This is a genomic window from Bernardetia sp. Wsw4-3y2, from assembly GCF_037126295.1.
Taxonomy (GTDB): domain Bacteria; phylum Bacteroidota; class Bacteroidia; order Cytophagales; family Bernardetiaceae; genus Bernardetia.
In genome coordinates this window covers 1,220,514-1,278,184 of sequence record NZ_CP147017.1, presented here as the reverse complement: position 1 = coordinate 1,278,184, position 57,671 = coordinate 1,220,514, and the positions used below count along the sequence as shown (strand labels likewise).

Sequence of the window (57,671 nt, the reverse complement as noted above, 5' to 3'; positions counted from 1 at the left end):
GAGTTAAGTTTATGAATTTATTTAGGTAAAAGCTACATTGTTATAGCTTGATACAATAATAGGTATAATATTTTTAATGTTGAAATAATTACATTGAAGTTGTTTAAGAATGTTTTTTTCTAGTTCTGGCAAATATTAAAGTAAAGGCTAAATAGTGTAAACTTTGCCACGTATGAATTTTAGTTTCGTACCTCATAATTAAGGCTTTGAAAGCATCTAACCACGCATTAGTTCTTTCAATAACGAATCTCAATTCATACATTTCTTCATCTTTAAATGGTTGATTATCAAGGTCTTTTTTATTTCTTTTATTAAAATCTATATTATCTACAATATCTAAATGATTACAAAAAGAACGAAAGGCTTGTGTATCAAAGGCTGCATCAGCATTGAGAAAAATTCCTCCTTCTCTAATTTGAGAAGCATTCAAATCATCTATCATAGATTGCATATTTTTTTCAAGTTCAAAAGCATCGTGATGATTGCCTGCTCTTGGAACAGACATCGCTACTGGAATACCATTTTTATCCGTTAGAAAAAGTGCATTGGTTGTTTTTCCTGCTTTTCTTTTGGAATATCCAATACCTTCTCCTCCTCGTTTAGCTGAAGTGTGGCTGCCGTCTAGCTGACAAATAGAAAAATCTAATTCTCCACGATAATCTTCTAAATACTTGATCCATAATTTCTTCCAACTTCCTAATTTTGACCATTTATTATAATGGTAATATACTGTATTCCAGCTAATTGATAAGTTTCCGAAAAATTGTTTCATAGGAAGTTCTCGCCATTGACTCCCTGATTTTAAGCGATACACAATGGCTTGGATAATACGCCAAAGAGCTACTTTTATACGACGACCTTTTGTAAATTGATGTAAATAAGGTAAAATATTTTCGGTTATAAATTTTTTTGATAAGTTTACGTACATAGAGGGAAAAATAGTTAGATTGAAAATGTGATGATTTACAAGTATAACTATTTTGACCTCTTTTTAAAAAAATAAATCACCATTCTTAAACAAGTTCATTGTTTTTAACAGTTAGATCTATAATTTTTTTTATTTTCTATAATTGTACATCATCACTTTTCACAAACTTAACTCCTAATTCCTTTGCTTTTTGATAAATAGGTTCTCCCAAATGCCCCAAATTTGGAATATCAGACATACAATCTTCTAAAACGATTATTTTTTTGGCTAATTTTGGTGCGTAATCCATAATCTGTTTCAAACTTGTGGCAACACAATGTGACTTTGCTTGTCCTGCTAAATACACATTTTCATACTCATTTAAAGAATCTAAAAGTGATTGATTAAGCTGTGTTTCTGGTCGGTCTTTGACAGGAATTTGAGCTTGAAAAATACCAAAATGTTCGGTAAGTGGGTATGTTCCTTTTGTTACAGCTTGATATTGTTTGTACTGATTGTTTTCTTTATTTATTTTTATCCATTTTTCTAATGCTTTTGATAGAGTTTCATCTAGTGCAGCTCCTTTTGAACCAATCAAACAATGAGTTGTCCAAATAAAATGAGGAAATTCACCTTGTGCTTCTAAGTTTTTTAGGTATTCTTTGGTTTCCTTTGGGTAAAAATTAGGAGTCCATTTTCCATCTTCTACTTCTTTGAGCGTAATTTGAGTAAAAGGATTTGGTTCATCTCCAGTTGCATCTCTCCAAAAAGAAGGATGTGAAATATCGTTTACTGGATGAGTATCAAGTGTTACACAAATATGGTCTAATTGTGTTGCATTTGTTGTGATAAAATCAGAAAGACGCTGAATGTCATTTTCTGCATTGGGAACATATAAAGCACCAGCAGGATTACAAAAATCATATTGAGCATCAATTATCAAAAGTGCATTTTGTTTTTTCATTTTTGAGAAATTTAAAATAGTTTGTAAGGGTAAAAACAATGATTAAGAAATACTTTTATTTAGGATAACGTAAAAAATACACTAAGGTTTTGGCTACTTTAAAAAAACGGAATATTTTTTTTGTAGACTTACTTGCATAGTTTTTGAGATTCAAAAAAGAAACTTAAATCTCACTATAATCCCTTTTAATGAAATGAAAATAGAACTAAAAGATGAAACACAAACTGTTTTTTTTCAAATTGAACATTTGAGTGATAAAAATATTATTCAGACAACTTGGATAGCAGATGGTATAACAGTAGACCAAATAAAAGATGGAGCTATGATAATGTTAGAACAACTAAAAAAGAATAACACATCTTTGATTTTGAATGATAACAGGAAAATTACAGGGGCTTGGGATGAGGCAAATGAGTGGATTGCAAATGAGTGGATGCCCAAAGCAATAGAAATAGGAGTGAGAAAATTTGCTCATATTATTTCAGATGATATATTTGATCAACTATCTGCTGAGTTTATGCAAGATAACAGCAAAAAAGTGGAAGGAGAATTTCAAATGCGTTTATTTGATAATTTAGAAGAAGCTGAAGAATGGCTGTTAGCATAATTTTTGTATGCTAGTTTTTGTGGCAATATTATACTTCCATTTATTAAAAAATATACTTATTTTTCATTTTATATATTAACTTCAATTTTATCGAAATGAAAAAAGAACTAAAAGACGAATCCCAAAAAGTCTTTCTGCAGATTGAACAATTTACAGATAGAAATATTATGTATTCAAACTGGATTGGTACTGATTTGACAATCGCCCAAATAAAAGAAGGTGGAGCATTAATATTAAAAGAATTGGCACAACATCCTACTCCTTTGATTTTAAATGATAACAGACAAGTAGTCGGAGGTTGGGATGTGGTTGTGATAGATGCTTGGATTGCAGATCATTGGATGCCACAAGTAATAAAAGCAGGTGTGAAAAAATTTGCTCATTTATTACCTAATGAACTATTTACAGAACTCTCTGCCGAATTTATGAAAGATAATAGTGAACAACTAGAAGGAGATTTTAAGTTGCGTCTATTTCATAATCAAGAAGAAGCTGAAAAATGGCTCGCAGAATAAAAAATAAAAAACTATGACAAATAAATCTCAATTTCTTTCTTATTATTTTAGAAAAAATATTTCTTTTCTATTTATTATCTTTTCATTGTTTCTCTTTAGTGGAACTTTAGTTTCGTGTGGAGGAAGTAAAAAAGGCGCACAAGCCAGCGAACAAGAAGCAGGAAAGAAGAAAAAAAAGCCCAAAAAGTGTAAAGACGAAGGCTGTAGAGTAAGAATGTCACACTATCACGAAGGTTCAGAATTTAAAGGTAAACGAGGCAACTTCTTTATGCGACTTTTTACACCTAAAGAATCCAAATACGGACAGGGAAGATATAGAAATCATGGTTGGAAAAAAGGAAAAAAATAGCTTATAAAAGTTCCATTTGAGGATTCCAAAATATTTTGTCAAAATCCTGTATTTGGTCGTTTTCTACTTTTATATTTTCAGCTTCCAAAAGCTCTTGCATTGTAGTAGGTGTTTCGAAATGATGTCTGCCTGTCAGAAGTCCGTTTCGGTTAACTACTCTATGTGCAGGAATTTTTATATCTTTTTCTTGATTAATTTTTACACAATTATTCATTACCCAACCTACCATTCTTGCACCTCGTGTATGTCCCAAAAACTTGGCAATCGTTCCATAGGAAGTTACTCTTCCTTTTGGGATTTGTAAAACTACATCTATTACGTCGTCTTGGAAAGTGGTTTTCATAATTTACTGTGTTTATGTGATTTTTTTACAAGCTATTAAAAAAATAAGTGATTAATTTTTGCATTCAAATATATATCTATATATTTACGTGAAATAATCACAACAATTATGCTTATACGTTTTATAGTAGAAAATACATTCTCTTTTGGAGAAAAAAAAGAGTTTACCACAATTTGTTCCAACAATCATATTAAAACTCTCAAACATCATAAATATAATTTTGACGGATTAAACCTTCTTAAATTATCTTCTATATATGGTGCAAATGGTGCTGGAAAATCTAATTTAATTAAAGCCTTAGCTTTATTTCAAGATTTTGTAGTAAACCAAAAGATGACCTACACACTTAAACAATCTGCATTCAAATTCAACCCTAAATCTACTCCACAAAGTTTAGCCATTGAGTTTATTGAGCAAGATACTCCTTTTTATTATGGAATTGAATTCATTGGAGATATAATACTATCAGAAGAATTATATATTTCAGGATTAGGAAACAAAGATGATAAATTAATATTTCATCGCACTACTGATAAGGATAAAAATATAGAAATGATATTTTTAGACGAATTTGAAAATGATGAGAAAAGTCAGATATTAAAATCTGTTTTGATTGATGATAAATTAATAAAACATAACGAAACAGCATTAAAAATTTTAGCTAATAGAGAAAATAGATTTTTACAAGATATTAAGAAAGCGTATAATTGGTTTGAGTTTACACTCCAAATTATAACTCCTGACTCTCGTCCTACCGCACTTGCTCACACAATAGAAACTGATGAAAAATTTGGACGATATGTAGAAGATATTATTTGCTCATTAAACTTAGGAATTAGTTCTCTAAAAACGGAAAAAATAGATATTCACGAATTTTTCGGTAAAGATAATCCAGATGATTTGGAGAGAATATTAGAATTAATTGATTTATCGCCTAGTAATGCTGTTGGGGCAAGAAAAGAAATGAAAGGAGCTGAAACTATTTTTATAAAAGAAGGAGATAAAGTATGGGCTAAAACTCTCAAACTTGAGCATAAAGGAAAAACATCTAAAAAATTGTTATTTGAACTAGATGAAGAATCAGACGGCACAATACGATTATTAGATTTTGTACCAGCATTTTATGAGTTAATTAACCATAATGGAGTGTTTTTGATAGATGAAATTGAAAGAAGCATTCACCCTCTTTTGATAAAAGAATTAGTTAGAAAATTTTCTTTAGATGAAAATACAAAAGGACAATTAATTTTTACTACTCATGAATCTAACTTATTAGACCAAGAAATTTTCAGACAAGATGAAATTTGGTTTGTAGAAAAAGATAGTAGTGGTTCAACTGATTTATATTCTTTAAGTGATTTTAAAGAACACAAGACTATAGACATACAGAAAGGATATTTAAATGGACGCTATGGTTCTGTTCCATTTTTAGGAAATTTAAAAGATTTAAACTGGCATAACTATGATACAGAGAATCAATCGGAGATTTGAAAGACAACTTCCTAGTAAGAAAGCAAAAAGTATTTATATTTTTGCAGAAGGTCGTACAAGAGAAGAACAATACTTCAATTATTTCAAGGAAATTGATTCCCGTATTAATATTGAGGTTTATAAACTAGATAGTGAAGAAAACAATTCTCCACTAGGTTTGCTAGAAATAGCTAAAATAAATATTATTGGAACAAAAGATAACCCACCTCATTATTCTTTTCAAAAAAATGATGAAGTATGGATAGTTATTGATGTAGATAAAGACAGAGATGATTCTAGAAGTCCACAAATAGAAACTATTATAAAGGAATTAAAAGAGTTTGAAAATTGGTTTTTTGTTCAAAGTAACCCCTGTTTTGAAACATGGCTTTACTATCATCAAGAATCAGTTTTACCTCCTTTGAATGAGGAATTAGAATATTGTCCAGCTTGGAAAAACTTAGTTAATGAGATAATATTGGGAGGGTTTAATTCTAGGAAACACTCAATATACATTGGTAACGCAATTCAGAATGCTGAAAACAACTTTTTATTAGATGAACAAGGTAAAATAAAAATAGGCAGTACAGAAGTTTTTAAACTTGGAAAATCTATTCTACCTTTAGTAAAAGATAAAATACAGAAAAGATTTGACGAGGTAGAAGAAGAGAAAGCAAAATAAAAAATAGAGAAATAAGAAAATCATTCCTCTACAAAACATAATAATTTTTCTAACTAAAACTAATCCCAGCGTCTAATACTTTTTGAGGGCGAGTACGAACTCTTGCATCGGTTGCATTGGCTATAATTGTTTGGATTACTCGTTTTTCATCAATATTTTTAAGAGCAACTAATGAAGTAATTCCTGTTTGTCTAGCTACCTGTTCCATTGCAGGCGCAAAAATACGTAATGCCCCTGTAAGTCCTTGGTTTACAGCTAAATCTATCAAGACAGTTATTCCTCCTGCTGAATTTATGAAATCAGTTACAGGTTCACGATTTACATCAACTCCATTTGCATTGAGTGAAATTTTGGCTCTAAGTGCAGGTTTTACATATTCTTGTACGGCTGCCAAAACTTGTAATTTTGCTACTTCAATATTTTGTCCTGCTCTTACAAATACGCCATGTAAAACTTTATCAGCACGAATATATTTTTCGGCATCTGTTCCTACATAACGTTTTCCATCTGGTGTAAAGACTACCATACTTGCAGGTTCGTATTTATCGTTTTTGTAAGTATATTCTACATCAATTCCGAATCTTCCGAAGGCTTCTTCAAATAAAGATGGATTTCTGTCTTTGATAAGTGCCATCATATTTGGAAATGTTCCTCCACCTGTTTCTCCAGCAAATTGAATGAATCCAAAAGAAAAAGCAGCTTTATCATAACTATTGATAGCATCAAACTTTCCTTCATTTTTAGATACAAATTCTAGAGCCTCAGCAAGCTGACGAGACAAACCAACACTTTCATAATAAGCAGCAGGAATGTCATGAACAACTGTTCCTGAGTACGAAATTCCATACGGATAAACACTATAATTACTTCTGACAAAGTTAGAAAAACTAACTTTTTCTAGATTTCCTCTATGGTCTTTATAAGTAATATCGTATTTAGTATATTCTCTCAATAATTTATAGGTTACATCATTTGGATTGATAAGTCCATTAGAATAACCTGAAGCTCCAATTAAAGAAGATTTTCCTGCCCACCAATCAATTTTATTTCTTCTTTGGAAATTATCAATTGCTGAAATGGTAGCTTGAATTTGTGAAAGACCATCAACAGAATTCATATAATCTAACTGCACAAAGCGTCTTTGTACTTTCTCTACATCAGCTTGACGGTTTGCACCACCACGTCCAACGCTTGCAGAAAGTCCACTTCCAAAAATTTGAACACCATTTATTGCATCAAGATTAATAACTTCTTTTTTATTTTGTTCGTATTTTGAAATATTTCCTGTTTTGGGAACAGAAGAAGAGTTATCTCCTTGTCCATTACCCCCTCCACTACTTGAGTCTCCATCAGAATTATTATTTCCTCCACTACCAGAATTATAATTTGTTGTTTTGACTTCTTTAGTAATCATCAAACGCTGACCTAATGAAAGGGCATTTGAGCTAAGACCATTACTTTCTTTGATATCTTGAACAGAAACATTATATGCCATTGCAATTCTATACAAAGAATCTCCTGATACAACGGTATGATAAATAATTTTGGGTGCAGCTTGCGTAGGTTGAGGATTTTGAACAGGAGCAGCCTGAGAAGCTACTTCTGGTTTTTCTTCCAAGTAAAGCATCTGTCCAATACGCAAAATATTACTATCTAAATCATTGATACTTTTCAAATCATTTACAGAAACACCTACTTTTTGAGAAACTCGCCACATGCTATCTCCAGCCTGTACAACATAACTCGGACGAGGTGTAAAAACAGGAGCTTTTACAACTGTTGGCGAATTGGTTTGAACAGTAGGCGTAGCAACAGGTGCAGTATAGTTACTTCCACCACTTACTCTAAGTTGCTGACCAAGTGAAAGCGAATTTGAAGAAAGATTATTTAAAGCCTTTATCTCATTTACAGAAATATTAAATTTTGTAGCAATTCTCCAAAGTGAATCCCCAGCCTGTACAGTATAAACAGAAGTATTTGGCGAAGAAGCTGTAGCTGTATTTCCACTTCCATACGAAGGAGAATCTACACTTACTTGCAAACGCTGTCCTAATGAAAGACTAGCATCTGACATATTATTAAGTCTTTTAATTTCATCTACTGAAATTTGATATTGCCTAGAAATTCCCCAAAGTGTGTCTCCACTTTGTACTGTATGATAATTTGCCATTCAAAAAGAAGTATAATGCTTAAAAAGTAAGAGTTAGATAAATTTTAATAACTCTGATGGTAAGATACGTATTTTTTTGTTTTTTGAGAACAGAATTTTCAAAACTTATTTTATTTCATTAAAAAAGATATGAATCTTAAACCTAATTGTTTGAATTCTGTTTTGAAAAGGTAATCTATTAATTGCCAACTAAGCTATCAAAAATGAAACTTACCCTTGATTTCCTCAACCAACTACATCAAAACAACGATAGAGATTGGTTTAAAGAACATAAAAAACAATATGAAGCTGCAAAAGCAGAATTTGCTGTCTTGATTACAGCCCTTTTAGAACACTTTACAAACAAATTAGATCCTGCTTTTTCTACACTTACAGCAAAAGATTGTATTTTTAGATTAAACAGAGATATTCGTTTTAGTAAAGACAAAACACCTTATAAAACATATTTTGGAGCAGTTTTGCATCCAGATGGCAGAAAGACAGAAAAACCTCTTTTCTATTTACATATTGCCCCAAATAATAATTCGTTTTTGGCTATCGGAGTTTTTCAACCCAATAAAGAATATATCAAAAAAATTAGAGAAGAGATTGATTATAATGCTGACGAACTAAAAGCAATTTTTGATAAAAAAGACTTCAAAAAATACTTTGATAGTTTTGCAGAGATGGAAAATGGAGTTTTGAAAACTGCGCCTCGTGGTTATCCAAAAGACCATGAAAATATAGAACTTCTTAGATTAAAACACTTTATTGTAGAAAAAACAATTACAGATAAAGAACTTCTATCTGATGATATTGCTGAAAAACTAGCTGAAATAGCCATTACAGGACAACCTCTGAATGATTGGTTGAATGTGGTTTGGCAGGAAGTAGAAGAAGTTGGAAGTAAGCATTAGAAATACAGTTTGACCACAGAGGAGAGAGAGATTAAAGAGAATCCAAAACTGCAAATTACTGATAGCTAATTCATTCCAATTCCAAATAAATCTTGCGTTCTCTTTCTTTAATATAGGCTCTCAAATCTTTGTAAGGAATATAAATTGGAAAAAAACGTTTTTGGGAACGACTGTAAAGTGTTAATCTCAAATTATCTGGAAGGAAATTATAATGCTCCAAAACAGTAAGCGAATCATAGGGTTCGAATTGCATTTGATGACGTTGCGATTCTACTTCTACATGTCGTTTTGCTCGTAAATGAATACGTGCTTCAAAACTATTTTGAGGATTTTTCTTATCTATTTCAGTAGTAAATAAATGATTTAAATGAAAAACTTCATTCTTTTTAAGGTCATAATTAAAGGCTACATATTCTGTTCTCTTGCTTCCTTGGCGAATAAAAAATAATCCACTAATAAGATTTTTATTGGCAAAAAGGATATTGTAATTAATTTCTATATCACAATTTCGGTTTTGAGAGCCTGTAGTGTCTAGCTTAGCTAAAAACTCTTTTTGCCAAGCATTTACGTGTGATTTGATATAGGTCTCATTAAAATCTTTCAAAATATCTTCGTTTTCGATTCCTGTAATTTGTGGATAATAAACACAGAGTGAACTGCCATCAGAAGTTTTGAAACGCTTGATATGATTTTCTAATGAATAAGGAAGAATTTTTTCTTCATACAAAAAGTCTAGTTTTTGATTTGTTTTGGCTGATTCCCAAATACCTTTAAAATTATAATCATAATCAACAGAACCTTTGAAATATCCCGAAACAGTTTCGGCATCTAAAGCTGCACGCTCTTCGATAATCCATTCAAATTGCTTATTTTTATCATTATTTGAAACTCTATTGCTTTTATAATCTGTGGCATTTTCTAAATAAATATCTCTCCAAAATGTATCATAAAAATAAACACCACGTTGGAATTGAGGAGAACTTACATCGGCTGTTACACAGACATACGCCCAAAGTGAATAGTCTTTTCCTTCAATAGTTCCTTTCATACGTAGCCATTCGCCACGTTCCCACTGTGTTGAAATAGCTGTGTTTTGTTGTTCTTGTTTTTCAAAAGGACGTTTATCCCAAACAAAATAGGCATTTTTGTAAGGTAAAAAAACAGCAGATGGTTCTTGCCAACTCCCTATAGCTGGGTGAGTGGTTTGAGAGTAAGTAAGACGAGTAGTAGTATTTCCACCATTTTCTAAAAGGTAAAAAGTATAGTTATTTTCTTTTTTGATAAGTTTTTGGACGAGCCAAACACGCTGTGTTAAATTGGCTTGATAGCGAATTTGCATGCGTTCATTTGCCAAGTCATATTCAAACTTAAACGTTGGATTCATTCCCTCATAAGGTTCTATCAAAATTCGTTTCCCATCTTTTTCAGTGAGAAGAAACCATTCTTTAGGAAAGTTTTCAACAGCTTTTGCAATTTCTTTTGGCTTTTCGAATTCATCAGAAGAAGAACAAGAGGTCAGAGAAAATGAAGCAATAAAAAAAAACAAAACATAGAAGCGCAAAAGATTAACACTCAATTTTTGAGAAGTTGAACTAAGGCAAGAAAAAGAGAAGAGAAAATGGGATAAATACTTCAAGAGAAACAATTATTTGATAGGAAGACTTATTTTGTGTCTAAATTACAAAATACAATTTACAAAAAAATGCTATTTGGATATAAATTTCTCTTTTATGTTTTGAAATCTTGATGTGAACTGGATATATTTTATTTTTTACAAAAAATAGGGTTTTCACATAACTTTTTCAAACGCTCCAAACTTGTATTACTTTCTCTCTCTATTTTAGGCTTGTAATATAAATAACCCAAATAACGTATAAAAGGATTTTCTCCTAAATCAATCTCTAATGTAAAATTTAGTGTTGAACGTTCATTATTTGTATTATTTTCAATTACTGACTTTAATTCAAACTCGCCTTCTATGTGTGTTTGTGAGGTTTTAAAATTAGCAATATATTTTAGTTTCTCAAAGTTTGAGTTTGAGACGTTTTTGTTGGAAATAGACTGAATATATAATTCTACTTTTTCAATGTTTTTAGAATCATTTTTATCTTTGAATTTCATAAATGCTCCTACTCCTTGTGGAAATTGTGAGTAAATATATTCTGTATCAGAAGTTTCATCCCATTTTTGCCAGTCTAACCATTTTTCCCATTTGGGTAAGTCATATAAGTATTCAGAAATATGAGAAGAAGAAGAATTGATTTCTATTTGTTCATTAATGAGTAAGGTTTGAGGAAGCAAAAGACCTCCATATACAATGATAACAGAGATTACGAAAAGTAAAATAGTAGTTCGCATGAGGTAGTTAAAATTAGGATAGATTAAGTTCTAGGTTTGCTTGTGTTGATGTAACAAAGGTAATATCAGACACCGTAAAGGATGTGAGGAGTAAATTATTATAATGTCTTTTTAATATTTTTTTATCAAAAATCACAAACAGATTAACCTTCTAAAATGCTTTTTAATTCATTTTTAAGATTTTTATCAAAAAAACTTCTTCTTTTTATCCAAAAAAAATACATAAATATTTTGAAAACTCACTGATTTTGAGTAATTTAAGAAGGTGAATACAAATATTGAAAAAAATACAAGCCTATATTATCAAAAATACCTACACACAAAAAAAATCACAAAATTATGGTCGCAACTGCAAATCCAGCAACTGACAAGCATGTACAAAATTATCTACGTGGATTGGCTGAAGAAGTCAATGGAAAATACACCGATTATTCTGATGATACAGTTATTGTAACAATCCCTCTTAGTGATGGACGATATCAAAATGTAAAAGGATACATCATTCCTAGAGGTGATGGTGTGATGTTAGAATTTATGTCTAAAGTTTGTAAGCTAGAAGACTATCCAGATATTAGTCTAACAGAACTTTTAGAACTCAATCATGGACTTTGCTATTCCAAAATATTACTCAAAGATGGTTATGTAGAAGTAGGTTCTTCTACAAAATATGAACTGTGTACATACGACCAAGTTCGTTACATGATTTTTGAAGTAGCACGAGTAGCTGATGAACTAGAAAATCGTTTTACAGGTGAAGATGTGTATTAAAATAATATTCAAAAAATAAAAGTTAACCTGTTTTGCTTCTTACTCTACTAACTTACAAATCCTTACCACTATCTTTTTTTTTAAGAAATTGAGTAAGGATTTTTCTTTGAAATACAATTTCATAAATAACCCAAGAGTTTGTAAATTGAGAATTGAAAGCTACTTATAAATTATATCTAGCTAATTTTACAACTTATTTACTCACTATTTTTTTTAGAATTATGAATATTAGAAATTTGAAATTGTGTGCTTTTATTATTGTCTTGGTAAGTTTTTTTTCGTGTGGTTCGAATCAGACAAAAGAAGCAGAGTCTAATGAAGTAACAGACCAAACCAATGAAGAAACAACAGCAACAGAAGCCAAAGAGGAAATCATAGAAGCCAAAGTACAAGAAACGGATGAACTTATCATTTATGAAAAATCTTTTTTAGGACTTTCTTCAGGTATGGAGATAGCAGACTATACAGGAACATTAGAAAAAGGATTGCTACAAACAGGAGAAGGAGATTTTGATATTTTTAATGTCAAAGATAAAGATGGAAATATAGTTGCTTATTTTGATCCGTTTGAAGGAAAAGTAGGAACTATTACAATTACTTCCGAACTTGCCAAAACAGAAGATGGAATAAAGATAGGTGATACTTTCGGAACTCTTTTAGCAAAATATCCAGATTTGAAAGTGTATGGTTCAGAAATAGAAGGCTATACACAGGCTATTGTAAACGAAGGATTAGGCTACAGACTTGATGAACAACATTACAATTATGAACTCAAAACAAGTGAAATTAAGAAAGATGCTAAGATAATTGAAATTACGATTAAATAGGTTAATTATAATTTTGATTTTAAAATTCTTATTATTGCAAATCCTAAGCTAAAAGCTAGCTTAGGATTTTTTTATACAAAAAAATATTTTTACATAAATGAAAAATACAATGAAAGCTCTTACTTTTTCTGAATTTGGAAGTTCAGAGGTGCTAAATTATATAGATGTAGCTGTTCCTATTTTAAAAGAAAATGAAGTTTTGGTAGAAATGAAAGCCATTGGACTTAATTACGCTGATATTTATCGTAGAAAAGGTAATTATCATTTGAAAGGAGACCCTCCTTTTATTGCTGGTTATGAAGGAGCTGGAATTATTCAACAATCAAATTCCAAGAAGTATAAAATAGGTCAGCGTGTAGCTTTTACAGATGTTCCTTTTGCCAATGCTGAATTTGTATCTGTTCCCGAAACTCATATTATTCCTCTTGATGAAAATATAAATTTTGAGCTTGCTTCTTCTGTTTTATTGCAAGGGCTAACAGCTCATTATTTAGCAACAGATAGTCATGAAGTGATGAAAAACGAAGTTGTGCTTGTTCATGCAGCTTCTGGAGGAGTAGGACAGATTCTCACTCAGATTTGTAAAAATAAAGGTGCAATAGTAATTGGTCTAACTAGAAGCAAAGATAAATTAGAAACTATTTTAGAACAAAAATCAGATTATGCTCTACTTCTTGATGATAATTGGAAAGAGTATGTTTTAGAAATTTGTAACAAAGTTAAAAATCAAAAAGGAGTAGATGTGGTTTATGATAGTGTTGGAAGTACATTAGAGGATAGTTTTGAAGTGACTAAAGAATGTGGACACGTAGTTTTTTATGGAATGAGTGGAGGCGACCCAAAACCTGTCGACCCTAGAATGTTGATGGACACAAGTAAAACCCTTACAGGAGGAGACCTTTGGAGTTATCTCAATTCGGAAGAACAAAGGCACAAAAGAGCAAAAGAATTGTTTGATTGGATTAAAGAAGATAAAATTAATATAAAACCTCCTGTAACCTTCAAACTCTCAGAAGGAAAACAAGCACATGATTTCTTAGAAAAGGGAAAAAGTGCAAGTAAAGTTTTATTAATTCCATAATAGTTTTTAGGAGAAATCTAGTTCAAGCAGTACTGCTTGAACTAGAAAATAATAGTTCTTAAAACAAATCTTTTCCAATATCTTTACGATAATATTTTCCTTCAAAAGTTACCAATTCGGCAGCGTGATTTGATGCTGCTAGAGCTTCCTTTGCTGTATCTGCAAGTGCTGTAAGAGCAATTACTCGTCCTCCATTAGTCATGGTTCGGCTATCGTCTTCTTTTGTTCCTGCATGGAAAGCAATTACATTTTTAGGAAGATTTCCATGTCCTTTAATTGTTTTTCCTGTTTGATAGTCTTCTGGGTAGCCACCCGAAACGAGCATAATTGTAGTGGCTGCTTTTTTAGAAATTTTGAGTGAATGATTAGCTAATTCTTTTTTAGAAGTGGCATCTAACAAAGCTAAAAAGTCGGATTCTATACGTGGCAGCACAACCTCTGTTTCTGGGTCACCCATTCTGACATTGTATTCTAAAACATAAGATGTATTTCCGACAACCATCAAACCAATAAAAATAAAACCACAATAGTCTATATTTTCATTTTGAAGACCTTGTAAAGTTGGTTTTATGATAGTTTCCTCAGCATTTTTGATAAACTCTTCTGTTACAAAAGGAACTGGCGATACTGCTCCCATTCCTCCCGTATTAAGTCCTGTATTTCCTTCTCCGATTTGTTTGTAATCTTTGGCTTCAGGAAGCAAAACATAATCTTTTCCATCTGTCAAGACAAATAAAGAAACTTCTATTCCATCCAAAAACTCTTCAATTACTACTTTACTACTTGCTTCTCCAAATTTTTCATCTAAAAGCATTTCATCAAGTGTTTTTGTAGCTTCTTGATTTGTGTGAGCAATCACAACGCCTTTTCCTGCTGCCAGACCATCAGCTTTCAAAACTACAGGAAGAGATAATGTTTTTAAATATTCTTTTGCTTCTTGAATAGATTCTTTAGTAAAAGTTTCCGACTTAGCAGTTGGAATATTATTTTTATTCATAAAGTTTTTTGCAAAATCTTTACTTCCTTCTAGCTGTGCGCCCTCTTTGTTTGCTCCAATAATGCGAACATTACGAACTAGGTCACTATTTTTAAAGTAATCTACAATTCCTTTTACAAGTGGCTCTTCATTTCCTACTAACACTAAATCAATATTACTTTCTTTACAAAAATTAGCCAAACGCTCAAAATCAGTAGGTTTAATGGCTACATTTGTTCCTACTCGTGCCGTTCCTGCATTTCCTGTAGCGATATAAAGATTATCACAAAGTGAGCTTTGGGCAATTTTCCAAGCAAAGGCGTGTTCTCTTCCTCCTGAACCAATAATTAAGATGTTCATAAAAAATGGATTTTGTAGTGTTTTCTTTTTATTTATTTGATTAAACAAAACTACAAAAAATAGCACTTATAACCTGCTAGAATGTGATTATAATTTCACTCCCATAATTGTAATATCATCACGCTGTTTTTGCTTGCCTTGATGGAGGTCTAAAATCTCTTCTAACTTTGTTTTCTGTTCTGAAAGAGGAAGAGTATGAAATTCTTCAAGCGAACTTTTGAGCTTTAAAGAACCTATTTTTTGTTGATTCCGTCCATTTTGATCTACAAAACCATCAGTAGTAAGATAGATTTTATCCCCTTTTGTAAGAATGAATTTTTCTTCTTGAAATTCTACATCCACTCTTTCTTTTTTCTTTGTAATTCCTCCTACCGACATTTTATTGCCTTTTAGTTCTTCAAAAATATCATCTTTTATATAATACAAAGGACGCTTTGCACCTGAAAAAGTAATTTCAAATTGTTTCTTTCCAGTAGAATGATGAATAGAATCTACTTTTTTAATACTACACAGAGCGACATCCATTCCATCCATGTTATTGCTTTGTTTTTGCCTTAGAGCTTCTTGCAAACGCTCATCTAAACGTGCAATTATTTGTGCAGGTTTGGTAATAAGTTCTTTAGATACAATTTCATTCAGAAGCGCAAAACCAATAAGTGAGATAAAAGCCCCTGGAACGCCATGTCCTGTACAATCCAAAACAGCAATCAAAATAATCTCTTCTTTAGTAATTGGGTCATTGGTTTCATACACCCAATAAAAATCTCCACTTACAATATCACGAGGACGAAAAAGAACGAATGATTCTTCAAAGTGCGTCTGAACACGCTGCTTCATAGGCAGAATTGCCTTCTGAATTGTTTTGGCATAACGAACACTATCTGTAAACTGTGTATTGGCTGATTTGAGTTGTGTGTTTTGCTTTTCTATATAATCTCGCTGTGAAATAATTTCTTCTTGTTGTTGGTGTAACTCTTCGTTTTGAACCAAAATCTCTTCTTGTTTCATCGAAATCTCTTTTGTTCTTTCTGTTACTTTCTGTTCTAATAGCTTATTCTGGTTTTCTAATATTCTAGCATTTTCTTTTTCTAAATTCTTCATTCTATATCCTAATCCTAGAGAAAAAGTCAGAATTTCTAAAATAACACCTACTTGTGCAACCAAATATACATCACCCAAGGTGTCACCAAATAGAGCTTTCAATACATTGGATAGAAAAGCTCCTCCCATAGCACATGCAGAGCCTAGTAAAAAATAGCGTACTAGTGTATCAGACCAATAATTTTTAGCCAAATAACCTATGAAAATCAAATTACAAAGCAGAATAATTCCATGGGCTGCTTTAGAGGTTTTGTCATAGAGATAACTATTTCCTAATCCATAATTGAGTATAATATAAGGAAGCAGCATTCCGATAGAAAAAATAATTCCAATAGAAAAAAAGCGTTTCCAAAATTTATTAAATACTTTTTTGGGAAGAAATGTCAGAATAAAAGAGAAAAAGCCAACTGCTGTAATGGCAAGCCCAAACATTCTGAAAAATAATGAAAAGTAAGGATTTTGAGCAGAAAAATAATCAACAAATAGTCCTGCATTTTGTGAGGTGAAAAGAGAAAACCCAAAGATATAGATAGCATAAGCTAAATAGACCTTTTCTCTACTAGATAAAAACAAAAAGAAGTTATAGAGCAAAATAATCCATAACATTCCTTGAAAAAAGAGTTGAAAATCAACTGTATTTCGTCGTTCTTTTACATAAATACGATTAAAGTTTTTTTCATTTAATACTTCTAATTGAGTAGAAATAGGATATTTCTGACTACTTATAATTTCTATATAAAAAGGCTGATTATAAACTGGAATCTTGATTGCGCTAATAGCTATACTTAAAGGAAGTTGTTTTTCAGATTGTGCAACTAAACTTCCTGTCAGAAATAGGTCTTGATTGTGATAGACTTTTATGGAATCTATATTTTTGTTGAAATCAATAAATTCTTTATTTGCATCTTTAATCGTAATTTTTAGCCAAATTCTGTCTTTATATTCTTTTTTATTTAGTTCTGATAATACAATTTCTTTAAAGCAATTTTGGTCTAATTGATTACTACTAAAAATAGAGTTATCTTCACAAACCTCAATAGAAAAACCTGTATCCAAATTTACAGTCTCATTTTGTGCAAAAGTAGAGAGTAAAAATAAACTATTATAAAGAAAACAGGTAAACAAAACACTCAAAAATTGTTTTGTAGAAATTAGCGTAGGCAAAATAGAATAAATGGTTTGTTGTGATTGTGTTTTAGCGAACTGAATATACACATAATTTAAGAAAATACAATATGTAATTTATTGAAAGTTAAAGTTTTAAACCCAAAATTGTAATATCATCTCGTTGTTTTTGTTTTCCCTGATGTGTATCTAAAATTTGTTCAAACTTTTTTCTTTGTTCTGCAAAAGGAAGATTATGAAATTCTTTAAAACATGCTTTTAGTTTTGAAGATCCTATTTTTCTATTATTTTTGCCATTTTGGTCTATAAAACCATCAGAAGTGAGATAAATTTTATCATTTTTGGATAAAATGATAGTTTGTTCTTCAAAACTATATTTGTCTGTAATTTTCTTTTTGGTTACTCCTCCAATAGAAAGTTTGCTTCCCCGTATTTCATGTAATTCATTATTTTTGATAAAATGTATAGGACGTTTTGCACCAGCAAATTTGATTTCAAAATCAGCTAGTTTGTAAGAATTTGTTTTTTTAATGGCACATAAAGCGACATCCATTCCGTCTGAATTTTGCTTTTGTTTTTGTCGCAATGATTCTTGAATACGCTCATCTAATCGTTGCAAAATTTGAGCAGGAGAAGTAATATTTTCTTTGGCTACAATTTCATTTAATAAGGCAAAACCAATCAGAGAAATAAATGCTCCTGGAACGCCATGACCAGTACAATCCAACACAGCAATCAGAGTAGTTTCCTCACCAGTTTGTGTGTCTATAGTTTCATAAATCCAATAAAAATCTCCACTCACAATATCACGAGGACGAAAAAGAACAAACGAATCTTCAAAGTGATTTTGAAAGCGTTGCTTCATAGGCAAAATAGCCTTTTGGATTGTTTTGGCATAACGAATACTGTCTGTAAACTGCGTGTTGGTTGTTTTGAGTTGTTTATTTTGTGTATCTATATAATCTCGCTGTGAAATTATTTCTTCTTGCTGCTGGTGTAATTCTTCGTTTTGCACCAAAATTTCTTCTTTTTGTTTGCTTATTTCCATCGTTCGCTGATTTACTTTTTGCTCTAGCGTTCGATTTTGTTCTTCCAATATTCTAGCGTTTTCTTTTTCTAATTTTTTCATTCGATGTCCTAATCCCAATGAAAAAATCAAAATTTCCAAAATACCACCTACCTGTACAATTATGCTTACATTTTTTATTCCCAATGCTTGTAAAATATTAAATACAAATGCACTTACTACAAGAACTAGAGAAGCTAATAAATAATATTTTGTCATCGTATCTGACCATCTTTTGATAGCTAAATAAATGAAAAAACTAATTAGTCCTATCATCATTAAAGCATGGGCAATTTTGGAAAGTAGTGTATAGATTCTGAGGTTATTTGCTCCATACATCACACCAATATAAACTAAGGTCATTACAGAAACAAAAATAATAAAACCTTTAAAAAACTGTCTCCAAAAGCGACCAAAGACTTCTTTGGGTAAAAATTCTAATGTAAAATACGCATGTCCTAAGAAAGCACCAGCCAAGCCAAAAATGCGAGCTAGATTAGAAAAATAAGGATGATTTGGAATAATAAAATCAGAGAAAAAACCTGTGTTTTGAGCATTAAAAACCGAAAAACCAAAAATATAAATTGCATAAGCGATATACACTTTTTCTATAGTTGCTGCAAAAATAAACAGATTATAAAGCAAAATTATCCATAACATTCCCTGAAAAACAGCTTGAATAATAATATCTTTTTGTCTTGGATAAAATTGAGTTTTTTCAAATTCTTGTTTTGTCAATACATCAAATCCAGCAGTAAGAGGAAGTTGGCGACTGCTTATAAGTTCTATATAAAAATGCTGGTCATATTTGTAATAGTCAGGAATCTGAATAGTATTTATTTCGACACTTGTAAAAACCTGTTTTTCAGATTGTGCTACTAAGTTTCCAGAAAGAAAAACTGTATTTAATGATTTGAATTCAAATGTGTTTGGAAAGTAGGCTTTTATAGAATCAATTTTTTTATCAAAAACAATAAACTCTTTGTCTGTATTGGTCAGTTTAATTTTGAGTAAAATACGTCTTTGATACTCTTCTTGATTGAGTATAGAGAGAGAAATAGGTTTAAAACAAGAATTATCTAAATTTGGCGAATAGCTCTTATCTTGACAAATTTCTAAAGAAAAGCCATTACTTAAATCCTGACTGTTTTGTGCAAGAGAAAAGTTGAAAAACAAACTATTAAGTAAAAAAAAGCTACACAGAACACTTAAAAAGTATTTTGGAAAAATAGAAATTGACAAAATAAAAGAGTGATTTTTTGTATTTGTGTTTTCTTGTGATAGAAATATACAAAAAATGACAAACAAAAAAAGATTTATTTACCTAAAAAAGTAAATAAATCTTTTGTTAATTCTTAAAAATTCAAAATTTTGTTTCTTGTTTTATGATTATAATGGTTGATAATAAGGACTTATCATGAAATAAACAATCACACCCGTAATGGCTACATACGTCCAGACAGGGAATGTCCATTTTACCATTTTTTTATGCTTTTCAATTTGTCCTGTCCAAGCAAAATAAATTGCCCACAAAACTAAAGGAACAACTACAATAGAAAGTAAAATATGAGTAATGAGTAAGAATAAATAAACGCCTCTTATTAGACCTTCTCCACCAAATTTTGTAGAAGGAACAGATGCATGATATAATACATACGAAACCAAAAATAAAGATGATAAAGTAAAAGCTGTCATCATAAGTCCTCTATGAACTTTGATATTTTTATTTTTGATAGCAAAAAAACCAGCAATTAAACAAAGAGAAGTAATAGAATTAAAGACAGCATTGATATGAGGTAAAATACGAGTATTAAAACCAAAATCAATTTTACTTTCATTATTCAGAGAAAGTAAAACAGCTACCAATAAAGGAACAACAACAGACAAAATTCCAATTGTCCATTTCATTGTTGGGTTTGTAGTAGGTGGGTTATTTGAAGGAATAGTTGTATTCATTTTTTATAGTTAAATTAATTAATATCCGATTATTTCATCTCTACGAAACAGGACTATATTACTTCCCTGTTCAAAAGAAATAATTACTTCATTAAAATAGTTATCAAAAAGTTGGAGTAAGTCTTTATTACTTATATTGCCAAACTCTAAAACTAAAACTTTTGGAGGTGCACCATGAATTACATAATTATCTAAAAAATCAGAATCTTTTGTAATTATTGTTCTGTTTTATTCTTTAGCAATTATTACAATAGTGTTATCATCTAATAAATGACCCTCTTCATAAAAAGTAGTGTGTGTTGTTTGATAGCCAATAGAAGTTATATAATGAGCTAATCTAGCAGGAAGTTGAGTATCAACAATAAATTTTATCATATAATTAATTTTTTTATAGTTTTACTACTTGCTAACATAGCTGCATAAAATAAACACGCTTGTATGTCTTCTTTTTCTATGAAAGAATAGTCTTCTAAAATTTCATCAAAAGACATTCCTCCTGCAAGTAATTCTAACATATTGGCTACTGTAAAACGCATATTTCTTATAGTAGGTCTTCCTTTGTGAACATTTGGATTTAGGGTAATTCGTTCTGATAAATTCATAGTATTTTAGTTTATTGTTTATCTTCTAATTGTAGCACTTGTATTTCGTGTATAAGTCTATCTACATCGACAAGTTCAGTTCCTTTATAGTAGCCTCTAATTTGCCCTTTTCTATCTACCAAAACAAAACGCTCTGAATGGTCAATATTGACATACGTATCTTTCTTTTTAGCAGGAAGAAAATAACTACATTTTGCTTGCTCAAAAATCTGCTCTTCTGTGCCTGTCAAGAAATACCATTTTGAATTATCTGCGTTATATTTCTCTGCATATTCTTTCAAAATTTCGGGTGTGTCATACGTTGGGTCAATGCTGTACGATACTATTTTTACGTCTTTATCATCTTTGAATGCTTCCTGTACACGTATCATTTCGGAAGCCATTTTCGGACAAATATTTTGAGTACAACGAGTAAGAATAAAATTAGCCACATAAATATTTCCTCTTAAATTTTCTTGAGTAATTGTTTCTCCAAGTTGATTGGTAAGAGAAAAAGGAATAGTTCGGTGTGTAGAATCTTCGAAGTTAGGCTGACAACCAGAAGGTTCTATAAAAGTGGGATCAAATTCTGGTAAACGCAAACTATACATAATAGGAAGCGTTTTGTGCTTCGTTTCACCTGTCCAAAGAAAAGCAATGAATAAAGCAGGAAGAACTAAAATGACAAGTAAAATACCTAAGTTTTTATAATTTTTTTGTTCTGACATAACTGGTGGTTTTTGTATCACTCACGACTACATGAGTAATGATAGAGTTTTAGTTAAAATGATTTTTGTAATAACTAAATGAAGATTGTAAAAAAAGAAACTTAAATTATGTAGCTCTTTCTTGTATACAATCAAAATACTAATCTTTTGCAAAACAAAAATGTTTCTTATAGTTCTGCAAAAGACAGACGCTACAAGAAACATTTTTTAATAATAGAACGTGATTATTTTGAATTACATAACTAAATCTGGAAAACGAATTCCAAAGATAGTTGTTCCTTCGATAAGCATTGCCAAAATGAGCCAACAAACAAAAATAGTAGGAGCTATGATAGCAAAAATAAGATATTTAGCTTCGTGCTTAAGGTGCATAAACTCAGCTACAATATAGCCAGCTTTTACGAGTGTAAGCAAAATAAAGACAACATTTCTATAAATACTTGGTTCGATAGTAAAAGCAATGACATATTCTATTGCCGTAACGATAGCCAAAATACCTGCTACCATCCAAATTTTCTTGATATTCTTAGCTCTTTGTTCTTTTGGGCTAAGTGATGAATCTACGTGAGCCATAATTTTATGTTTTTATAATTGATATAATGTAGAGCAGACTTTAGTCTGCTTATTACTGTAGAATAGATTTTAGTCTGTTCAGTATTTTTGTTTATACAAGATAGAAAAATGTAAATACAAATACCCAAACTAAATCTACAAAGTGCCAGTACAAACCTACTTTTTCTACCATTTCGTAGTGTCCTGTACGACGATAAACGCCCATTACTACATTATAAAAAATAAGAATATTGAGTATTACTCCAATAAGAACGTGAGTACCATGGAATCCTGTAATGAAGAAGAAGAAGTCTGCAAAAAGAGGTGGTCCATATTGGTTTTGAGTCAAACTAGCACCAAAATAAGTTCCTTCTACCAATTTATCTCCCATAAACATAACTGATCCGTGGATAAAGTGACTCCATTCCCAAGCCTGACAGCTAAGGAAAGCTACACCACCCAAAATAGTCCAAAGCATCCATTTCTCTACTTCTGCTTGTTTTTCATCTTCATTAAGGGCAGGACTATGACCAGCCTCAACAGCCAAAACCATAGTAACACTACTCATAATCAAAATAAATGTCATGATACCAACAAAAACAAGAGGAGCATCTACACCATGAAAAAGAGGCATTGAATTAAATACCTTCTCTGGAATAGGCCAATATTCTTGAGAGAAAACAAAATCACTTGCTTCTCCTTGAAAAGAAGGAAATGCAAAACGAGCTACTCCATACGAGATAAGAAAAGCTCCAAATGTAAAGACATCGGAAAGAAGGAAAAACCACATCATTAGTTTTCCGTAACTTGCCTTTAATGGTTCGTTTCCACCATCCCACATGCTGCGTACAGGCGCATTTATTTGGGGTTTAGTAGATTCTGCAATAACTTCTGCTGCCATTGTATAAGTTGTATATAGATTTTTGTAATAAGATTTTTTAATAAAATAAAAGCAAGACTATTTTTGTTTAAAAAAATGGATTAGATTTATATATTTTTCTAACTGTTGTCTTAGCTCTAATTTGATTTATTGTGTAAAATTAGCTAGAAAACTGCAAATTTCCTTATGTTAGAGAACTAAAATATAGATTTTTTTCTAATTTAGAAATGTTAAATGGTTTAAATTGCTGAAAGTCAGCTTGTTTTGATATTTTCAACTCTTCTTTTTATCAAAAAAAATCCTAGAAAAATATGCCTACTTCACAGATAAAGAAAATATATGCGAAGAATATTGCTCTTATTCGCTTTTTGTTTAGCCTTCTTGTAAATGCTTTTACTTTCTTCGGCATTATTGTTTGGAAGTGGAATTTTTTTACCATTATTTATCTCTACTGGTTTGAAGAAGTAATTCGTATTATTTTCAGGCTCATAGAAAATAGAATCAATTATACTAAAAACATAATTTCTAAAGCAGAATTAAAGGTCATAAATGGGATTACTAGAGCAATGCTTTTTCCTATGTTCATTTATCTTGTCTTTATTATTGTAATTGTCGGAATTATTGCCTCCCCAAATAGCGATGCTACAATAGATAATCTATTTACAGTATTTTTTAGAAATATAGAATTTAATCTCAACTTACTTTTAGCAGTAATTAGCGAAATAATAATCTTGTTTATTGTTTTTAGAAAATTAAATAAAAATAATTTTGAAAGACAAAGTCAAGAGGAGTTAGAGAAAGAATTTTTAAGAATGCAACAAGAAGAATCTAAAGAGTATAAAAATCTATATCAAAAAGATATGCAACAGAATAAAAATCAACTCTTTTCTACTCAAATGATTGTTTTGCATTTGTCTATTATATTAGGCACATTTCTTTATTTTGCAGCCAATACAGACAAATTACCTATCCAAATTAATTTGGGAGCAGCAGGAGAATTTGCCTTTGTTATTGTTTTTGCTGCTGTACAGACAATAGGAGAAGTTTTGACTTTTGTGAAGGGTAGAAAAAAATGATTGTTTTGTTTATATTTAACGTGAACTCGGTAACCCATCTGTTCGTAGTGTCTCATTATAAACTTAAATATATTTAAGCGTCACGCTTGTATTGGAAATATAAAGCGAAATGCTTTTATTATTTTTGGTTGTAGCAAGATGATACAACCAGTAGAGTTTATTGTTTTTAAGTGAAAAAAGTCATTATGGTAATAGTTTGAAAAAACCATAAACTGATTAACTCTCAATTTTTCTTATATGTTCAATACTTTGACAACACTAGTTCAAAAATAGCGTATATTTTTTCAGCTTGTTATCTTATTATAGCGTTTAAAGTTTCAACTCCTCTTCTCAAAAATATCTTAAATTATGAAATATTCATTGCAGACTATTCAATCAAAAAAATATTTACTATTAGTATTTCTAACTCTAGTAGTATCAATAAGCGCAAATGCACAAACAAATACGATAGATTCATTAAAAAGTGTTTCACAGAAAGAACATAAAAAAATCTTGTTGTATTTCTCAGGATCTGATTGGTGTGGACCTTGCATAAAATTCAAGAAAAATTTTATTGAGCAACCCGAATTTATAGAGTTTTCAACTGAAAATTTATTGCTATTAAATGCTGATTTTCCTCGTAAAAAGGCAAATCAACTTAGCAAAGAAGCAATAAAAGAAAATGAAATGTTGGCTGAAAAATATAATCCAAAAGGACTATTTCCTTATGTTTTATTATTAGATGAGGAAGGAAATGTAATTAAAAAGTGGGAGTCGCTTCCCAATGAATCATTAACTGAATTTATAGAAAATCTTAAAGACTGATGTTATATCGTCGTGCTACAAAATTAATGGGAAATGGTTTTGAAATCGCACTACAAAGCCAAGATAAAATATGGGCAAATACAAAAATAGATGTCGCCATTGATGAAATTAAGCGAATAGAAAGGTTGCTTACAACATTTGCCGAAGATAGTATTACTAACCAAATCAATAATAACGCTGGTATAAAACCTATTCAAATACCTGATGAGGTGTTTCAATTAATAGCTCGTTGTCAAAGAATTTCTGATTTAACACAGGGTGCTTTTGATATTAGTTATGGTGGTTTTGACAAACGATTTTGGAATTTTGATCTTTCTATGAAAGAATTGCCATCGGTAGAAAATGCCAAACAAGCTGTTCGATTAATCAATTATCAGAATATCATTTTGGATAAAGAAAATCAAAGTGTTTTTCTTAAAAATAAAGGAATGCGAATTGGTTTTGGAGGTATAGGCAAAGGATATGCAGCCGAAAAAGCAAAACAGATTTTAAAAGCCAATGGTGTAGAAAGTGGATTTGTAAATGCTGCTGGCGACCTTACTACTTGGGGTTTTCAAGAAAATGGAAAACCATGGACAATTGGAATTGCTGACCCCAATCAAGGCAAAAAACTCTTTTCTTCATTGAATATAACCAATACTTCTGTGGCTACTTCTGGGAATTATGAAAAGTTTGTGATGATTAAAGGCAAACGTTACTCCCATACCATAGACCCCAAAACTGGTTTTCCCGTATCAGGAATCAAGAGTGTAACCATAATAACAGCAAATGCAGAATTAGCAGATGCTTTAGCAACGCCTATTACTGTAATGGGAATAAAAACAGGATTACATTTAATCAATCAAATGAAAGGTGTAGGTTGCCTTATTATTGACGATAACAACAAACTTTTTTTATCAAAAAACATAACTATTGACCCATGAAAAAAATGAGGAAAATGAAGAGATTTATGATTTTAGCAGTAGGTTTATTCTGCCTAGCAAGCTGTACGAGCGTAAAAGAATACCAAAAATCTAAAATTAATGATGCTGAAATGTCTTTGACAGCCAGACCATCAGAAAAAAACGAACAAAATTTTCAATTATATCGTGAAGGCGCATCAGGAGCTAATGGTGGAAAAACCAGTGGTGGTTGTGGATGCAATTAAACACACTTACTTATGTTAAAAAAGACATTATCAGTAGCTGCTTTATGCTTTATGTTAGCTTCTGAATCGCTCGTTGCTCAAAATACAGAAACAGACACTACAACGTATCAGTCTCGTAAATTGAAGCTTGAAGAAATAAATTTTGTTACAGGTTATTATCAACAAGATGGAAATAATGCTGCTGTAACAGGTGGAGTTGGCGATGAGCATCTAACAGATGTGGCTAATACATTCAATATTAGCTTATCCAAATATGATAAAAAACAACTCAAACATGCAGTAAATCTTGATTTTGGAATAGATGTATATACTTCTGCATCATCTGATCAAATAGACCCTAGCACCATTTCATCTGCTTCAAGTGGAGATGTTAGATTTTATCCTTCAATTAATTACACTATTTTGAATGAGAAAAAAAGGTATTCCTTTGGAGGTGGCTTATCCTATTCTGGAGAGTATGATTATACATCGTATGGTACAAATGTGCATTTTTCAAAATGGAGTAAAGACAATAATAAGGAATTATCATTAAAAGCCTCTGTATTTTTAGATCAATGGAAGGTTATTTTGCCTATTGAACTAAGATATTTAGGATATAATGAGGGAACAAGCCGTAATTCGTATAATTTTGGATTGATTTATTATAGGGTTATCAATAAAAATTTTCAAATGGCATTTTTAGCTGATTTTGCTTATCAAGAAGGATTATTGGGTACAAAATTTCATAGAGTATATTTTGATGATAACAGCGTAAAAACTGAAACTCTGCCAACTACTAGAACAAAAATTCCTTTAGGAATTAGAGCAAATTATTATTTAGGTGATAATATAGTTCTACGAGGTTTTTACAGATATTATTGGGATAACTGGGATATTAAATCCAATACAATGAGTTTAGAGTTAAGCTATAAAATCACACCTTTTATTTCTTTAGCTCCTTCTTATAGATTTTATAATCAGACAGAAACTAAATATTTTGCTCCTTATCAAAGTCATAATCCAACAGAAACATTTTATACAAGTGATTATGATTTATCTAAATTCAATAGTAATATGTACGGATTGAATTTAAGATTATCTAATCTGCACGACAAAACATTTTTGAAAAGATTAAATGTCATAGAACTAAGGTATAGTTATTATGATCGCAACACGGCTTTAAAAGCCCATAGTATAACCTTATCTATAAATTATAAATAATTTATGATTCAAATGGGAAAATAAGGTTGTTTGATGATTTTTGTGGTAAGTTTAGTCTATAAATAGTAAAATACAAATACACGGCAGGGAAATACATATAAGTCACTCGCAAAATGCGTGTGATGGCTTGTGTTCAAACATAAATACAAAATACCTATACTCGCAAATCTTTTTCTTTTTGGAACATGATGACGAACAGTAGGCATAAACATAAAAAAACTGATGAAAACATATCCATCAGTCTTTTTCACTTTGAGTATTTGAAATATATAGACACACAATACCTATAAATTCAAAATCTCCCCCTTATTTATTTTTAATGTGTAACCTCTACTTTTAGATTAGGATAAAATTCGCCTAATTTTTCGAAGAAATATTCAGAAGTAATTTTTGCTTTTGCCATATCAACAGCATATCCTCCCTTAAACATTTGAGAAATGTCTGTATCTGTAAAACTACTGTTTACAATGCGATCAATAGCTTGTAGAATACTTTTGCCTTTATCTGATTCTATTACAATGTCATATACTTTTGGATGGTCTTGTCCAGAAAGGGCTGACATATTCAATCCCATTTCCCTTTTTGCTCCTGCAAATTTTATTTCTGCAGTTTGAAGTTTTTCTACATCAAATACAATATGTTCAGATAAATCACTATGTTTATCTGTATTGATAAAATGAAGTTCCTTGCCACTCAATATGAAAAAAGCAGGCGTTTCTACTGTATTTGTATTATTATAGGTAAGAGATTGTCTTATTGTATCTTTGATGGCAGTTTTGACAAAATCTCCCATATTTGATGGTAAGGTAGCAGAAGTACAAGCGTCGATGGGGTTTCCTTTCATCCATTCTTTTAGATAAGGAACTTGTCTATCAAGAAATTCTTGTGATACTTGCTTCTTGTCGTTTCGGAGTGCATCCATATCTATGTTTTTAGTTGCTTTTTTCTGTTGTTGGCTAAAGACATAGGCTATTACTCCTCCAATCAATAAGACTGGAATCATGTATAAAAGAGTACTAAACATAAGTTTTTTTACTGAGTTAGAAATGTGAGTTTATTTTTCTTCTTTTTCTTCGGATTTTGATAAAGCACTAAAAATGCCTATTCCAATAAGGACTACTAAAATAATTTTTCCTCCCAATTTTTTCCAAATACCTAAAGGATTTTCACCTAGTTCTAAGTTATAAGTATTTTTGAGTCCCTCAAGATCCTCTTCAGAAACTTCATAATATACTGTTTCATCTTTATCACAGAGAACATATTTTCCATTTGTATTCCAAAAAGAAATAAATAAAAACCCATATTCTTCGTATAAATAACCTACTTCTAGGTAATAACCATCTTGTTTTAGAGCATCTTCATCAGGTAACTCCTCTACTACATCTATTGTCTCACATGGAAAACAAACAGGGATTGGTATTCTAGCTTTTGCTTGAGCATTAAGACTGGCAAAGAATATAAAAAACAAAATGAATAATAACTTTTTCATGAGCGTCAATTTTTAGTGTAGGTAATTTGGTAATGATTGCATGCTTGCTAAAGTAGTTAACTACTTAGTAGAGGCATTTTTTTTCATATAGGTTTTATATTCTTTTTCTGCTAACTCAATCATCGCATCAAACAAAATAGACTTTTGATCTAAAGTAGATAATTCTTCTTTTAAAGTTGTGTTTTGATTTCTAAGATTACGAATCTCTTGTTCTTGTTCTTGTAAGCGTTGTTCTACTGTTTTCATAGTATGTTTTAATTTGTAATTGTGAATAAAATTCTAACTTTTTTAGTCTAGATAATTTGAAGATTATCGTACAAAACCTAACTACTAAGTAGGTCTGTACCACAATCAACATTACAAATGTAAATACATATAATCAATGGAAGAAGCTGTATTTAGTAGATGTATAATTATAGGAGGAAAATGTAAAGAACGAATTAGTATTCGTATTTTATAATTTTTCAGTAGGATATATAAATAGGAGAATACAAATCAATTTTGCTGAAAACCATCAATAATAGGGAGTTTCAGGCAGACAGTAGTTCCTTTTCCTTGCTCTGAAAAAATTTGATAGTCTGTAGGTATTTTATATTTTTTAGATAGAATTTCTAAACGTTCTTGGGCAATCTCACCAGAAAGTGATTTATGATTTTTCTTTGGAATTGTATGTATTCCTACTCCATTGTCAATAATTTCTATCTGTAATTGCTGGGTTTCTGTCAATTCAGTTATTTTTATTTCTATATTCCATTCTTTTTCTCCATCAAAACCGTGTAAAATACTGTTTTCTACAAAAGGCTGAATAAGCATAGGAGGAATAAATAAAGCATCTATTTCAAGTTCATGAGGCACTTGTATTTGATAAGTAAAGTAATCTTTGAATCTAGCTTGTTGTAGGCTAAGGTAATTGTCTATTGTTTCTACTTCATCTTCTAACGAAATCATTTCTTTTCGACTCAACTCTAAATTACTTCTTAACAATCTACTAAATAGGTTTAAGTAATCGATAGCTTTTTGGGGTTCTTGGAATCGAATCAGACTTTGTAAAGTAGAAAGCGTATTAAAAATAAAGTGAGGTTCCATTTGTGTACGTAACAGTTTTTGTTCTAATATTACCTTCTCATACCCTTGTTGGAGTTCACTTTTTTGAGCTTCTTCTTTTTCTTTTCGATATTGATTAATACGCATAGCCAAAGCAATAGAAAACAAAATAACTTCAGCAGCCGAACCAATGAAAATAAAGTTTTGAGTTATAAAATTAGAAGGTACGACACCATTAATTTGTAGCATCAATAATGCAATACCAGTTAAGTACCCTATCCAAGCAATACCATAAATTAATGCTTGTTTTTGTTTTTTAAAAATGAGTAAATAAAATCCTACCACAATTAGATAAAGACTAATTACTAAACTCACTACTTGAGATAAAGCAATTAAGATAACACTATCTATAAATAAGTCAAAAATTGCCATTATTAAAGATAATGAAGCAATAATTTTAAGAACCCAATAGTTTTTTATACTATTTTCTTTTAACTTCAAATATTGAGAAGAAAACTTTATAATAAAAAAAACAGCTAAACCCAATATAAATACCAAATAAGAGTTCAAACTAGGTTTATTAGGATACAAAAATATCTGTGCAAAACCTGTCAGCATTGCATACAATAATCCTACACAAATAATATAGCCTAAATAATATATATAGGCTTTATCTTTTACATTAAAGGCTAAAAAAAAGTTATACATAAAAAGAGCAAACAAAATCCCAAAGTAGAGTCCAAAGAAAAAATTAGAACTCGTTTGTTTTTTATCAATTTGTTTTTGGTCAGTCAAATAAATGGGAATCTCTAAAGGAAATTTACTACTAAGTCGTATATAAATCAACTCACTTTCATCAACATCAAATAAAAACATTCGATTGTTATAAGCACGTTGGTCAAAAGGTAGATGTGAACCATAGCGTTTTTTGACAAATGTATTCTCTCTGCTATGATATATATCAAGTGTATCAATTAAGGGATTAGCAATTTCTATAATTTTATTTTTAGCAGATATAGGTACTTTTATACGAACCCAAATAGCACTACTTGTATTAGAAAAATTTAGAACATTGTTTTGGGATTCTATAAATTTTACTTTATTTATTTCTTCAATCGTATGGTGGTGTAGAGAATCAACAAAATAAGAAATCTCTAACTTCTGTGCTTGGGAAGTAAATATAAAACCTATAAAAAAGAAAAGAAAAAATAATATATTTTTTAACATGTTTTTAAAAAAAATAAAGCGAATAGTATCTTGTTCTATTTCGCTGAGTTTACGAACCAAGTAAAATAATAGCCAGATAATTTTTCATAATCCATTCAAATGATTTAGTATGTATTCTTTTTTTAATCAATTTTGTTGAAAACCATCAATGATAGGCAGTTTCAGGCAAACAGTAGTTCCTTTTCCTTGCTCTGAAAAAATTTGATAGTCTGTAGGTATCTTATATTTTTTAGATAGAATTTCTAAACGTTCTTTTGCAATATCACCAGAAAGTGATTTGTGTTTCTTTTTTGGAGTTGTATGAATTCCTACTCCATTATCAATAATCTCTATCTGTAATTGTTTGGTTGCTACTAATTCCGTTATTTTTATTTCTATGTTCCATTCTCTTTCTCCATCAAAACCATGCAAAATACTGTTTTCCACAAAAGGCTGAATAAGCATAGGGGGAATAAACAAAGCATCTACTTCAAGTTCATGAGGCACTTGTATTTGATAAGTAAAGTAATCTTTGAATCTAGCTTGTTGTAGGCTAAGGTAATTGTCTATTGTTTCTACTTCATCTTCTAACGAAATCATTTCTTGTCGGCTCAACTCTAAATTACTTCTTAGTAATCTGCTAAATCGGTTTAAATAATCGATAGCTTTTTTAGGTTCTTGGAATCGAATCAGACTTTGCAAGGTGGAAAGAGTATTAAAAATAAAGTGAGGTTCCATCTGTGTACGAAGTAATTTTTGTTCTAATATTACCTTTTCATATTCCTGTTGGAGTTTCCGACTCTTTTGGCGATAATAAAGAATAGCTAAAATTGCTAGTATTATCAAAATAGTCAATATTGTGATAGCGAGAAAATATTTTGTTTTTTGTAATTCACTTTCCGTTATTTCTACACTTTGGTTTAGATTTTTTATAGATCTCTTGTTTTCTTCAAGTTGATACATTGTGTGCATTTCTTCTTTTGCTTGTAGCTCGGCTTTTTGATGTTGTTCTTCTGTCAGTTTTTGGAATCTTTTAGTAGCTTCATGGTATTTCTCCAAATTCTTTGTTTTGTAGTAATAATTCATCGAACTTGTTTAAGAATGGTGATTTATTTTTTTAAAAAGAGGTCAAAATAGTTATACTTGTAAATCATCACATTTTCAATCTAACTATTTTTCCCTCTATGTACGTAAACTTATCAAAAAAATTTATAACCGAAAATATTTTACCTTATTTACATCAATTTACAAAAGGTCGTCGTATAAAAGTAGCTCTTTGGCGTATTATCCAAGCCATTGTGTATCGCTTAAAATCAGGGAGTCAATGGCGAGAACTTCCTATGAAACAATTTTTCGGAAACTTATCAATTCGCTGGAATACAGTATATTACCATTATAATAAATGGTCAAAATTAGGAAGTTGGAAGAAATTATGGATCAAGTATTTAGAAGATTATCGTGGAGAATTAGATTTTTCTATTTGTCAGCTAGACGGCAGCCACACTTCAGCTAAACGAGGAGGAGAAGGTATTGGATATTCCAAAAGAAAAGCAGGAAAAACAACCAATGCACTTTTTCTAACGGATAAAAATGGTATTCCAGTAGCGATGTCTGTTCCAAGAGCAGGCAATCATCACGATGCTTTTGAACTTGAAAAAAATATGCAATCTATGATAGATGATTTGAATGCTTCTCAAATTAGAGAAGGAGGAATTTTTCTCAATGCTGATGCAGCCTTTGATACACAAGCCTTTCGTTCTTTTTGTAATCATTTAGATATTGTAGATAATATAGATTTTAATAAAAGAAATAAAAAAGACCTTGATAATCAACCATTTAAAGATGAAGAAATGTATGAATTGAGATTCGTTATTGAAAGAACTAATGCGTGGTTAGATGCTTTCAAAGCCTTAATTATGAGGTACGAAACTAAAATTCATACGTGGCAAAGTTTACACTATTTAGCCTTTACTTTAATATTTGCCAGAACTAGAAAAAAACATTCTTAAACAACTTCATCATTATTTCTTCGAACATCAAATAATGTGAAACATCTAAGTAAGTGGGAAACTCTTTTTCTATTTCGCTGATTTTACTCCTTATACTGTCAGTTTCATCCATTTTACCTATATCTATGTTGTTTTGTAAAAGTGCACAATAAGCTATATGTATATTCCTAGGAGTATTATATCTATCTTTTAATTCGTTTTGTAAAAGTTCTATAGACTTTTGACGATAGACTATAGCAGAATCAAATTGTTCATTTTTTTCGAAAAAAAGAGCCTTGTTTGCATAATAAATTGCGTCGTATTCAGCCGAGGTTGAGTATTGCGCTATTTTTTCTAAATAATAGAAAATTGAATCATGAGATATTTTCTGCCAAATGCTACTAGAAGAAAGTTGTATGTAGATTAGAACTTTCAACTCATCGTCTTCAGAAAGAGAATCTAGATAAGCTCCTGCTTTTTTGGCTAACTCATAAGAACTTTCTTTAAGACCTATATGACTATGGTTTTGTGCAGCATACAAATAGACACGGACTTTTCGTCTAACTGGAATACCTATGGGATTAGCATCTACCACAGAAACAGCTTTATTAGAATAAAAAGATGACAGAAAATAATTACCTCTATGACCAGCATTAACAGCTAATCCATTATAAACTTGTGCTTTTACTTTTGCAAACCCTTCTACATTTTCGACTAAAATGAGAGCCTTTGTCATGTAAACATCTGAGCTGTCTAAATTTGAAGGATAGAAACTTAGTCCTATGCGAAAATTTATGATTGATTTGGCTACTGTATTAGAAGCATATCTATCCTTATTTAGCATGTTTTTCCAAAATAGTGTTTGATCATCTTGTTTAGATGCTTGTGGTACAACTTCATCTATTTCGTTGATGAGTTGTTGTGTAGAAGGTTCTTCTTGAGTTTCCGTACAAGAAGATAGTATAGCAAAAAGGCTGAATAAAGCGATAGTGAGATAGTTTTTCATAATCCATTCAAATGATTTAGTATGTATTCTTTTTTTTAATTAGTTTTGCTGAAAACCATCAATGATTGGCAGTTTCAGACAAACAGTAGTTCCTTTTCCTTGCACTGAAAAAATTTGATAGTCTGTAGGTATTTTATATTTTTTAGATAGAATTTCTAAACGTTCTTTGGCAATCTCACCAGAAAGTGATTTATGTTTCTTTTTTGGATTTGTATGTATTCCTACTCCATTGTCAATAATTTCTATTTGTAACTGTTTGGTGGCTGTCAATTCAGTTATTTTTATATCTATATGCCATTCTTTTTCTCCATCAAAACCATGTAAAATGCTATTTTCGACAAACGGCTGAATAAGCATAGGAGGAATAAATAAAGCATCTATTTCAAGTTCATTTGGTACTTTAATTTGATACGTAAAATAATCTTCGAATCTAGCTTGTTGCAGATTAAGGTAGTTGTCTATTGTTTCAATTTCATCTTCTAAAGAAATCATTTCTTGTCGGCTCAACTCTAAATTACTTCTTAATAATCTACTAAATCGGTTTAAATAATTAATAGCTTTTTTGGGTTCTTGAAAGCGAATCAGACTTTGCAGAGTAGAAAGCGTATTAAAAATAAAGTGAGGCTCCATCTGTGTACGAAGTAGTTTTTGTTCTAATATGACTTTTTCATATTCTTGTTGTAGTTTCCGACTCTTTTGGCGATAATAAAGAATAGCTAAAATTGCCAGTATTATTAAAATCACTAAAATGGTGATAGCGAGAAAATATTTTGTTTTTTGTAATTGATTTTCTGTTGATTCTACACTTTGGTTTAGCTTCTTTATAGATCTCTTGTTTTCTTCAAGTTGATACATGGTTTGCATTTCTTCTTTTGCTTGTAGCTCAGCTTTTTTCTGTTTTTCCTCTGTCATTTCTAAAACTTTTTCAGCGAGTTCATAGTATTTATCAAAATCTTTAAATCGGTAATAATAACTCATCATGGATTTACTAAAAGTTATATGGTTTGAGTAAGATAAGTTAATAGAAGTATTTTGTTTCATTTCGCTGAGTATGCTAATTATACTATCAGCTTCATTTTTTTTTCCTCTTTTTATACTGTTCTCTAAGAAGAAACAATAAAACAGATACCTATTTGCAGGTATCATTACTTGATTTTTTAATTCTTTTTTTAAGTCATCCTGATTCATTTCTAAACCTGTCTGATAATAAATTTTAGCAGAATCCAGTTCTTCTTGTTGTGAAAAAAAATGTCCTTTATATATGTAGTAGAATTGCTTACTTTCTGACGATTGTGCAGACTGTGCTATTTTATTTAAATAATAGCGAAGTGAATCGCTATTTATTCTTTTTTGAAGCCCACTAACAAAAATCTGTGAATAAATTCTAAATCTCAAATCATTATTCCCTTCAGGAAGAGAATCAAGGTAGCTTTCAGCTTTTTTTGTTAAGTCATAAGTCCTTTCATAAAGACCTACCTTTATAGTGGACTGAGCATTATGTAAATAAATTTTAATTTTATCTTTAGCTGAAATAGTTGATATGGAGGGATTAGCATTTAGGATAGCCTCAGCTTTATGATAATAGTTAGAAGCAAGAAAAATTTGTCCCCTATTATCGGCTATAAGTCCCAAACCAGTATAAATATCTGTTTTCCTCTTTTCAAACCCTTCTACATCCTCAATAAGAACAAGAGCTTTTGTTGCATACATTTCTGTACTGTCAATATTTGAGCGACCAAAGCTCTCTGCTATGTAAGAGTATATATATGCTTTAACTACTTTATCAGAAGTATATTTATCTTTATTTAGCATGTCTTTCCAAAATAGTATCTTGTCTTCTTGTTCAGTAGGTTCTGTGCTTTCTATTTCTTTGAGTAATTGTTCTGTAGAAATATCTTCTTGAGTTTCTGTACAAGAAGATAATATGGCAAAAAGGCTAAGGAAAACAATAACAAGGCAATTTTTCATAATCCATTCAAATTATTTAGTATGTATTCTTTTTTTAATCAATTTTGTTGAAAACCATTAATGATAGGCAGTTTCAGACAAACAGTAGTTCCTTTTCCTTGCTCTGAAAAAATTTGATAGTCTGTAGGTATTTTATATTTCTTAGATAGAATTTCTAAACGTTCTTTGGCAATCTCACCAGAAAGTGATTTGTGATTTTTCTTTGGAATTGTATTTATTCCTACTCCATTATCAATAATCTCTATCTGTAATTGCTTGGTTTCGGCAAGCTCAGTTATTTTTATATCTATGTGCCATTCTTTTTCTCCATCAAACCCATGTAAAATACTGTTTTCCACAAACGGCTGAATAAGCATAGGAGGAATAAACAAAGCATCTACTTCAAGTTCATCAGGTACTTGAATTTGATACGTAAAATAATCTTCAAACCTCGCTTGTTGTAGACCAAGGTAGTTATCCATTGTTTCAATTTCATCTTCTAAAGAAATCATTTCTTGTCTACTCAACTCTAAATTACTTCTCAGTAATCTGCTAAATCGGTTTAAGTAATCGATAGCTTTTTTGGGTTCTTGGAATCGAATCAGACTTTGCAGAGTAGAAAGTGTATTAAAAATAAAGTGAGGTTCCATCTGTGTGCGAAGTAGCTTTTGCTCTAATATTACCTTTTCATATTCTTGTTGGAGTTTCCGAGTCTTTTGACGGTAATACAAAATAGCCAAAATGCCTAAAATTACTAAAATAGCCAAGATGGTGATGGCGAGAAAATATTTTGTTTTTTGTAATTCATTTTCTGTTACTTCTACACTTTGGTTTAGCTCCTTTATAGATTTTTTGTTTTCCTCAAGTTGATACATGGTGTGCATTTCCTCTTTTGCTTGTAGCTCAGCTTCTTTTTTTACTTGTTCGGTTAGAACTAATACTTTTTCAGTAACTTGATAGTATTTTTCAAAGTCCTTAATGTAATAATAATAATTCATCATTATCTTATTAAAATGCACATAATGCATGGGGGTCAGTTGGTCAGAAATTTGAGCTTCTATTTTTTTAAGTTTAGTAATTGTACTATCAGCTTCACCTATTTTTCTTCTATATATACTGTTTTGTAAGAGATCACAATAAGCTATGTATATATTTTGAGAATGTATAGAATTTTTGCTAGATTTGGTTTCTTCATTTTTTAACATGTTAACACTAAGCTCTAATTTTTTTTGAAGATAAATTCTAGAAGAATCAAACTGTTTATTGTACTTAAAAAAATGGGCTTTGCGTGCATAATATATTTGTTTACTTTCATCTGAATCTGAATGAGAGTGTTGTGCTGTTTTTTCTAAATAATAACGTAAAGAATCAAGACCTATTTTTTTATGTGCACCACTAGAGTAAAGTTGTGCATAAACTCTAAACCTTAGGTAATCATCTTTTGGAAGAGAATCAACATACCTTTCAGCTTTTTTACACAAATCAAAAGCAGTTTCGTGAAGACCTATATACTCATTAGACTGAGCACTGTGCAAATAATAACGGACTTTTCGCTTAGCTGAAATAGTTGATATAGAAGGATTGGCATCTACTATAGAAATAACTTTGTTATAGTAGAAGGAAGAAAGAGCGTTTTTACCTCTACGGTCAGCAATCACTCCTAACCCATTATAAATAGATAACTTCTCCTTTTCAAATTCTTCTACATCTTCAATTAGAATAAGTCCTTTTGTCATATAAGCTTCTGCACTATCTAAACTTATAGGAGAAAAATTTTTTGCTATCTGATAGTTTATACTTGCTTTAGCAACTCTATCAGAAGCATACCTTTCTTGCTGTAGCATGTTTTTCCAAAATACTATTTGGTCATCTTGCTCAGAGGCTCTTAATTTAGTTTCCTCTATTTCTTTGAGTAGTTGTTGTGTAGAAGGCTTTTCTTGAGCTTCTCTACAAGAAGATAATATACTACAGAAGCCAAGTAAAATAATAGCAAAGTATTTTATCATAATCCATTCAAGTTATTTAGTATATACTCTTTTCTTCTAACAGAAACAGAAATGTTTTTGCCGTTCTTTAATAGAATATAACCTGTTTTTAGATATTTATCAATGTGAAATTTATTAACCAAAAAAGACTGATGACACCTTAAAAAAAGCTCTTTTGGCAAAATTTCTTCATAAAATTTAAGAGTTTTAGAAGCTATAATAGTTTGATTATTTTGTAGGTAAATTTTGGTATAAGAAGAGTCACTTTCACAATAAACAATGTCTTTCAAACTAACCATTTGTATAAAATCTACTGAGGAAATAGAAATCATATCTTCCAAAGTAAGTTTTTTTCGCTCATAAGTAGAATTTGTTATAGCCAATCTTTCATCAGCTGTTGGTAGTATCTTTTGTTCTAATCGTTCTATGGCTTTTTCAAACTCATCATCATTTATAGGCTTTAATAAATAATCAAAAGCACCATAACGAATAGCTTTTATGGTATGCTCTTCATAGGCAGTTATAAAGATAAATTTGAAATTTATATTAGGGAAATGATTCAGAATATCAAAGGAAGTTCCATCTGAAAGTTGAATATCTAATAAAGCTAAGTCTGGCTTTAATCTTGGCAGCTCTTGAATCGCATCTTTTACTGTTGCACTACTTCCTATATACTCTAATGAAGGATGATTAGTAACATGCCATATTATTTCTTCTCTAACCATTGGTTCATCTTCTATTACAAACGTTCTTAGTTTATTCATAAACTGATATTGATTTTTTAGTATTTTAATATAAATAAGATGGCGAAAGATACTAAAATTTGACTGTTTTAGATTTTGAAATTTATTTCAAATAATTTAGGTAGAGTTTTTTTAAGGAAAAAGATAATATATTCTCTACAAATTATAATTTCGTAATTTTAGCACGGTTTTTTAAGTAATACAATTATTATCTAATTTTTCTATTTAATCAATTCCTATAATTTCAATGAAATTTTTAATCCCTATTATTCTAATAAGTATTCTTAGTCTTTCTTTTATAAGTAAAAATACAAATACGTTTCAAACTGATAAAAATGGACTTACAGTAAAAGAATTTATTTCTTTTTTTGAAAATCGTAATAATCCAGATGCAGTTGATAAAGAAATTGGTAAAAAAGAGTGGATTTATGTAAGCTCAGAAAAACATGGCACTACACAAGTTGATATGTGGATGTTTGAAATCTATTACCACGATGTACAGTATATTATGCAAAGTATTTTTTCTCCAGAAAAAGGATTGAAAACCAATCAACTTCAACTCCATTTTCAGCATCGTCAGCCGTATGAGGATTTTGTGGCGCAGTTTGTAGATTCTAATTTAGATCAAATTAAACAAGAAAAGAAAGGAAATATTTATATTACGCATTATGCAAACGATAAATATTTTGTTTATACAATCATTGATAGAAGTCAAAAAATGCCTTATCGTGTTACGATTGCAGAATTACCTTAACAAATTGTATCTTAGTAGCGTTTAACTAATATATTTGTAGCATACACTTTAGTATGATATATGTCAAATCAAAAAAATTATGACTGAATTTATATTTTTATCGATTTTTGTAGTCTTTATTATTCTATTTGTTATTTATTCTCGTACCAAAAAATTGAGAGATAATTTTAGACATAACATGGATGAAGAAGAAATAGTGATCGAACCACCAAGACCAAAAGCTAGGCGTTCTTTAGAAGATACATTAAAAGCTCTTACACAGCGTTACGAACTTCCAAAAATAGAAGAAGAAGAAAATCCTGCTGAAAATCTATTACAAGAAGTAAGAGAACGACGAGCTAGAGAATTGGTAGAGCGAAATAAAAGTTTGAAGGATATTCCTGAAAAAAAACCTATCATTCCACAACTTGGAAATCCTATTGTAGAAAGTCCAGAAACAAGACGTTTGAAAGAACAGCTATCACGAGGAACTAGACAAAATGATACAGGAAATCAAAACTATTATTCCATGAATAGCAATGAGGCACATTATAATAACTATAAAAACAAGCAGCAGAGTAGTGACAATAGATTTGGTGACCTGATGAGAAATCCTAATTCTGTCAAAGATGCTTTTATAGCTTCTGAAGTCTTTAAAACTAAATTTTAATGAATAAAAAATGTCGCTTGTAGAACTATAAGCGACATTTTTTCTATCTGTTTTTAACAAAGTAATACCGAAAAACTATTTTATAGATTAAGATTCGTAAATTTGTTTAGCAATCTTCTACTATCCTTTTATTTAAACTGTCTTTATTCAATTATTTATATAACTCAAATTGGTTTTGATAAATTTCCCTTTAAATTAAAAAAACGAATTTGATTTTGATTATGCAAAAGTCCCCTGTTTTTGTTTTTTGTTGGTTTATTTTTTTTATCTCTCTTTTTTTTGGAGAGAATGGGAAAATTATGGCTCAAAATTCATTCAAAAGCCAAAACTCAGCTTTTGAAACAATAAATAAGATAACAGATAAGAATAAAGTAGAATTTATTTTAGACAAAACATTAAGAGGACATTCAGCAGGGGTACAAAATATTCGTTTTAGTCCTGATGGAAAATGGATTGCTTCTGCTAGTCTTGACCGAACCATTATTATTTGGGATGTCAAAACAGGTATTTTGAGACATCGTTTGCGCTCTCATTCAGCAAGTGTTTATGAAGTAACATTTAATAAAAAAGGCAATTTGTTAGCAAGTGCTTCCGAAGATGGAACGGTTTGTTTGTGGGATTCTCGGTATGGGAAACTATTAGGAACATATAAAAATAAGCCTCTATCTCTTACAAATGGACTTATTTTGCGTTCAGTTTCTTTTGTTGTTTTTTCTCCAAATAATAAATATTTATATTTTGGTGGTGATAATGGCTATATTATGCGTGTCCGAATTGATATTCCAAATCAAATTCCGATGCAAGTTTTTTCAATTAATTCTGAAAAAGACCTTCTTTCAAATACCATTACAGGAGGAACAATTGCCAGTACAGGCAAAGAACTCATTTTTAGTGTTGATCATTATGTATATGCTATTTCTCTTCAAAACCATCAACTAGTTCGTCGTTTTCATTATTCAAAATCAGATATTAATGATATTGTAATTGGTGCAAATAAAAATCAAATTACAGGTTGGGGATTTGATGGAACACTTATTACTTGGGATTATTTCTCTGCTAAAAAGCTAGATGTTTTTCAGGTTTCTCCAAAAGATAATTATAGTGCAGCTTCGTATAGTAAAAATGGAGAATATGTAGCAACAGGTGCAAATGGGACGGTTGCCAAAATTTGGGATGCACAGACAAAAGAAAACATAGCTGTGCTTTCAGAACATAAAAAAGTAGTACGAGTATGTCGTTTTAGCCCAATAGAAAACAAAGTAGCAACAGCTTCTTACGATGGAAGAGTTTATATTTGGAAAGAAAAAACAGAAGAAGATAAGGCAGAAGAAGAAAAACAAAAACAACAAAAAATTTTGGCAAACACTACCAAAATTGAGCAACAACAAAACAAAAATCAATTAAAAGAACAAATTTTAATAAGTACAAATCAAAAGTCTGATGTAGTAAATGGAGCTTGTGATACCGTTTTTATTGATAGAATTGTAGAAAAAGTAGTTGAAAAACCTATTTATATAGAAGCCAAAGCAGGAGGTAAAAACAATAATGGTTTGAAGACTAATTTGACAGAACTAGCTAAAGAACAAAATTCAAATCCAATTATAAAAGAGAAGATAGTCTATATTCGGGATACTGTTTATATTAGAGACACAGTTTATCAGAAAGTCTATGTAAAAGTAGATTCTAAGGAAATAATTAAAAATAATACAGAAAAGGAAAATACAACAAATGCACTTACTGCTAGTACAAAAAAAGAGATTATTCAAAATCCACTAGAAGAAATTGAAAGTAATGAAAATAAAGAAGAAGTAGGAAATAATGATAAAGTGAATCAAGAAGAATCTGAATTTGACAAACAATTTGTAGTAGGCAAAACTCTAAATCTTCAAAATATTCAGTTTGAACAAGGAACGTCAAAGCTACTTTCTAAGGCGTATGAAGATTTAGAAAAATTGCTATCAATGTTGAAAAAACACCCAAAAATGAAAATTTCTTTGGGAGGACATACAGACAATGTTGGTTTACATACCGTTAATCTTCGTCTTTCAGGTGAGCGTGTCAGAACAGTTCAAAATTATTTAGTTGCAAATGGAATTTCTCGTACACGTATCCAAACACGAGCGTATGGAGGAAAATATCCAATTGCCAGCAATAGAGCAGAAGAAACACGAAAATTAAATCGAAGAGTAGAAGTTACTATACTTTCGAAATAAATTAAATCAAGTCTAGTATTTCAATATAAAAAGTCTTACCTTGTTTGTGTATATACTTTGTTAAGGTGTGTGTACTATCAACAATTTCGCTTTAGTATCTAATAACCTAGAATTTTTATACTGCTCATTTATTTAATCAAACAAAAAACTATGAACAACAAAGCTAATTTTGTGTCATTTTTCTTACTTCTGAGTGTTTTTTTAAGCCTTTCTTTAGCTTCTTGTGAGTGGAAAAATGAAGAAGAAGAATTTGGTGTTGTGGTCTGTGACACCTCACAGGTAACACTTTCAGGAAGAGTAAAACCTATATTACAGACCAATTGCTATGCATGTCATTCTAATGCTGCTGCATCATCTTTTGGAGCAGGAATAAACCTTGAAGATTATTCTGCCTTACAAGGTAGAGCGAATAGTCCTTCTTTTTTAGGTGCTATAAACCATGCTTCTGGATTTTCTCCAATGCCTAGAGGGGCTGAAAAACTATCAAGTTGTGATATTAGATTAATCGAAACTTGGATAGAAAATGGAGCAAAAAATGACTAATTTTTATAAAAAATCTTATAAATTGATTTACTTACAAATAATACTACTAAAAAAAATAAAATAATGAATAAAAATTATTTACTTCTGACTGTTTTTTTACTCCTATTTCTTACGTGTTTTTCTTCCCAATTTGCATTAGCACAAGATGACTTAGATGCTCTTTTAGACGAACAAGAAAAAGAAAATACTAAAACAGAATATACAACAAGTGCATACAAATCTACTCGTCTTATCAATCTTCATACTACTGAAAAAGTAGCTGCTGGGGCATTAGATTTTAGAATTTCGCATCGTTTTGGAACTTTAGATGGTGGAGGATATGAGTTTTTTGGTTTAGACCAAGCCACTTTGCGATTAGGTTTTGAATACGGAATCAGCGACCGAATTATGATAGGAGTAGGTAGAAATTCTTTTCAGAAAACGTATGACGGACTTTTTAAAACAGACCTTCTAAGACAAAGTACAGGTGAAAAAAATATGCCTATTAGTATGACTTATGTAGGTACAGTAGCTATAAATACCTTGAAAGCAAATGCAGGACAAGACAAAACTTTTGCAAACCGTTTGACTTATACAAATCAAATTATTTTGAGTAAGAAGTTTAGTGAAGGCTTTTCATTTTTGCTTGCACCTTCTTGGGTACATCGTAATCTTGTTCCTACAGCAGAAGATAAAAATGATTTGTATGCCTTAGGATTGGGAGGAAGAATAAAATTGACAAGACGTACTTCTTTTAATGCTGAATATGTTTACAGAGTTCCAATTTCAAACTCACTACTTTTTGATGATAACCATAACTCTTTGTCTGTTGGTTTTGATATAGAAACAGGTGGACACGTTTTTCAATTACATTTGACAAATTCTCGTTCGATGATAGAAAAAGGATTTATTGCTGAAACTGGTGGCGACTGGTTAGATGGTGGCATACATTTTGGCTTTAATATTACTAGAGAGTTTGTTCTTAGAAAAAGCAAATTCAATTAAACTTATTTACTAAATCATTACCTCTTTCAATTATGAAAATCTATCAATCATTATTTTTTGTTGCAATATTATTTGTTTTTCAAAGTGTTTCTTCTAGTGTCGTTGCACAGCGTTATACCTTGGAAGACAGTAAAGTTCATTTTTTTTCTAGCGCACCTATGGAAGACATAGAAGCTAATAGCAAGGACTGTAAAGGAGTCATTGACACCAAGACAAATGCTTTTTCTTTCAGAATTCCTATTAAGTCATTTATTTTTCCTTCTTCTTTAATGCAACAGCATTTTAATGAAAATTATATGGAAAGCGAAAAATATCCCAATGCAACTTTTAAAGGAAATATTGAAGGAAACTATGACCTCAAAACTGACGGAACGTATGATGTTGTAGCAGTTGGAGATTTAGAAATTCATGGCAAAAAACAAGCTCGTAAAATTCCTAGTCAGATAATTGTTAAGAATGGAAAGGCTTCTATCAAAAGTACATTTGATGTGAAATTAGAAGACCATGATGTCGAAATCCCATCTATTATGTTTCAAAAAATAGCTGAAACTATCAAGGTGGATATGAATTCGGATTTGAAATTATATGAATAAAATTAATTAGAAAACTTTATTCTATCCACAAACGTCTGTTTGGAGTATTATTTTTGCCCAAAGTAAGAATAGCATTTATTCCAAAAACAGGCGTTTGTTGGTTTAGGTTTCTTGTAGGTTTTAGTTCTTCACCATTCATCCCAAACTGAGCCAAAGCAATAAATTGTTTGGTATGAAGTCCTGCAAAAGCTCCCAAATATATGTTTTTATGAATAGGAAAAAACCACTCTGTTTGTATGCGTTGTTCTTGAAAAAAACGACGTTCTGAATTAGGATGTATTTTCTGAATTTCTTTAAAAAGCTCAAAAGACAATGTTCCGATGAGTTTTTTTTGTGAGTTATTTTTTGAAATACTAAAATATTTATTTGCTGCAAACTGAAAACGAAGCCTAGAAACAGGGTCATAAAAAGAATTGTTTGATAGAATTCTTTCAATAGCAACTTGTTGCCAAAAAGCCAAATCTATTTTTTTGATAGAAGAATAATGACGTAAATGTCCACGAAGTGTAGTTTTATTAACATTCAATTCACAATATCTAAAAGAAGCCCCTCCAATCCATTTTTGAGAAAGTAAACGTTCATAACTTATATAAACACTTTTCTGATAGAAGTAATCTACATCTGTCATTTCCATTGTAGAATGTTGCCCTAAAACTTGAATAAGAAAAATATTTTTTGTCCCAAAACTAGGATAAAAAAGTGTAGAATCTGAATCAATGGCTAAGTCATTTTTGCTTTTTAGACTAATTTGAGCATTCAAACCAAACCAAATATCATTTTCTAGTCGTACATTTTCTTTTGGATAATTCTGACTATATAAGTTTTGACATAAAAAAAAACTGATAGTCATGGAAATAACATACAATAGTGTTTTCATAATTTATCATTTACAACTCACCATTTTTACAGTACATTCAAAGTTTGTTCCTTTATTTTCTCTAGTTCTTCTTTCATCTCAACGACAAAATGTTGCATATCAGCATCATTTGCTTTCGAACCGATTGTATTTATTTCTCTTCCCATTTCTTGAGCAATAAAATTTAGTTTTTTTCCACTTGTGTTTTCCTTATTCAATTCTTTCAAAAAATAATTAATATGCGTTTTCAAACGAACTTGTTCTTCTGCAATATCTAATTTTTCGGCATAATAGATAACTTCTTGCTCAAAACGATTTTTATCAAAATTATCAGAGTTTACAACACTTTCAATGTTTTTTTCTAATTTCTGACGGACTTTTTCCATTCTACGAGGTTCAATTTTATTGATTTCTGCAAGTGAATTTTGAATAGAATTCAAACACTCTTCTATCTGATTTTGTAGCGATTTTCCTTCATCTTTTCTAAACTCATTACAATCTAAAAGAGCCTTTTCAATGGTTTGATAGATAGCTTTCCAATGTGATTCGATGACTTCTTCGTTTGCTTTTTCTATAAAAACATTGTCTTGCATCATCGCAATTCTGAAAATATCATTGGTGGGTGCATTTAATTCTTTAGCCGATTTTATCATCGCTTCGTAATAACTACTTACAAGCTGCTGATTGACAACCAATTCAGAAAAATTATCAGCCTTCGAAACATAATTCAGATTAATATAAACTTTTCCTCTTTCTAATATTTTTTGTACTAAATTTTTCACTTCAATTTCTTTATCTGCAAACAGTTTTGGAAGGCGAAGACTACAATCTAAGTATTTCGAATTGACCGTTTTTATTTCTGTATTAATAGTATATTCTTCGTTTTCTAGGTTGCTACTTCCGTAACCTGTCATTGATTTTAACATAGTCTGCTTATTACTTATAAATTGAATTTTGTTTTTTTGAAGTGATAAAGATAAGAAAGTTTGATTGAATTTAGTGGTTATCTGTTTCAAATTCCTTCTTTTATACAGTTGATTTTAGCTTATTATCTTGGAGACCAATAAAGACAATAATTATACTTAAACAGTGTCTGTAATGATGCAACCCTTCTTTTTTTCTTCTGTCTTTGAATAGAAATAAGTGAGAGTATTTTTGTGCATAACATAAAAAAACAGTCAATAAAACATGCCATTAAAGAAACACCTTATAGTATCATTCTTACTATTTAGCATTCTAATTTCTTGCAAATCATCAGATGAAGAGAATGTACATCAAAAAATAGAACACCAGACAAATGAAATCTTTGATTCTTTAGTAAAAATAAGAAGAGATTTTCATGAATATCCTGAATTGGCTGGAAATGAAAAAAGAACTTCTAAAATTATTGCAGAATATTTATCCAATTTAGGACTAGAAGTAAAAACAGGTTTTGCAGGTCATGGTGTCATTGGAATTTTAAGAGGTGGAAAAGAAGGGAAAAATATCGCTTGGCGAGCTGATATGGATGCTCTACCAAATGATATGTTAGATGGAGTACCCTATAAGTCAAAAATTGAGGGAGTACAACATGGTTGTGGACATGATGTTCACATGGCAATCGGACTTGGAATAGCTGAAGTATTAGCTAAAAATAAAGAATCGATTAAAGGTACACTATATTTCATATTTCAACCAGAAGAGGAAACGTTTGTAGGAGCAAAAAATATAGTTGATAATAGTCTATTCTCAGAAATGAATCTTGATGAGATATATGCTTTGCATGTTACTGCGTTGCCTGTTGGTCAAATAATGGTTAAACCTAACGAATTATTTGCTTATCAAAAAAGAATAAAGATGAAATTCAATAATAAATTTTCAAAAGAAGATGCAGAAATTCTTTATAAGGAAATAAGAAATAAAACTATGCGAAAAAAAGATGGATCAAGTCCTTGGGAAATCCCAAAAGCTTTTGACTCTGAAATTGGACTAGTCAATCCTAATACTATTTTTAAAGATTATCTTTTTATGGAAGAAAATTTCCTGATTGATTCAGATGATGAAAGCCTTGACATACAAGCTTATCTTTATGAAACAAACCAGTCAAATCTACAGAACATACTACCAAAAATAGAGGAAATAATTGAAAACTCTATCTACAAAGATAAATTTATTTCTGTGTCATATATTCAAGAAAATCCAACAGTATTAAATGATGAAAAATTGACAAATAACGCTATAAATACGCTTACCAAAATTTATGGAGAAAATGCTATTGTGATGGATTATGGTCAAATTCCATATTTTAATGATGATTTTTATTACTATCAAAAAGAAATATCAGGAGTTTATTTCTTATTAGGTGGCTCAAACGCTGAAAAAGGAATCACTGCTATGAATCATGCACCGAATTTTAGAGTGGATGAAGAGTGTATTAGAATTGCTGTAAAATCTTTTTCATCTTTGATTTTGGAAAGAAGTAATAGCAAATAAAGCATAGTACATAACATAATACCCTACTGTGCATTTGCAACTCATTGTTGGGCGTTGTCTTTAGCGAAGCGATGACTACGATCTATCATTTGTTTTTGTAATTACTTTATCACATAAATCTGAAGATTTATATAAATGATACGTGATCTTGCAATATACAACAAGAAAAATATCTTCATTATCTTTAGAAATTGAATAAATTTAAGTAGCATTTTTAATTCAAAAAAAGTGGATTCAAAAAAAATAAAAAAGTTAGGAGAAAAAAGTGAATACCATCATCTCCCTATCTTTGATGGATTGGAACTATTAAATGCCAAATATCACACATTAGATTTTCCTTTTCATACACATGAAACATTTAATATTGCATTAATTTTAAATACGACATTTAATACTAAACTTTCTGATAAGTTTTTAAAAGCACCTATTGGAACATTATCTATTACTAATCCAAAAGAAGTTCATGCAACTCCTTGTGATCAAGATTTAGGCAATTCATTTTTTACTTATTATGTTTCGCCAGAAGTCATTAAAGAATTGAATGGAGGACAGTTCACTTTTTTTGAAGATCGAATTATATATGATCAAAATATATTCAATGAATTATATTTCTTATCAAATAATTTATATAATAAAACTGTTGATTTTGAAAAAAGATTAGGAATAATACTCAGAAATTTAGTGTTAAAATATGCAGCAGTCAGACCAATTAGTTATAATAGTAGTAAATTTTTTCAAAATTTTATTAACGAGACATCATTTGAGAACTTTTCCCTAGAAAAAACAGCTTTACAATTTGGTATTGATAAGTACAAGTTTATTCGTTTGTTCAAACAAGAAACTGGATTAACTCCTAATAATTTTGCTATTATGCAAAAAATTGAACAGAGTAAAGGTATGCTTAAAACAGGCAAACCAATATTAGATGTTGCCATTGATTGTGGGTTTTATGATACATCACATTTTTATAAAAATTTTAAAAGGTTTGTAGGTGTAAATCCCATAAGTTTTCAGAATACTTTGTTTATTGACTAGTGCAATATTTTACAATAGATACCCCTTTTAAATTCCTAGTTTTGTTTAATTATTTAATAACTAAACAAATATAAAAATGAACAGAATAAAAATTTATCTATTTATCTTATTTGCATTTATTACTACCATCACAAAGGCTCAAGAAGTGATTCCTTTTACTTTAGGAGAGGATAATCGAATATACATAAAGGTTTCACTTAATGGATCAGACTCATTAGATTTTGTATATGATTTGGGGGCTAATTGTGTTGTTATTAATAAAAGCAAAATTGAGGAAAGTAATATCCAAATCAAGTTTGATAGTTTGACGGAAAATGTTGGAGGTCACGGCACTTCACAAGAAATGATGAGTTTCAAAAACACAGTTTCAATAGGAAAAATTACACAACAAGATGTACAAGTAGTGGGTATTGATTATCCAAAAGAAGAAAAATTAGATGGTATAATTGGATGGAATTTTTTCAAAGATAAAATGATACGTATCAACTATGAAAACAATGAATTAGTCTTATATGATAATAATTATTTGGTTTCAGATAGTTATACTAAACATAAAATAAAGTTTGTTAATGGATTGCCATTTATAAAATTTACTCTTTTTGAAGGAAACAAAAAAATAAAGATTTTGGGAATGATAGATACAGGATATAATGGAACTATATCTATTTATTATACTTCAGTTTATGAAAATAAGTTGAAAGATAAATATCAAATAATTGGAGAAGCCACAAGTACAGGTTCGGATGGAAATATTTCTAAATCAGACCTAGTTTTACCTTTGAAAGTAAGTTTAGGTGATTTTGAGATTTATAATATGCCTATAATACTTGAGACTACAGAGTCTGTATCGCCTTATGAAGCTTTATTAGGAGGAGAAATTTTGAAAAGATTTCATATTGTTCTGGACTTCAAAAAAAATGTAATATATCTACAACCTAACATTAAAATAAATAGTAGTTTTAATTAGAAGAGTAGAAATAAGTGAGAGGACCATATAATTTATCCCAGTTGAGCTTAGAATAAATCGTAGTTAGTATTGGTGTATTGACTACGATTTATCAGTAAGACAACTTTTAAGTCAGTATAGCTTAATCTTCAGATTTGCGAGTATAGACATCTAGTTGAAATTCCATATTTTACTCATACTCATTACTCTCAAAAACCTTATTCTCTTTTCTATAAAAAAACATATCCATTTGCCAAAGCATATCATCTTTTTTTCTTCTCATGATATCCACCAAATCAGCAGGGTAAAAGCCTTTGTTATCCAAATATTGACACAATTCATAAAAACGAAGGCTATTCTGTGAGTTATCTTCATCATTTTTGACAATCTGAAAATTATATACTTCTATTATTAATAAATCGGCTTGTTCTAGCGTTTTGGTTGCGCCTTCCAAAATAGGAATCTCAAAACCGTGTGTATCTAATTTTATGCAAAAAGGAGGCTTTAGATTATGTTTTTCTACCTGCAAATCTATTGTCGTAACAGGAACAGTAATACAGTTTTTCTCTAGTTTTTCTTTAGAAGCCAACCCTGCATGAAGGTCAGAAGCATCAAAATAAATTTCTCCCTCAGCATCTCCAGCTGCAGCCATACAAATTGAAATGTTTGGATTTTTTAATTGAAAATGCTCTAAATCCTTACGGTGTCCTTCTTGCGCCTCAACAAGCAAATAGTGTGAGTTTGGAAAGAATTGCATGGCTAGTTCTGTCCATCTTCCATCAGAAGCTCCCACATCTATAAAACTTTTTGGCGAAGTATGTTTTGAACTGCGTTCTAATCCACCAATCATAGTAAGTGAATTTCGGTCTATTTTATCAATATGATACCCTAATTTATTGATAAAAGATTTGATAGAGCGTACTAATTTCTGTTTCAAGATTGGTTTTATTATTTTTATAGATGGAAATGAATATGCAAAATTAGGAAACCCTTTTTCAAACTCAAAACAGAAATAACGTTTGTTTATTTAAGGTTATTGATTTTTGAGAAAAGAAATTACACAGAAATTATAAAATTTATGGTTTAGTAGTGGATTTTTACCATTATTTTAAGCAACTTTGTCTGTTGAGAAGTTTATTAACTTCAAGATAAAGATATTTGCTTTCTATATCATTCATTTTTCTGCTTTTACTTTTTTGAATACTTATAAAGAAAATATAATTTTTACTCTAAAAACTCCTTATAGAACACTCTTTTTAAAACACAAGTTTTCAAAACGTTTCTTGACGATTTTGTATTCTATGGTTTTTATAATGAGTTGTTTTGCTTTGCAGAGTATATTTTCTACTTCGTATGCACAAAGCAATATGTCTTTTGAGCATATCACTATTGATGAAGGACTTTCTCAAAATACACCTAATATTTTCTTTCAAGATTCTCGTGGCTTGCTTTGGATAGGCACACAGGATGGACTTAATATGTACGATGGAATAAAATTTCATCATTACAAACGAGCTGTCGATGATGTAAATTCTATTTCGGATAATCTTATTCTTTGTATTACAGAAGATAAAAAAGGAAATATATGGATAGGAACTGAAGGTGGCTTGAATGTTTTTGATTTTTCCAAACAGCATTTTACTAGATACAGAAACAATCCAATTGATGAGACCAGTATTATCAGCAATACTATTCGTTCGCTTCACTGCGATAAAAATGGAGAAATTTGGGCAGGAACAGATGAAGGGCTAGTTCATTTTATGGAAGATTCCAAAACTTTTGAAGTTTTTAGAGAAAAGAATCTTGATGAGTGTATTGTTCGTTGTTTTTTAGAAGATAAAAATGGAACATTATGGGTAGGAACCAATGCAGGTTTAGCAGCCTTTGATAGAAAAACAAAACAATTTGAAAAACGAGGATTTAAGCGAGATGCTATCAATGGGATAGTAATAGATAATACAGGTAATATTTGGGCAGGTGGAGCATCAGGACTCTTTAAGAGAACTTTCTTAACTTCAAATTATATAGATGTCGTTCAAAATAGATATTTAACTATTAACAATGTTTTTTTGGATAGTAGAGGATTGCTTTGGCTCATGACAAACGATGGCTTGCAGTATCTAAAACCTTGGCAGAGTTCTCCTCGTCTACGTGTTATTCGTTCTCGTAATACAGACCCTTCTAGTCTTTCTTCGAATGATATTTTGGCTATGTTTGAAGATCAAGCAGGTATTTTTTGGATTGGTACAAATGGCTATGGCATCAACAAGTTTGACAAAAATAGAATAAAGTTTGATACCTATACAGTATCTCGGACAGGGTTGAGCGATAATACAGTACGTAGTGTTTTAGAAGACCATCATGGTATTCTTTGGATAGGAACAATACAAGGACTAAATAAATATAAAGAAGGAATGGAGCAGGTTTCTGTTATAGGAATTATGGCTAGAAAAGGAATTTATGCTTTATATGAAGATAATAAAAATCAAGTTTGGGTAGGAACAGTTGAAGACGGACTTTATGTATTTGATAATAATCAGTCTAGTTTGGGAGCAAATTTTAAAAAACGATTTACTACAAAAACTACAAAAGGACTTTTAAGTAATTCTATTCGTGCAATTTATCAAGATAAAGCTGGAACAGTTTGGATAGGAACAGATAAAGGAGGTCTTTCAAGATATGATGAAAAAACAAACTCATTTAAAGCCTTTGTTAATGAACCAAATGTTCCTAGTTCCTTGTCCAACAATAGAGTAAGAGGTATTTATGAAGATTCAGAAGGTACTTTATGGGTAAGTACTTATGGTGGTGGACTCAATAAATTTGATTCAAAAAATGAGATTTTTTCTGCCTATAAGAGTGATGTAAATGATAAATATAGTATCAGTACAAACCGAGTATATCCTGTTTATGAAGATGACAGAAATCATTTTTGGGTCTTGACCTATGGTGGAGGACTAAATTCTTTAGACAGAAAAAGTGGGAAGTTTAGACATTTTACAGAAGAGGACGGACTTCCAAACAATGTATTATATGGAGTCTTAGAAGACTCTAAAAAGAATTTATGGTTTAGTACAAATAGAGGAATTAGTAAATTTACACCTTCAGATACTACTTTTGTTAATTTTGGGGTAGAAGATGGATTACAAGCTAATGAGTTTAATTCAGGTGCTTATGCAAAAGGAAAATCTGGAATGATGTATTTTGGTGGAATCAATGGGCTTAATTATTTCCATCCTGACAGTATACAAGGAAATAGTTATGTCGCACCTATTTTATTTACTGACTTTCAAGTCAATAATAAGAAAGTAGAAATTGGAGATAGTAGTATTATTCAAAATCATATTTCTCTTGTAGAAAAAATACAGCTTAATTATAATCAAAACTCTTTTTCCTTTTTCTTTGCTTCTTTACATTACTCTTTTCCTCAAAGAAATAAATACAAATATAAGTTAGAAGGATTTGATGCTGATTGGATAGAGTCTGATAGAGGAGAAGCACAGTATACTAATTTAGATGCAGGTAATTATACTTTTTTGGTAAAAGGCTCTAACTCAGATGGAGTGTGGAATGAAAAACCTATTTCTGTTGAAATTTCTATCACAGCAGCTTGGTATAATAAAATTGAAGCAAAAATTGCTCTTGGAGTAATTATTCTTTTAATTCTCTATTTAATTTATAGATGGAGAATATGGCGAGTAGAACAAAAGAAAAGACAGCTAGAAGAAAAAATTGCATTACGTACTCAAGAACTTACTAAAGAAAAAGAAAAAGTAGAAGAGCAAAATACACTAATAGAATCAGCTAATAAAAAAATAACAGATTCCATTCGCTATGCACAACGTATTCAAGATGCTATTATCCCTTCAGAAGAAGAAATGGTAGATGCTTTCACAGAACATTTTGTGCTTTTTCAACCTCGTGATATTGTAAGTGGAGATTTTTATTGGGCTTGGAAAAAGAATGGTACAAGTCAGTTTGCTGTTGTAGATTGTACAGGTCATGGTGTTCCAGGGGCAATTATGTCTGTTGTTGGCTTTGCTATGCTTGAACAGACCACAAAAGTCAAACAAATCAATGAACCAGCCAAAATTCTAACTGAAATGAATTCAGGAATTGTAGATTGGTTGAAGCAAAATGAAGGAAATGTTTTGCACGAAACAGGAAAAATGTGGAAAAGCCGTGATGGGATGGATATGTCAATGATTAGCTTAGATAAAGCAAATCGTAAAATAGTATTTTCAGGTGCAAAAAACTCTTTATTTTATACTGAAAATGGAAAAATCAAAGAAGTAAAGGGAGATAGATTTTCTATTGGTGGAACTCTGCTCAAACAAAAACAAAAAACATTTACAGACAAATATATTAGCCTTCAGAAAAATGACATGGTTTATCTTACTACTGATGGGTTTTTGGATCAGTTTGGGGGAGAGGATAGTAAAAAATTCTCTAAGAAACGTTTCATAGGCTTGTTAGATAAAATACAACACCTACCTCTTCAAGAACAGCAAAAGAAGCTACAAGAAAGCTTTGTACATTGGCAAGGACTGCAACGCCAAATTGATGATGTACTTGTAATTGGGATACGAATGTAAATAGCACTTCTACGTTAGTATTTTAATATAATAGGTCAACAAATATACTAGTAATCCTTTCTATATATAAGTGTATTAATAGTTTGATAAACAGTGAATTACACAATTTAAATACCTCTTTGGTAATTATTTTTATAAAATTCTGTGAAAATCATTTTGTCTTAATATAAATTTTGACTTAATTGCGTTCAGAAAAATTACCTTTTGTTAAAGAATATAAGAGAGTATCTTGAAGAAAAAAGCATATTTTAAATAAAAATGAATTATTTTAATTGTTTTTTATTTAAAATTTCTTATCTTAGTAGTCCCTTCAGTTCTAAAATAACAATACAGCTATTTTTCCTGCTTAATTTATGATAATTAGTTATTATAACTCATTTTAGATTTATCAGATATTAGAGATAAATTCAAATGTTTTATTTAGATAACTATCAAAATAAATATACCCTCCGAAAATTAATTTTTAAATTTTTCATTAACAAATAATCAATTTACTCATGAAGAGAAAATTATTACTTAGTATGATGTTGATGTTCTTGCTTGTTAGTTCAGCATGGGCACAACGAACAATTACAGGTACTGTAACTTCTGAAGAAGGATCATTACCAGGTGCTACAATTCAAATCAAAGGAACAACACAAGGTACACAAACTGACATGGAAGGAAAGTATACTCTTACTGTTCCAGAAGGAAGTGATGTACTTGTATTTAGTTTTGTAGGCTTTACTGCCAAAGAAGAAACAATTGGTAACCGTACAGTTATTGATGTTGTTTTGACAGAAGGTGATGCACTTAGTGAAGTAGTAGTAACTGCTTATGGAACTCAAAAAAGAGAAGCTCTAACAGGATCAATTTCTGAAGTTAGTGCAAAACAAGTTTCTGACCTTCCAAGTGGAAACGTACTTCAAGGACTTAATGGTAAAGTTGCTGGTGTTCAAATTATTCAACAAAGTGGACAACCAGGTAGTTCTCCAACAATTCGTTTTAGAGGAATTGGCTCAATTAATGCTTCATCAGACCCTCTTTATGTAGTAGATGGAGTTCCTTTTTATGGAGATATAAATACTATCAATAACCAAGATATTGAAAGTATTGTATTCCTTAAAGATGCTTCTGCTGCTGCTCTTTACGGAAGTAGAGGTGCAAATGGTGTAATTATCCTTACTACTAAAAAAGGAAAGAATAATAAAGTACGTGTTACTTTTGACACTCGTATAGGTATTTCTACTAGAGGTATTGCAGATTATAATGTAATCACAGATCCAGCTAAATATTATGAAGCTCGTTTTCAAGCAATTCGTAATGATTTAATTTTAGCAGGAGAAAGTGCTGCAGATGCTTCTTCACAAGCTTCTGAATTTCTTATTACAGACACTGATGGTGTATTAGGTTATCCATTGGGTTATAATGTATATGATGTGGCTGATAATCAAGTAATTGACCCTACTACTGGAAAGTTAAACTCTAGTGCTAATTTACTATACCAAGAAGATTGGTCTGATGAATTATTCCAAACTAATAGTACATATTTACAATCTTATGTGTCGTTAGCTGGTGGTAGTGATGCTACTGACTATTATGTTTCATTAGGATATGATGATAATATCGGATATATCATCAACTCTGGTTTTGAACGTTATACAGGAAAAATGAGAGTAAATACAAAAGTTAATAAGTATATTGACTTAGGTGCAAATATCAATTACTCTTATACTTCACAACGCAATGTAGATGGAGACGGAACAACTGCTTTTAGTAATCCTATTAGTTTTGCTCGTAATATTGCTCCTATTTACCCAGTATATGCTTATGTAGATGGACAACAAGTAAATGACGCTAACGGAAATCCTTTGTATGATGATGGTACAGGTAGAGTTACAGGAGTTGCTCGTCCATATGCATCATTACAGAATCCAGTAGCTACTGCACAACTAGATGTAAATCGCAATAACAATAACAATGTTTTTGGTACTACATATGCTAAAGTAAATTTCACAGACTACTTAAACTTTACTTATAATGTTGCTGTTGATTTGAGAGATAGAGCTATCACAGAATTTGATACGCCTCAATATGGTGATGCAGCAGGTGATGTGAATGGTCGTTTGAATGAGTATGCTATTCGTAATCTCAATGTTACGCAACAACAAATACTTAATTTTGACAAGTCTTTTGACTTACACAACATAACAGCACTTTTAGGACACGAGTATAACTCTCTTAATTTCCGTTATTTACAAACTCATAAAACTAATTTCCTTTTACCAGAAGAGCCTATTATGGACTTTGGTGCAAATATTCAAGGTGTAAATGGTTTTGAGCAAGATTATAACGTAGAAGGTTATTTTGCTAGAGTAATGTATGATTATAATGAGCGTTATTATTTCAATGCAAGTTTCAGAAGAGATGGTTCTTCTGTTTTTGCTCCTGAAAATCGTTGGGGTAACTTCTATGGACTAGGTGCTGCTTGGAGACTTTCTCAAGAAGAGTTTTTGGCAGGTGTAACTTGGTTGAATGAGCTTAAATTAAAAACAAGTTATGGAGAGCAAGGAAATGATAACCTTCTTTATCCAAGTGATACAAGAAAAAGTGGCTACTATGCTAACAGAAATTTCTATCCATATAGAGATCAGTTCCAAGTTGTTCCAAGTGATGGAGCATTATCTGTTCAGTTGGCTTTCTTAGGAAATAAAAATATTTCTTGGGAAGTAAACAGAAATTTTAATGTTGGCTTTGACTTAGCTGCTTTCAAAAATCGCTTAAATGTAAATGTAGAATATTTTACTCGTACTGTGTCTGATATGCTTTTTGATACACCACTTCCTTTATCTACAGGAAATCCATCTTTTCCAGAAAATGTTGGTGATATGGTAAACAGAGGTATTGAACTATCTATGAGTGGAGATGTATTGAAGACCAAAGATTTTTCTTTAGGAATTTCTGTAAATGCAACACATTTTCAAAATGAAATTACTCGTCTTCCTCAAGAATTTATTGATGATAGTCAGTTCCGTTTAGAAGAAGGACGTTCTAGATATGAATATTTCTTGAGAGCATATGCTGGATATAATCCTGAGAATGGTAACACAATGTGGTACAAAGATGTTCTTGGTGATGATGGAGAGCCAACTGGT

At 30.6% G+C, this 57,671-nt stretch carries 53 protein-coding genes (1 of these 53 only partly in view); 26 read left to right on the top strand and 27 right to left on the bottom strand.

Annotated elements, in window-relative coordinates:
- Positions 1–103 precede the first annotated feature (103 nt).
- A complete protein-coding gene (locus V9L05_RS05050) occupies positions 104–928 on the bottom strand; it encodes an IS5 family transposase (protein ID WP_338812825.1) in 825 nt (274 codons plus the stop codon).
- Between the two features lie 136 nt (positions 929–1,064).
- Complete coding sequence (locus V9L05_RS05045) at positions 1,065–1,871, bottom strand: nicotinamidase (RefSeq protein ID WP_338814619.1); 807 nt, start codon at positions 1,869–1,871, stop codon at positions 1,065–1,067.
- Positions 1,872–2,064: 193 nt separating this feature from the next.
- Here V9L05_RS05045 and V9L05_RS05040 point away from each other — a divergent pair, with 193 nt between their 5' ends.
- The 3 genes from V9L05_RS05040 to V9L05_RS05030 all read left to right on the top strand — a co-directional run bounded on the left by V9L05_RS05040 (position 2,065) and on the right by V9L05_RS05030 (position 3,342).
- Positions 2,065–2,478 carry a hypothetical protein gene (locus V9L05_RS05040; protein WP_338790010.1) on the top strand — a complete coding sequence of 138 codons (414 nt, stop codon included), beginning with the start codon at positions 2,065–2,067 and terminating at the stop codon, positions 2,476–2,478.
- A 95-nt stretch (positions 2,479–2,573) separates the two neighbouring features.
- On the top strand, positions 2,574–2,993 hold the full coding sequence (locus V9L05_RS05035; RefSeq protein WP_338814618.1) for a hypothetical protein: 420 nt from the start codon (positions 2,574–2,576) through the stop codon (positions 2,991–2,993).
- A 13-nt stretch (positions 2,994–3,006) separates the two neighbouring features.
- Positions 3,007–3,342, top strand: coding sequence for a hypothetical protein (locus V9L05_RS05030; RefSeq protein ID WP_338790012.1), 336 nt, complete (start codon positions 3,007–3,009; stop codon positions 3,340–3,342).
- A 1-nt stretch (position 3,343) separates the two neighbouring features.
- Here the strand turns inward: V9L05_RS05030 and V9L05_RS05025 are convergent, their stop codons facing one another.
- The gene (locus V9L05_RS05025; RefSeq protein ID WP_338790013.1) at positions 3,344–3,685 is read right to left on the bottom strand and encodes an MGMT family protein; all 342 of its coding nucleotides are present in this window, start codon (positions 3,683–3,685) and stop codon (positions 3,344–3,346) included.
- 108 nt (positions 3,686–3,793) lie between these two features.
- Between V9L05_RS05025 and V9L05_RS05020 the strand changes: the two genes are divergently transcribed.
- On the top strand, positions 3,794–5,176 hold the full coding sequence (locus V9L05_RS05020) for an ATP-binding protein (protein ID WP_338814616.1): 1,383 nt from the start codon (positions 3,794–3,796) through the stop codon (positions 5,174–5,176).
- Positions 5,148–5,837, top strand: coding sequence for an RloB family protein (locus V9L05_RS05015; RefSeq protein ID WP_338814615.1), 690 nt, complete (start codon positions 5,148–5,150; stop codon positions 5,835–5,837). Before V9L05_RS05020 ends, V9L05_RS05015 begins: the two co-directional genes overlap by 29 nt.
- 49 nt (positions 5,838–5,886) lie before the next feature.
- Here the strand turns inward: V9L05_RS05015 and V9L05_RS05010 are convergent, their stop codons facing one another.
- Complete coding sequence (locus tag V9L05_RS05010) at positions 5,887–8,007, bottom strand: LysM peptidoglycan-binding domain-containing protein (RefSeq protein ID WP_338814614.1); 2,121 nt, start codon at positions 8,005–8,007, stop codon at positions 5,887–5,889.
- A gap of 203 nt (positions 8,008–8,210) precedes the next feature.
- Here V9L05_RS05010 and V9L05_RS05005 point away from each other — a divergent pair, with 203 nt between their 5' ends.
- The gene (locus tag V9L05_RS05005) at positions 8,211–8,903 is read left to right on the top strand and encodes a DUF2461 domain-containing protein (RefSeq protein WP_338814613.1); all 693 of its coding nucleotides are present in this window, start codon (positions 8,211–8,213) and stop codon (positions 8,901–8,903) included.
- 70 nt (positions 8,904–8,973) lie between these two features.
- On the opposite strand, the gene V9L05_RS05000 is transcribed toward V9L05_RS05005, so the two are convergent.
- Together V9L05_RS05000 and V9L05_RS04995 are read right to left on the bottom strand one after the other, a co-directional pair.
- A complete protein-coding gene (locus V9L05_RS05000; protein WP_338790016.1) occupies positions 8,974–10,479 on the bottom strand; it encodes a hypothetical protein in 1,506 nt (501 codons plus the stop codon).
- 188 nt (positions 10,480–10,667) lie between these two features.
- Positions 10,668–11,261, bottom strand: coding sequence for a hypothetical protein (locus V9L05_RS04995; protein WP_338814612.1), 594 nt, complete (start codon positions 11,259–11,261; stop codon positions 10,668–10,670).
- Positions 11,262–11,600: 339 nt separating this feature from the next.
- Between V9L05_RS04995 and V9L05_RS04990 the strand changes: the two genes are divergently transcribed.
- The 3 genes from V9L05_RS04990 to V9L05_RS04980 all read left to right on the top strand — a co-directional run bounded on the left by V9L05_RS04990 (position 11,601) and on the right by V9L05_RS04980 (position 13,937).
- A complete protein-coding gene (locus V9L05_RS04990) occupies positions 11,601–12,029 on the top strand; it encodes a hypothetical protein (protein WP_338790018.1) in 429 nt (142 codons plus the stop codon).
- A gap of 221 nt (positions 12,030–12,250) precedes the next feature.
- Entirely contained in the window at positions 12,251–12,856 is a 606-nt protein-coding gene (locus V9L05_RS04985) for a hypothetical protein (RefSeq protein ID WP_338814611.1), read from the top strand.
- 97 nt (positions 12,857–12,953) lie between these two features.
- Positions 12,954–13,937: a quinone oxidoreductase gene (locus V9L05_RS04980; RefSeq protein ID WP_338814610.1), complete on the top strand. Its 984-nt coding sequence runs from the start codon at positions 12,954–12,956 to the stop codon at positions 13,935–13,937.
- 58 nt (positions 13,938–13,995) lie between these two features.
- On the opposite strand, the gene purD is transcribed toward V9L05_RS04980, so the two are convergent.
- From purD to V9L05_RS04935, 9 genes are all read right to left on the bottom strand, one after another.
- On the bottom strand, positions 13,996–15,273 hold the full coding sequence (gene purD / locus V9L05_RS04975) for a phosphoribosylamine--glycine ligase (protein ID WP_338814609.1): 1,278 nt from the start codon (positions 15,271–15,273) through the stop codon (positions 13,996–13,998).
- An 87-nt stretch (positions 15,274–15,360) separates the two neighbouring features.
- Positions 15,361–17,538, bottom strand: a complete 2,178-nt coding sequence (locus V9L05_RS04970) for a 7TM diverse intracellular signaling domain-containing protein (RefSeq protein ID WP_338814608.1) — start codon at positions 17,536–17,538, stop codon at positions 15,361–15,363.
- An 88-nt stretch (positions 17,539–17,626) separates the two neighbouring features.
- Positions 17,627–19,741: a 7TM diverse intracellular signaling domain-containing protein gene (locus tag V9L05_RS04965; RefSeq protein WP_338814607.1), complete on the bottom strand. Its 2,115-nt coding sequence runs from the start codon at positions 19,739–19,741 to the stop codon at positions 17,627–17,629.
- A 213-nt stretch (positions 19,742–19,954) separates the two neighbouring features.
- Complete coding sequence (locus tag V9L05_RS04960) at positions 19,955–20,521, bottom strand: DUF420 domain-containing protein (RefSeq protein ID WP_338814606.1); 567 nt, start codon at positions 20,519–20,521, stop codon at positions 19,955–19,957.
- A gap of 228 nt (positions 20,522–20,749) precedes the next feature.
- Positions 20,750–20,896 (bottom strand): hypothetical protein, encoded by a 147-nt coding sequence (locus V9L05_RS04955; RefSeq protein ID WP_338814605.1) that lies wholly within the window; start codon positions 20,894–20,896, stop codon positions 20,750–20,752.
- Complete coding sequence (locus V9L05_RS04950; protein ID WP_338790026.1) at positions 20,893–21,123, bottom strand: DUF433 domain-containing protein; 231 nt, start codon at positions 21,121–21,123, stop codon at positions 20,893–20,895. Before V9L05_RS04950 ends, V9L05_RS04955 begins: the two co-directional genes overlap by 4 nt.
- An 11-nt stretch (positions 21,124–21,134) precedes the next feature.
- A complete protein-coding gene (locus V9L05_RS04945; RefSeq protein ID WP_338814604.1) occupies positions 21,135–21,830 on the bottom strand; it encodes an SCO family protein in 696 nt (231 codons plus the stop codon).
- Between the two features lie 234 nt (positions 21,831–22,064).
- The gene (locus V9L05_RS04940; RefSeq protein ID WP_338790028.1) at positions 22,065–22,403 is read right to left on the bottom strand and encodes a cytochrome C oxidase subunit IV family protein; all 339 of its coding nucleotides are present in this window, start codon (positions 22,401–22,403) and stop codon (positions 22,065–22,067) included.
- Between the two features lie 91 nt (positions 22,404–22,494).
- Positions 22,495–23,283, bottom strand: coding sequence for a cytochrome c oxidase subunit 3 (locus tag V9L05_RS04935; RefSeq protein ID WP_338814603.1), 789 nt, complete (start codon positions 23,281–23,283; stop codon positions 22,495–22,497).
- Between the two features lie 290 nt (positions 23,284–23,573).
- Here V9L05_RS04935 and V9L05_RS04930 point away from each other — a divergent pair, with 290 nt between their 5' ends.
- From V9L05_RS04930 to V9L05_RS04910, 5 genes are all read left to right on the top strand, one after another.
- Positions 23,574–24,338 (top strand): DUF6498-containing protein, encoded by a 765-nt coding sequence (locus V9L05_RS04930; RefSeq protein WP_338814602.1) that lies wholly within the window; start codon positions 23,574–23,576, stop codon positions 24,336–24,338.
- Positions 24,339–24,686: 348 nt separating this feature from the next.
- On the top strand, positions 24,687–25,142 hold the full coding sequence (locus V9L05_RS04925) for a thioredoxin family protein (protein WP_338814601.1): 456 nt from the start codon (positions 24,687–24,689) through the stop codon (positions 25,140–25,142).
- Complete coding sequence (locus V9L05_RS04920; RefSeq protein WP_338814600.1) at positions 25,142–26,065, top strand: FAD:protein FMN transferase; 924 nt, start codon at positions 25,142–25,144, stop codon at positions 26,063–26,065. Before V9L05_RS04925 ends, V9L05_RS04920 begins: the two co-directional genes overlap by 1 nt.
- A gap of 14 nt (positions 26,066–26,079) precedes the next feature.
- Positions 26,080–26,289 (top strand): DUF4266 domain-containing protein, encoded by a 210-nt coding sequence (locus tag V9L05_RS04915; RefSeq protein ID WP_338790033.1) that lies wholly within the window; start codon positions 26,080–26,082, stop codon positions 26,287–26,289.
- 12 nt (positions 26,290–26,301) lie between these two features.
- Positions 26,302–27,489 (top strand): DUF3570 domain-containing protein, encoded by a 1,188-nt coding sequence (locus V9L05_RS04910; protein WP_338814599.1) that lies wholly within the window; start codon positions 26,302–26,304, stop codon positions 27,487–27,489.
- 316 nt (positions 27,490–27,805) lie between these two features.
- Here V9L05_RS04910 and V9L05_RS04905 read toward each other — a convergent pair whose 3' ends face one another.
- From V9L05_RS04905 to V9L05_RS04885, 5 genes are all read right to left on the bottom strand, one after another.
- The gene (locus V9L05_RS04905) at positions 27,806–28,513 is read right to left on the bottom strand and encodes a hypothetical protein (protein WP_338814598.1); all 708 of its coding nucleotides are present in this window, start codon (positions 28,511–28,513) and stop codon (positions 27,806–27,808) included.
- 30 nt (positions 28,514–28,543) lie between these two features.
- Positions 28,544–28,978: a hypothetical protein gene (locus V9L05_RS04900; protein WP_338790036.1), complete on the bottom strand. Its 435-nt coding sequence runs from the start codon at positions 28,976–28,978 to the stop codon at positions 28,544–28,546.
- Between the two features lie 60 nt (positions 28,979–29,038).
- Positions 29,039–29,224 carry a hypothetical protein gene (locus tag V9L05_RS04895; RefSeq protein WP_338790037.1) on the bottom strand — a complete coding sequence of 62 codons (186 nt, stop codon included), beginning with the start codon at positions 29,222–29,224 and terminating at the stop codon, positions 29,039–29,041.
- Positions 29,225–29,473: 249 nt separating this feature from the next.
- The gene (locus V9L05_RS04890) at positions 29,474–31,249 is read right to left on the bottom strand and encodes a 7TM diverse intracellular signaling domain-containing protein (RefSeq protein ID WP_338814597.1); all 1,776 of its coding nucleotides are present in this window, start codon (positions 31,247–31,249) and stop codon (positions 29,474–29,476) included.
- Between the two features lie 126 nt (positions 31,250–31,375).
- Positions 31,376–32,314 carry a histidine kinase gene (locus V9L05_RS04885; protein ID WP_338814596.1) on the bottom strand — a complete coding sequence of 313 codons (939 nt, stop codon included), beginning with the start codon at positions 32,312–32,314 and terminating at the stop codon, positions 31,376–31,378.
- Between the two features lie 98 nt (positions 32,315–32,412).
- On the opposite strand from V9L05_RS04885, the gene V9L05_RS04880 reads away from it, so the two are divergent.
- Positions 32,413–33,237, top strand: coding sequence for an IS5 family transposase (locus V9L05_RS04880; RefSeq protein ID WP_338812380.1), 825 nt, complete (start codon positions 32,413–32,415; stop codon positions 33,235–33,237).
- Here the strand turns inward: V9L05_RS04880 and V9L05_RS04875 are convergent.
- Genes V9L05_RS04875 through V9L05_RS04860 form a run of 4 tightly spaced genes read right to left on the bottom strand, consistent with a single transcriptional unit; the run spans position 33,218 to position 38,918 of the window.
- Positions 33,218–34,222, bottom strand: coding sequence for a hypothetical protein (locus V9L05_RS04875; RefSeq protein WP_338814595.1), 1,005 nt, complete (start codon positions 34,220–34,222; stop codon positions 33,218–33,220). The two genes, V9L05_RS04880 and V9L05_RS04875, sit on opposite strands and share 20 nt — an antisense overlap.
- 39 nt (positions 34,223–34,261) lie before the next feature.
- Complete coding sequence (locus V9L05_RS04870; RefSeq protein ID WP_338814593.1) at positions 34,262–36,190, bottom strand: histidine kinase; 1,929 nt, start codon at positions 36,188–36,190, stop codon at positions 34,262–34,264.
- A 38-nt stretch (positions 36,191–36,228) separates the two neighbouring features.
- The gene (locus tag V9L05_RS04865; protein ID WP_338814592.1) at positions 36,229–38,175 is read right to left on the bottom strand and encodes a histidine kinase; all 1,947 of its coding nucleotides are present in this window, start codon (positions 38,173–38,175) and stop codon (positions 36,229–36,231) included.
- Entirely contained in the window at positions 38,172–38,918 is a 747-nt protein-coding gene (locus tag V9L05_RS04860) for a LytTR family transcriptional regulator DNA-binding domain-containing protein (protein ID WP_338790044.1), read from the bottom strand. The genes V9L05_RS04865 and V9L05_RS04860 overlap by 4 nt, the downstream gene beginning before the upstream one ends.
- Positions 38,919–39,144: 226 nt before the next feature.
- Here V9L05_RS04860 and V9L05_RS04855 point away from each other — a divergent pair, with 226 nt between their 5' ends.
- The 6 genes from V9L05_RS04855 to V9L05_RS04830 all read left to right on the top strand — a co-directional run bounded on the left by V9L05_RS04855 (position 39,145) and on the right by V9L05_RS04830 (position 44,633).
- On the top strand, positions 39,145–39,651 hold the full coding sequence (locus V9L05_RS04855; protein WP_338814591.1) for a hypothetical protein: 507 nt from the start codon (positions 39,145–39,147) through the stop codon (positions 39,649–39,651).
- Positions 39,652–39,730: 79 nt separating this feature from the next.
- Positions 39,731–40,300 (top strand): hypothetical protein, encoded by a 570-nt coding sequence (locus tag V9L05_RS04850; RefSeq protein WP_338790046.1) that lies wholly within the window; start codon positions 39,731–39,733, stop codon positions 40,298–40,300.
- Positions 40,301–40,599: 299 nt separating this feature from the next.
- The gene (locus tag V9L05_RS04845; protein WP_338814590.1) at positions 40,600–42,513 is read left to right on the top strand and encodes an OmpA family protein; all 1,914 of its coding nucleotides are present in this window, start codon (positions 40,600–40,602) and stop codon (positions 42,511–42,513) included.
- Between the two features lie 150 nt (positions 42,514–42,663).
- Positions 42,664–43,056 (top strand): hypothetical protein, encoded by a 393-nt coding sequence (locus V9L05_RS04840; RefSeq protein ID WP_338790048.1) that lies wholly within the window; start codon positions 42,664–42,666, stop codon positions 43,054–43,056.
- Positions 43,057–43,119: 63 nt separating this feature from the next.
- Positions 43,120–44,040, top strand: a complete 921-nt coding sequence (locus tag V9L05_RS04835) for a DUF5777 family beta-barrel protein (RefSeq protein WP_338814589.1) — start codon at positions 43,120–43,122, stop codon at positions 44,038–44,040.
- 32 nt (positions 44,041–44,072) lie between these two features.
- Positions 44,073–44,633, top strand: a complete 561-nt coding sequence (locus tag V9L05_RS04830; protein ID WP_338814588.1) for a YceI family protein — start codon at positions 44,073–44,075, stop codon at positions 44,631–44,633.
- A gap of 16 nt (positions 44,634–44,649) precedes the next feature.
- On the opposite strand, the gene V9L05_RS04825 is transcribed toward V9L05_RS04830, so the two are convergent.
- Both V9L05_RS04825 and V9L05_RS04820 read right to left on the bottom strand, forming a co-directional pair.
- The gene (locus tag V9L05_RS04825; protein WP_338790051.1) at positions 44,650–45,510 is read right to left on the bottom strand and encodes a hypothetical protein; all 861 of its coding nucleotides are present in this window, start codon (positions 45,508–45,510) and stop codon (positions 44,650–44,652) included.
- A gap of 26 nt (positions 45,511–45,536) precedes the next feature.
- On the bottom strand, positions 45,537–46,415 hold the full coding sequence (locus V9L05_RS04820; protein WP_338814587.1) for a YicC/YloC family endoribonuclease: 879 nt from the start codon (positions 46,413–46,415) through the stop codon (positions 45,537–45,539).
- A gap of 262 nt (positions 46,416–46,677) precedes the next feature.
- Between V9L05_RS04820 and V9L05_RS04815 the strand changes: the two genes are divergently transcribed.
- The 3 genes from V9L05_RS04815 (at position 46,678) to V9L05_RS04805 (ending at position 49,963) form a co-directional block, all read left to right on the top strand.
- Positions 46,678–47,961: an amidohydrolase gene (locus tag V9L05_RS04815; protein WP_338814586.1), complete on the top strand. Its 1,284-nt coding sequence runs from the start codon at positions 46,678–46,680 to the stop codon at positions 47,959–47,961.
- Between the two features lie 228 nt (positions 47,962–48,189).
- On the top strand, positions 48,190–48,996 hold the full coding sequence (locus V9L05_RS04810; protein ID WP_338814585.1) for an AraC family transcriptional regulator: 807 nt from the start codon (positions 48,190–48,192) through the stop codon (positions 48,994–48,996).
- Positions 48,997–49,072: 76 nt separating this feature from the next.
- Positions 49,073–49,963 carry an aspartyl protease family protein gene (locus V9L05_RS04805; protein ID WP_338814584.1) on the top strand — a complete coding sequence of 297 codons (891 nt, stop codon included), beginning with the start codon at positions 49,073–49,075 and terminating at the stop codon, positions 49,961–49,963.
- Between the two features lie 169 nt (positions 49,964–50,132).
- On the opposite strand, the gene V9L05_RS04800 is transcribed toward V9L05_RS04805, so the two are convergent.
- Entirely contained in the window at positions 50,133–50,879 is a 747-nt protein-coding gene (locus V9L05_RS04800; RefSeq protein ID WP_338814583.1) for an FkbM family methyltransferase, read from the bottom strand.
- Between the two features lie 259 nt (positions 50,880–51,138).
- On the opposite strand from V9L05_RS04800, the gene V9L05_RS04795 reads away from it, so the two are divergent.
- A complete protein-coding gene (locus tag V9L05_RS04795; protein ID WP_338814582.1) occupies positions 51,139–54,537 on the top strand; it encodes a two-component regulator propeller domain-containing protein in 3,399 nt (1,132 codons plus the stop codon).
- A 497-nt stretch (positions 54,538–55,034) separates the two neighbouring features.
- Positions 55,035–57,671, top strand: partial view of a TonB-dependent receptor gene (locus V9L05_RS04790; protein ID WP_338814581.1) — the 5' portion only. It continues 552 nt past the right edge of the window; only the first 2,637 of its 3,189 coding nucleotides appear in the window; the start codon lies at positions 55,035–55,037; the stop codon falls past the right edge of the window.

Coding starts and splice junctions, on each gene's coding strand:
- V9L05_RS05050 (WP_338812825.1), bottom strand. CDS start 928: ATGTACGTAAACTTATCAAAAAAATTTATAACCGAAAATATTTTACCT.
- V9L05_RS05045 (WP_338814619.1), bottom strand. CDS start 1,871: ATGAAAAAACAAAATGCACTTTTGATAATTGATGCTCAATATGATTTT.
- V9L05_RS05040 (WP_338790010.1), top strand. CDS start 2,065: ATGAAAATAGAACTAAAAGATGAAACACAAACTGTTTTTTTTCAAATT.
- V9L05_RS05035 (WP_338814618.1), top strand. CDS start 2,574: ATGAAAAAAGAACTAAAAGACGAATCCCAAAAAGTCTTTCTGCAGATT.
- V9L05_RS05030 (WP_338790012.1), top strand. CDS start 3,007: ATGACAAATAAATCTCAATTTCTTTCTTATTATTTTAGAAAAAATATT.
- V9L05_RS05025 (WP_338790013.1), bottom strand. CDS start 3,685: ATGAAAACCACTTTCCAAGACGACGTAATAGATGTAGTTTTACAAATC.
- V9L05_RS05020 (WP_338814616.1), top strand. CDS start 3,794: ATGCTTATACGTTTTATAGTAGAAAATACATTCTCTTTTGGAGAAAAA.
- V9L05_RS05015 (WP_338814615.1), top strand. CDS start 5,148: ATGATACAGAGAATCAATCGGAGATTTGAAAGACAACTTCCTAGTAAG.
- V9L05_RS05010 (WP_338814614.1), bottom strand. CDS start 8,007: ATGGCAAATTATCATACAGTACAAAGTGGAGACACACTTTGGGGAATT.
- V9L05_RS05005 (WP_338814613.1), top strand. CDS start 8,211: ATGAAACTTACCCTTGATTTCCTCAACCAACTACATCAAAACAACGAT.
- V9L05_RS04995 (WP_338814612.1), bottom strand. CDS start 11,261: ATGCGAACTACTATTTTACTTTTCGTAATCTCTGTTATCATTGTATAT.
- V9L05_RS04990 (WP_338790018.1), top strand. CDS start 11,601: ATGGTCGCAACTGCAAATCCAGCAACTGACAAGCATGTACAAAATTAT.
- V9L05_RS04985 (WP_338814611.1), top strand. CDS start 12,251: ATGAATATTAGAAATTTGAAATTGTGTGCTTTTATTATTGTCTTGGTA.
- V9L05_RS04980 (WP_338814610.1), top strand. CDS start 12,954: ATGAAAAATACAATGAAAGCTCTTACTTTTTCTGAATTTGGAAGTTCA.
- purD (WP_338814609.1), bottom strand. CDS start 15,273: ATGAACATCTTAATTATTGGTTCAGGAGGAAGAGAACACGCCTTTGCT.
- V9L05_RS04960 (WP_338814606.1), bottom strand. CDS start 20,521: ATGAATACAACTATTCCTTCAAATAACCCACCTACTACAAACCCAACA.
- V9L05_RS04955 (WP_338814605.1), bottom strand. CDS start 20,896: ATGATAAAATTTATTGTTGATACTCAACTTCCTGCTAGATTAGCTCAT.
- V9L05_RS04950 (WP_338790026.1), bottom strand. CDS start 21,123: ATGAATTTATCAGAACGAATTACCCTAAATCCAAATGTTCACAAAGGA.
- V9L05_RS04945 (WP_338814604.1), bottom strand. CDS start 21,830: ATGTCAGAACAAAAAAATTATAAAAACTTAGGTATTTTACTTGTCATT.
- V9L05_RS04940 (WP_338790028.1), bottom strand. CDS start 22,403: ATGGCTCACGTAGATTCATCACTTAGCCCAAAAGAACAAAGAGCTAAG.
- V9L05_RS04935 (WP_338814603.1), bottom strand. CDS start 23,283: ATGGCAGCAGAAGTTATTGCAGAATCTACTAAACCCCAAATAAATGCG.
- V9L05_RS04930 (WP_338814602.1), top strand. CDS start 23,574: ATGCCTACTTCACAGATAAAGAAAATATATGCGAAGAATATTGCTCTT.
- V9L05_RS04925 (WP_338814601.1), top strand. CDS start 24,687: ATGAAATATTCATTGCAGACTATTCAATCAAAAAAATATTTACTATTA.
- V9L05_RS04920 (WP_338814600.1), top strand. CDS start 25,142: ATGTTATATCGTCGTGCTACAAAATTAATGGGAAATGGTTTTGAAATC.
- V9L05_RS04915 (WP_338790033.1), top strand. CDS start 26,080: ATGAAGAGATTTATGATTTTAGCAGTAGGTTTATTCTGCCTAGCAAGC.
- V9L05_RS04910 (WP_338814599.1), top strand. CDS start 26,302: ATGTTAAAAAAGACATTATCAGTAGCTGCTTTATGCTTTATGTTAGCT.
- V9L05_RS04905 (WP_338814598.1), bottom strand. CDS start 28,513: ATGTTTAGTACTCTTTTATACATGATTCCAGTCTTATTGATTGGAGGA.
- V9L05_RS04900 (WP_338790036.1), bottom strand. CDS start 28,978: ATGAAAAAGTTATTATTCATTTTGTTTTTTATATTCTTTGCCAGTCTT.
- V9L05_RS04895 (WP_338790037.1), bottom strand. CDS start 29,224: ATGAAAACAGTAGAACAACGCTTACAAGAACAAGAACAAGAGATTCGT.
- V9L05_RS04890 (WP_338814597.1), bottom strand. CDS start 31,249: ATGTTAAAAAATATATTATTTTTTCTTTTCTTTTTTATAGGTTTTATA.
- V9L05_RS04885 (WP_338814596.1), bottom strand. CDS start 32,314: ATGAATTATTACTACAAAACAAAGAATTTGGAGAAATACCATGAAGCT.
- V9L05_RS04880 (WP_338812380.1), top strand. CDS start 32,413: ATGTACGTAAACTTATCAAAAAAATTTATAACCGAAAATATTTTACCT.
- V9L05_RS04875 (WP_338814595.1), bottom strand. CDS start 34,222: ATGAAAAACTATCTCACTATCGCTTTATTCAGCCTTTTTGCTATACTA.
- V9L05_RS04870 (WP_338814593.1), bottom strand. CDS start 36,190: ATGAAAAATTGCCTTGTTATTGTTTTCCTTAGCCTTTTTGCCATATTA.
- V9L05_RS04865 (WP_338814592.1), bottom strand. CDS start 38,175: ATGATAAAATACTTTGCTATTATTTTACTTGGCTTCTGTAGTATATTA.
- V9L05_RS04860 (WP_338790044.1), bottom strand. CDS start 38,918: ATGAATAAACTAAGAACGTTTGTAATAGAAGATGAACCAATGGTTAGA.
- V9L05_RS04855 (WP_338814591.1), top strand. CDS start 39,145: ATGAAATTTTTAATCCCTATTATTCTAATAAGTATTCTTAGTCTTTCT.
- V9L05_RS04850 (WP_338790046.1), top strand. CDS start 39,731: ATGACTGAATTTATATTTTTATCGATTTTTGTAGTCTTTATTATTCTA.
- V9L05_RS04845 (WP_338814590.1), top strand. CDS start 40,600: ATGGCTCAAAATTCATTCAAAAGCCAAAACTCAGCTTTTGAAACAATA.
- V9L05_RS04840 (WP_338790048.1), top strand. CDS start 42,664: ATGAACAACAAAGCTAATTTTGTGTCATTTTTCTTACTTCTGAGTGTT.
- V9L05_RS04835 (WP_338814589.1), top strand. CDS start 43,120: ATGAATAAAAATTATTTACTTCTGACTGTTTTTTTACTCCTATTTCTT.
- V9L05_RS04830 (WP_338814588.1), top strand. CDS start 44,073: ATGAAAATCTATCAATCATTATTTTTTGTTGCAATATTATTTGTTTTT.
- V9L05_RS04825 (WP_338790051.1), bottom strand. CDS start 45,510: ATGAAAACACTATTGTATGTTATTTCCATGACTATCAGTTTTTTTTTA.
- V9L05_RS04820 (WP_338814587.1), bottom strand. CDS start 46,415: ATGTTAAAATCAATGACAGGTTACGGAAGTAGCAACCTAGAAAACGAA.
- V9L05_RS04815 (WP_338814586.1), top strand. CDS start 46,678: ATGCCATTAAAGAAACACCTTATAGTATCATTCTTACTATTTAGCATT.
- V9L05_RS04805 (WP_338814584.1), top strand. CDS start 49,073: ATGAACAGAATAAAAATTTATCTATTTATCTTATTTGCATTTATTACT.